At 70.2% G+C, this 57,671-nt stretch carries 40 protein-coding genes and 2 pseudogenes (2 of these 42 only partly in view); 27 read left to right on the plus strand and 15 right to left on the minus strand.

Translation table 11 applies throughout. From position 1 onward, the window contains the following. From QOL88_RS14120 to QOL88_RS14130, 3 genes are all read left to right on the plus strand, one after another. Window positions 1-592, plus strand: the 3' portion of a protein-coding gene (locus QOL88_RS14120; RefSeq protein WP_097216773.1) for a dihydrodipicolinate synthase family protein. 560 nt of this gene lie to the left of the window's left edge; only the last 592 of its 1,152 coding nucleotides appear in the window; its start codon lies beyond the left edge, outside the window; its stop codon occupies window positions 590-592. 32 nt (window positions 593-624) lie between these two features. Then, on the plus strand, window positions 625-1,422 hold the full coding sequence (locus tag QOL88_RS14125; protein WP_097222986.1) for a sugar phosphate isomerase/epimerase family protein: 798 nt from the start codon (window positions 625-627) through the stop codon (window positions 1,420-1,422). Between the two features lie 218 nt (window positions 1,423-1,640). After that, window positions 1,641-2,825 carry a hypothetical protein gene (locus QOL88_RS14130; protein ID WP_097216774.1) on the plus strand — a complete coding sequence of 395 codons (1,185 nt, stop codon included), beginning with the start codon at window positions 1,641-1,643 and terminating at the stop codon, window positions 2,823-2,825. Window positions 2,826-2,837: 12 nt separating this feature from the next. Here QOL88_RS14130 and QOL88_RS14135 read toward each other — a convergent pair whose 3' ends face one another. Then, window positions 2,838-3,038 carry an SCO3870 family protein gene (locus tag QOL88_RS14135; RefSeq protein WP_097216775.1) on the minus strand — a complete coding sequence of 67 codons (201 nt, stop codon included), beginning with the start codon at window positions 3,036-3,038 and terminating at the stop codon, window positions 2,838-2,840. A 580-nt stretch (window positions 3,039-3,618) separates the two neighbouring features. Between QOL88_RS14135 and QOL88_RS14140 the strand changes: the two genes are divergently transcribed. Continuing rightward, window positions 3,619-5,460, plus strand: coding sequence for a glycoside hydrolase family 3 protein (locus tag QOL88_RS14140; RefSeq protein WP_097216776.1), 1,842 nt, complete (start codon window positions 3,619-3,621; stop codon window positions 5,458-5,460). Window positions 5,461-5,573: 113 nt separating this feature from the next. Then, on the plus strand, window positions 5,574-6,239 hold the full coding sequence (locus QOL88_RS14145) for a hypothetical protein (protein ID WP_097216777.1): 666 nt from the start codon (window positions 5,574-5,576) through the stop codon (window positions 6,237-6,239). 25 nt (window positions 6,240-6,264) lie between these two features. Here QOL88_RS14145 and QOL88_RS14150 read toward each other — a convergent pair whose 3' ends face one another. Continuing rightward, a complete protein-coding gene (locus QOL88_RS14150; RefSeq protein WP_097216778.1) occupies window positions 6,265-7,692 on the minus strand; it encodes a S28 family serine protease in 1,428 nt (475 codons plus the stop codon). 111 nt (window positions 7,693-7,803) lie between these two features. After that, window positions 7,804-8,049, minus strand: a pseudogene (locus tag QOL88_RS14155) (IS110 family transposase); the annotation flags it as partial. A 326-nt stretch (window positions 8,050-8,375) separates the two neighbouring features. Between QOL88_RS14155 and QOL88_RS14160 the strand changes: the two are divergent. The 5 genes from QOL88_RS14160 to QOL88_RS14180 are packed head-to-tail and all read left to right on the plus strand — an operon-like array spanning window position 8,376 to window position 15,172. Continuing rightward, entirely contained in the window at window positions 8,376-8,951 is a 576-nt protein-coding gene (locus QOL88_RS14160; protein ID WP_097222987.1) for a hypothetical protein, read from the plus strand. Then, a complete protein-coding gene (locus QOL88_RS14165; protein ID WP_097216779.1) occupies window positions 8,941-9,621 on the plus strand; it encodes a hypothetical protein in 681 nt (226 codons plus the stop codon). Before QOL88_RS14160 ends, QOL88_RS14165 begins: the two co-directional genes overlap by 11 nt. Continuing rightward, window positions 9,621-14,288, plus strand: a complete 4,668-nt coding sequence (locus QOL88_RS14170; RefSeq protein WP_097216780.1) for a putative T7SS-secreted protein — start codon at window positions 9,621-9,623, stop codon at window positions 14,286-14,288. Before QOL88_RS14165 ends, QOL88_RS14170 begins: the two co-directional genes overlap by 1 nt. Further along, window positions 14,278-14,781, plus strand: a complete 504-nt coding sequence (locus QOL88_RS14175; protein WP_179878858.1) for an Imm50 family immunity protein — start codon at window positions 14,278-14,280, stop codon at window positions 14,779-14,781. Before QOL88_RS14170 ends, QOL88_RS14175 begins: the two co-directional genes overlap by 11 nt. Continuing rightward, complete coding sequence (locus tag QOL88_RS14180; RefSeq protein ID WP_179878859.1) at window positions 14,768-15,172, plus strand: Imm50 family immunity protein; 405 nt, start codon at window positions 14,768-14,770, stop codon at window positions 15,170-15,172. Before QOL88_RS14175 ends, QOL88_RS14180 begins: the two co-directional genes overlap by 14 nt. A gap of 93 nt (window positions 15,173-15,265) precedes the next feature. Here QOL88_RS14180 and QOL88_RS14185 read toward each other — a convergent pair whose 3' ends face one another. The 3 genes from QOL88_RS14185 to QOL88_RS14195 form a co-directional block, all read right to left on the minus strand. Beyond that, on the minus strand, window positions 15,266-15,655 hold the full coding sequence (locus tag QOL88_RS14185; RefSeq protein WP_097216782.1) for a hypothetical protein: 390 nt from the start codon (window positions 15,653-15,655) through the stop codon (window positions 15,266-15,268). A 149-nt stretch (window positions 15,656-15,804) separates the two neighbouring features. Next, window positions 15,805-19,545: an ABC transporter ATP-binding protein gene (locus tag QOL88_RS14190; protein WP_097216783.1), complete on the minus strand. Its 3,741-nt coding sequence runs from the start codon at window positions 19,543-19,545 to the stop codon at window positions 15,805-15,807. A 241-nt stretch (window positions 19,546-19,786) separates the two neighbouring features. After that, entirely contained in the window at window positions 19,787-20,638 is an 852-nt protein-coding gene (locus QOL88_RS14195; RefSeq protein WP_097216784.1) for a serine hydrolase, read from the minus strand. A 144-nt stretch (window positions 20,639-20,782) separates the two neighbouring features. Here QOL88_RS14195 and QOL88_RS14200 point away from each other — a divergent pair, with 144 nt between their 5' ends. From QOL88_RS14200 to QOL88_RS14210, 3 genes are all read left to right on the plus strand, one after another. Further along, window positions 20,783-22,975 carry an ArnT family glycosyltransferase gene (locus QOL88_RS14200; protein WP_097216785.1) on the plus strand — a complete coding sequence of 731 codons (2,193 nt, stop codon included), beginning with the start codon at window positions 20,783-20,785 and terminating at the stop codon, window positions 22,973-22,975. A gap of 112 nt (window positions 22,976-23,087) precedes the next feature. After that, window positions 23,088-23,708 (plus strand): DUF7691 family protein, encoded by a 621-nt coding sequence (locus QOL88_RS14205; RefSeq protein WP_179878860.1) that lies wholly within the window; start codon window positions 23,088-23,090, stop codon window positions 23,706-23,708. Window positions 23,709-23,888: 180 nt separating this feature from the next. Then, the gene (locus QOL88_RS14210) at window positions 23,889-24,497 is read left to right on the plus strand and encodes a hypothetical protein (RefSeq protein ID WP_097216786.1); all 609 of its coding nucleotides are present in this window, start codon (window positions 23,889-23,891) and stop codon (window positions 24,495-24,497) included. Window positions 24,498-24,564: 67 nt separating this feature from the next. On the opposite strand, the gene QOL88_RS14215 is transcribed toward QOL88_RS14210, so the two are convergent. The 3 genes from QOL88_RS14215 to QOL88_RS14225 form a co-directional block, all read right to left on the minus strand. Then, the gene (locus QOL88_RS14215) at window positions 24,565-26,250 is read right to left on the minus strand and encodes a thiamine pyrophosphate-binding protein (protein ID WP_097216787.1); all 1,686 of its coding nucleotides are present in this window, start codon (window positions 26,248-26,250) and stop codon (window positions 24,565-24,567) included. Then, on the minus strand, window positions 26,247-27,227 hold the full coding sequence (speB, locus tag QOL88_RS14220) for an agmatinase (RefSeq protein ID WP_030838119.1): 981 nt from the start codon (window positions 27,225-27,227) through the stop codon (window positions 26,247-26,249). Before speB ends, QOL88_RS14215 begins: the two co-directional genes overlap by 4 nt. A gap of 66 nt (window positions 27,228-27,293) precedes the next feature. Further along, complete coding sequence (locus tag QOL88_RS14225) at window positions 27,294-28,766, minus strand: sodium:solute symporter family protein (protein WP_097216788.1); 1,473 nt, start codon at window positions 28,764-28,766, stop codon at window positions 27,294-27,296. A gap of 123 nt (window positions 28,767-28,889) precedes the next feature. Here QOL88_RS14225 and QOL88_RS14230 point away from each other — a divergent pair, with 123 nt between their 5' ends. Further along, on the plus strand, window positions 28,890-30,464 hold the full coding sequence (locus QOL88_RS14230; protein ID WP_179878861.1) for a PucR family transcriptional regulator: 1,575 nt from the start codon (window positions 28,890-28,892) through the stop codon (window positions 30,462-30,464). A gap of 93 nt (window positions 30,465-30,557) precedes the next feature. Then, window positions 30,558-31,349, plus strand: coding sequence for a phosphatase (locus QOL88_RS14235; protein ID WP_097216790.1), 792 nt, complete (start codon window positions 30,558-30,560; stop codon window positions 31,347-31,349). Here the strand turns inward: QOL88_RS14235 and tesB are convergent. The 3 genes from tesB to QOL88_RS14250 form a co-directional block, all read right to left on the minus strand. After that, complete coding sequence (gene tesB, locus QOL88_RS14240) at window positions 31,339-32,220, minus strand: acyl-CoA thioesterase II (RefSeq protein ID WP_097216791.1); 882 nt, start codon at window positions 32,218-32,220, stop codon at window positions 31,339-31,341. The two genes, QOL88_RS14235 and tesB, sit on opposite strands and share 11 nt — an antisense overlap. A 45-nt stretch (window positions 32,221-32,265) precedes the next feature. Then, window positions 32,266-33,423 carry an acyl-CoA dehydrogenase family protein gene (locus tag QOL88_RS14245; RefSeq protein ID WP_097216792.1) on the minus strand — a complete coding sequence of 386 codons (1,158 nt, stop codon included), beginning with the start codon at window positions 33,421-33,423 and terminating at the stop codon, window positions 32,266-32,268. Between the two features lie 331 nt (window positions 33,424-33,754). Beyond that, window positions 33,755-34,348 (minus strand): SACE_7040 family transcriptional regulator, encoded by a 594-nt coding sequence (locus tag QOL88_RS14250; RefSeq protein WP_097216793.1) that lies wholly within the window; start codon window positions 34,346-34,348, stop codon window positions 33,755-33,757. Between the two features lie 87 nt (window positions 34,349-34,435). Here QOL88_RS14250 and QOL88_RS14255 point away from each other — a divergent pair, with 87 nt between their 5' ends. From QOL88_RS14255 to QOL88_RS14270, 4 genes are read left to right on the plus strand one after another with little or no spacing between them, the layout of a single operon-like run. Next, a complete protein-coding gene (locus QOL88_RS14255; RefSeq protein ID WP_097216794.1) occupies window positions 34,436-36,052 on the plus strand; it encodes a carboxyl transferase domain-containing protein in 1,617 nt (538 codons plus the stop codon). A gap of 14 nt (window positions 36,053-36,066) precedes the next feature. Continuing rightward, entirely contained in the window at window positions 36,067-37,983 is a 1,917-nt protein-coding gene (locus QOL88_RS14260) for an acetyl-CoA carboxylase biotin carboxylase subunit (protein ID WP_097216795.1), read from the plus strand. Then, window positions 37,980-38,930, plus strand: coding sequence for a hydroxymethylglutaryl-CoA lyase (locus tag QOL88_RS14265; RefSeq protein WP_097216796.1), 951 nt, complete (start codon window positions 37,980-37,982; stop codon window positions 38,928-38,930). Before QOL88_RS14260 ends, QOL88_RS14265 begins: the two co-directional genes overlap by 4 nt. Before the next feature lie 5 nt (window positions 38,931-38,935). Continuing rightward, window positions 38,936-40,096 (plus strand): acyl-CoA dehydrogenase family protein, encoded by a 1,161-nt coding sequence (locus tag QOL88_RS14270; RefSeq protein ID WP_097216797.1) that lies wholly within the window; start codon window positions 38,936-38,938, stop codon window positions 40,094-40,096. Between the two features lie 591 nt (window positions 40,097-40,687). Here the strand turns inward: QOL88_RS14270 and QOL88_RS14275 are convergent. Then, window positions 40,688-45,244: pseudogene (locus QOL88_RS14275) on the minus strand (polymorphic toxin-type HINT domain-containing protein); the annotation flags it as partial. A 17-nt stretch (window positions 45,245-45,261) separates the two neighbouring features. On the opposite strand from QOL88_RS14275, the gene QOL88_RS14280 reads away from it, so the two are divergent. The 7 genes from QOL88_RS14280 (at window position 45,262) to QOL88_RS14310 (ending at window position 53,615) form a co-directional block, all read left to right on the plus strand. Further along, window positions 45,262-46,077: a hypothetical protein gene (locus QOL88_RS14280; RefSeq protein WP_502961624.1), complete on the plus strand. Its 816-nt coding sequence runs from the start codon at window positions 45,262-45,264 to the stop codon at window positions 46,075-46,077. 403 nt (window positions 46,078-46,480) lie between these two features. Further along, the gene (locus QOL88_RS14285) at window positions 46,481-47,527 is read left to right on the plus strand and encodes an ABC transporter substrate-binding protein (RefSeq protein ID WP_097216800.1); all 1,047 of its coding nucleotides are present in this window, start codon (window positions 46,481-46,483) and stop codon (window positions 47,525-47,527) included. A gap of 34 nt (window positions 47,528-47,561) precedes the next feature. Continuing rightward, window positions 47,562-48,416, plus strand: coding sequence for a siderophore-interacting protein (locus QOL88_RS14290; protein WP_097216801.1), 855 nt, complete (start codon window positions 47,562-47,564; stop codon window positions 48,414-48,416). Window positions 48,417-48,573: 157 nt separating this feature from the next. Continuing rightward, the gene (gene desA / locus QOL88_RS14295) at window positions 48,574-50,040 is read left to right on the plus strand and encodes a lysine decarboxylase DesA (protein WP_097216802.1); all 1,467 of its coding nucleotides are present in this window, start codon (window positions 48,574-48,576) and stop codon (window positions 50,038-50,040) included. Further along, the gene (locus QOL88_RS14300) at window positions 50,024-51,301 is read left to right on the plus strand and encodes a lysine N(6)-hydroxylase/L-ornithine N(5)-oxygenase family protein (RefSeq protein ID WP_097216803.1); all 1,278 of its coding nucleotides are present in this window, start codon (window positions 50,024-50,026) and stop codon (window positions 51,299-51,301) included. Before desA ends, QOL88_RS14300 begins: the two co-directional genes overlap by 17 nt. Then, window positions 51,298-51,849: a GNAT family N-acetyltransferase gene (locus QOL88_RS14305; RefSeq protein WP_097216804.1), complete on the plus strand. Its 552-nt coding sequence runs from the start codon at window positions 51,298-51,300 to the stop codon at window positions 51,847-51,849. Before QOL88_RS14300 ends, QOL88_RS14305 begins: the two co-directional genes overlap by 4 nt. After that, window positions 51,846-53,615, plus strand: a complete 1,770-nt coding sequence (locus tag QOL88_RS14310; protein WP_097216805.1) for an IucA/IucC family protein — start codon at window positions 51,846-51,848, stop codon at window positions 53,613-53,615. The genes QOL88_RS14305 and QOL88_RS14310 overlap by 4 nt, the downstream gene beginning before the upstream one ends. Window positions 53,616-53,800: 185 nt before the next feature. Here the strand turns inward: QOL88_RS14310 and QOL88_RS14315 are convergent, their stop codons facing one another. After that, window positions 53,801-55,390 carry a beta-N-acetylhexosaminidase gene (locus QOL88_RS14315; RefSeq protein WP_179878862.1) on the minus strand — a complete coding sequence of 530 codons (1,590 nt, stop codon included), beginning with the start codon at window positions 55,388-55,390 and terminating at the stop codon, window positions 53,801-53,803. Window positions 55,391-55,485: 95 nt separating this feature from the next. Here QOL88_RS14315 and QOL88_RS14320 point away from each other — a divergent pair, with 95 nt between their 5' ends. Continuing rightward, window positions 55,486-56,370, plus strand: a complete 885-nt coding sequence (locus QOL88_RS14320; RefSeq protein ID WP_097216807.1) for a DUF4429 domain-containing protein — start codon at window positions 55,486-55,488, stop codon at window positions 56,368-56,370. A gap of 9 nt (window positions 56,371-56,379) precedes the next feature. Here the strand turns inward: QOL88_RS14320 and QOL88_RS14325 are convergent, their stop codons facing one another. After that, window positions 56,380-57,671: the 3' portion of a purple acid phosphatase family protein gene (locus QOL88_RS14325; RefSeq protein ID WP_179878863.1), read on the minus strand. 268 nt of this gene lie beyond the right edge of the window; only the last 1,292 of its 1,560 coding nucleotides appear in the window; its start codon lies off the right edge, out of view; it ends in the stop codon at window positions 56,380-56,382.

Below are 57,671 nucleotides of genomic sequence, written 5' to 3' on the forward strand. Positions count from 1 at the left end.
GATGTTCGACCCGGCCCTGGAGGGCTACTGGGGGTCGGCCGACCTGGACGCGGCGACGGACACGTTCCTGGAGGTCATCGCCGCCCACCCCGACAAGGTCGACGGCATCAAGGTCTCCCTGCTGGACGCCCGGCGCGAGATCGACATCCGCCGCCGGCTCCCGAAGGGCGTGCGCTGCTACACGGGCGACGACTTCAACTACCCCGAGCTGATCGCGGGCGACGAGCAGGGCTTCAGCCACGCGCTGCTCGGCATCTTCGACCCGCTGGGCCCGCTGGCGGCTCAGGCGGTCCGGGCCCTGGACACCGGCGATGTGCGGGGCTTCCGCGATCTGCTGGACCCCACGGTCGGGCTCTCCCGGCACCTGTTCCAGACCCCGACCCGCTTCTACAAGACGGGCGTGGTCTTCCTGGCCTGGCTGGCCGGCCACCAGTCGCACTTCACGATGGTCGGCGGCCTGCAGTCGGCCCGTTCGCTGCCGCATTTCGCGACGGCGTACGAACTGGCCGACGGGCTGGGGCTGTTCCCCGACCCGAAGCTGGCGGAAGAGCGGATGAAGACACTGCTGAGCGTGTACGGGGTGAACCAGTGAGCGGGTCCCTGGAACGCTTCTCCATCAACCAGATGACCGTGAAGCAGCTGTCGTTGCCGGAACTGGTCGACGGCTGCGCCCTGCTGGGCATCCGTAACGTGGGGCTCTGGCGCGAGCCGGTGCAGGCGCACGGCCTGGAGGCCACCGCCAAGCTGGTCCGGGACGCGGGGCTGACGGTGACGACGCTGTGCCGGGGAGGCTTCTTCACGGCCATCGACCCGCGGGAGCGGGCGGAGGCCTTGGCCGACAACCGCCGCGCGATCGACGAGGCGGCGGCGCTGGGCACGGACACGCTGGTCCTGGTGTCGGGCGGGCTGCCCGCGGGCTCGAAGGACCTGCACGGCGCCCGGGAGCGCATCGCGGACGCCCTCGCGGAACTCGGCCCGTACGCGGAGCGGCACGGCGTCCGCCTGGCGATCGAGCCGCTGCACCCCATGTACGCCTCGGACCGCTGCGTGGTGTCGACGCTGGCCCAGGCCCTGGACATCGCCGAACGCTTCCCGGCGCACCAGGTCGGCGTCACGGTCGACACGTACCACATCTGGTGGGACGACACCGCTCCCGCGCAGATCGCCCGGGCGGGCGCGGGCGGGCGCATCCACACCTTCCAGCTCGCCGACTGGACGACGCCCCTCCCCCAGGGCGTCCTCACCGGCCGCGGCCAGATCGGCGACGGGGCGATCGACATGCGGGAGTGGCAGGACCACGTGGAGGCGGCCGGTTACACCGGCGCCATCGAGGTGGAGCTGTTCAACGACATCCTGTGGGCACGGGACGGCCAGGAGGTCCTGGCCGAGACGGCGCGGAGGTTCACCGAGCACACCCGCTGACCGGGCCGCTGCCCCGCCCCGCTGCCCCGCCCCGCCTGCCAGGGGGGCGGGGCAGCGGCGTGTCCGGGCCGTGGCCCCGCCCAGCAGGGCCGGCACCGGCGTCCGGGGCGCCCCTGCCGCTCCGGATGCACCCGTCCCCCGGGCGTGACACGCTTTTCCCAAGGACTCGGCCGGTCGTACCGCTCTCGCTTCCCCTCGCCCTGATTCGGAGAGCAGCCATGGCTGACTTCCTCGTGAACACCACCAAGTCCGGCGACCAGTTCCAGCCCGCCGTCGACGCCCTGTTCGGCACGCAGTTCCTGGAGCTGTGGTCGGACGAGAGCGACTTCGTCATCAAGGGGCAGTTCCTGGGGGACGACGGCGACAAGCTCGGGGACGAGTTCGCGGTCAGTTCGCAGCCCTCCGACGGGCCGGGGGTGCGGCCGTTGTGGCCGTCCGTGCTGTCCGCCGGGATCAGCGGCCAGTTCGCCGTATGGCTGGAGACCCCGTTCGGCACGCCCGGGCCCAGCCCCTCCGTGAAGCTCCAGCGGTTCACCGAGGGCCGGAAGTCCGGCCCGGAGACGCTCGTCACGGCGGACGCGGACCCGAAGGTCCGGCCCTGCCTCGCGTTCATGATCGACGGTGGTGTGCTGGTCACCTGGGCGAGCCTGCGGCCCGACCAGCGCATCCGCGCGCGGCGGTTCCACGCGGACGGCAGCGCGGCGACACCGGAGTTCACGGTCAGCACCACCGAGGGCTTCCACGAGAAGCCCGCCGCCTCGATCCTCACCAACGGCAACGTGGTGGTCGCCTGGTCGACGGACCCCTCGGCGATCGGCGGCGGCCGGCTCACCCTGCGCTTCTTCGACTTCGAGGGCAACCCGCTGGGCGGGGAGATCCAGCCGAACGTGGGCGGCTTCACGGGGGTCAACGCGATCACCCTGCTCGACAACGGACGCTTCGTCGTCGCGCACATCGAGGGCATCCAGCCCAGCGACCTGGGCAAACCGCAGACCACGATCGCGGCGAGCATCTTCCAGCCCGACGGCACCGAGACCTTCGACATCACGGCCGGCAACCCCCGGGGCGTCACCCGGAGCTCCCCGTCCCTGTCCCGGCTGCCGGGCGGGCGTTTCCTGATGGCCTGGGTCGAGGAGAGCGCGGACACGCACGACACCGTGCCGACGGTGATGGCCAAGGTCTGCTCGGAGAGCCAGGGTTCACTCGGCGACCCGGTGCGGGTCAGCACGGCGGACCCCGGGCGGCGGTCCCACACCTGCACCGCGACGGCCTTCGGCAACGGACCGGAGAGCGTGATCGTCACCTGGGACGACGACAGCCACCTGGACGGCGACACGGGCTTCGGCGTGCGGGCCCGCACCTTCCATGTCAGCCCGCCGGGGATGCTCGTCGAGGCGTCCTAGGCCGCGCGGAGCTCAGTTCGAGCGCGGCCGGCCGTCCCGGACCCAGGTCACCACGACCAGGGCCGCGGTGACGTACATCAGGACGCTGAAGGTGGCCACGGACTCGACGTACTGCTCGTATCCGTTTGCGCGCAACTGAAGCGCAAGGGCACCGAGCACGGTCCCCAGCCCCGCGGTAGCCGCGGACATGGCGACGAACGGAGCCTTCGTCATGGGTACTTCCTCCAAGTCACGAGACGACTGGTCGGTGTCGAGACTATCTCGGCCGCGGCGTCATCACCGTGTGCGACAGCAAGCAAACGCCGAGCCGTGGGCGGCAGTTGGCGGGTTGGACCACGACGCGGGGTCAGGGAGGCCAGCCCCACCCCGGCCAACGGGGGCGGCGCGGCGTCCGGCCATCGCGGAATGCGTCCGGGTGCTCGGCGAGCAGTGGCCGAAGGTGGCGGCTCATCCGCCCCGTTGAACCGCTGGCTCCTCCCGCGTACCGACTTACGGAAATCCGGGCCGAGTCGGGAACCCGGGCCGGACCGTGCCCGTCCAATCGCAGGCCGCCGGAGAGTCACCACGGTGCGGTGTCGGCCCTCGCCACTGGCTGCGATCGCTGACCACCCTCTCCGCCGTACCGCGACAGGCGGCCCACCGCCATCGGCGCGCCCCCCTCCAACCGCGCCGGTGGCGGCCCCTGTGCGGTTGCTGCGCGTTCCCTTGACTGGCAGAAACTTCCCGGATATTGGTGACCTCTTGGAAGTTTCCTTCAGTGGATCCGAGCGGATCACCTCCGGAAGGGGCGCACGTGCACGACACCGGCACGGGAAGCACGGGAAGCACGGGAAACACCGCACAGCCCTCCAGACGCACCGTCCTCGCCGCCACGGCCGGCGTCACCGCCGCCCTCGCGGCCGCCGGGCCCGCGCACGCCGCCGCCCCGGACGACAGTCGGCTGCGCGCCATCGTCTCCCGCATGACACTTCAGGAGAAGGTCGGCCAGCTCTTCGTGATGCGGGTCTACGGCCACTCCGCCACCGCACCCGACCAGGCCGACATCGACGCCAACCTCAAGGAGATCGGGGTCCGCACGGCCGCCGAGCTGGTCGCGAAGTACCGGGTCGGCGGCATCATCTACTTCACCTGGGCGCACAACACCCGCGACCCGCACCAGATCGCCGACCTCTCCGACGGCATCCAGAAGGCCTCCCTGGAGCTGCCGCGCGGGCTGCCCGTGCTCATCTCCACCGACCAGGAGCACGGGATCGTCGCCCGGGTGGGCAGGCCCGCGACGCTGTTCCCGGGGGCCATGGCCGTCGGGGCGGGCGGGTCGCGATCCGACGCCCGGACGCTCGGCCGGATCGCGGGCGCCGAGCTGCGGGCGATGGGCATCCGGCAGGACTACTCCCCCGTGGCCGACGTGAACGTCAACCCGGCCAACCCGGTCATCGGCGTACGGTCCTTCGGCGCCGACCCGCGGGCGGTGTCCGCGCTGGTGGCCGCCGAGGTCGCCGGGTACCAGGGGTCCGGGGTCGCCGCCACCGCCAAGCACTTCCCCGGGCACGGGGACACCAACGTCGACAGCCACACCGGCTTCCCCACCATCACGCACAGCCGCGAGCTGTGGGAGAAGCTGGACGCACCGCCGTTCCGGGCGGCCATCGCCGCCGGCATCGACTCGATCATGACCGCCCACCTGATGGTCCCGGCCCTCGACGACTCCGGCGACCCGGCCACCCTCTCCCGCCCGATCCTTACCGGCATCCTGCGCGAACGTCTCGGCTACGACGGGGTCGTGGTCACCGACTCCCTCGGCATGGAGGGTGTGCGCAGCAAGTACGGCGACGCCCGGGTGCCGGTGCTCGCCCTGAAGGCGGGCGTGGACCAGCTGCTCAACCCGCCCGACCTCGACCTCGCCTGGAACGCCGTCCTCACCGCCGTGCGCGAGGGCGAGCTCACCGAGGCCCGGCTCGACGCGTCGATCCTGCGGGTGCTGCGGCTGAAGTCCAAGCTGGGGCTGTTCCGTTCGCCGTACGTCGGTCAGGGCGAGGTCGACCGGACCGTCGGGACCCGGGCGCATCTGGCGGCGGCCGACCGGATCGCCGAGCGGACGACCACGCTGCTCGTCAACGAGGGGCGGCTGCTGCCGCTGTCGCGCCGCCGGTACCCCACGGTGCTGGTCGTCGGGGCGGACCCGGCGTCGCCGTCCGGCACGACGGGACCGCCCACGGGCGTGCTCGCGGGCGCCCTGGGCGAACTGGGCTTCACCGCCACGGCCCTGTCGACCGGCACGGCCCCTTCGGCGGCGACGATCGCCAAGGCGGTCGCGGCGGCGCGGGACGCGGACGCGGTGGTGGTCGCCACGTACAACGTCACCGCGGGCAGCGGCCAGAAGGCGCTGGTGGAGCAGCTCGTGGCGACCGGCAGGCCGGTCGTGGCGGTGGCGATCCGCAACCCGTACGACGTGGCCCAGCTGCCGTCCGCGCCGGCCTGTCTGGCCGCCTACTCCTGGACCGACGTCGAACTGCGGTCCGCCGCACGGGTGATCGCCGGGCGGGTGAAGCCACGCGGGAAGCTGCCGGTGCCGGTGCAGCGGGCGGATGATCCGGAGCAGGTGCTGTACCCCGTCGGCTACGGGCTGTCGTACTAGACGTACGCCACAGCCCGGGCGCACCACCCCCAACGTGCGCAAACCACCCCGTGTGCCTGGCGTGCGCCCGCTACGGCGGGTCACGCTGGGCGAGCACACTCGGGGGGACGGCGATGCGTGAGCGAAGTGGTGTGGGGGTGGTCTGCGGGCTCCTGGTCCTGCTCGGCGCGTTGCTGACCGGCTGCCAGAGTCCGTCGGGAGGCGTGACGGAGGACGGCCGGCTGGGCGAGCGGACGACCGGGGGGACCAGGGAGGCCGCCACGGTGTCGCCGGCACCGACCCGGCCGTCCGGGTACGGGGCGGTGTTCCTCGCGGCCGGCGAGTGCAGTTCGTTCGGTACGACCAGCTTCTCCGAGGTGCCGTGCGCGGGTGAGCGGGCGGCGGCCCGGGTCGCGGCGCGGCACGACGGCACGGTGCCGGACGGGCCGCGCTGCCCGTCGACCACCGACTTCGTGCTGCACATCAGCGAGCAGCGGCCCGCGTCCGACGAGGACGGCGACGGGGCGGTCCCGCAGGGCTACGCCTGCATGCGCAACCTCCAGCCGCCGCACCCCGGTGACCCGGGCGGCGGGGGCGGGCCCCGCACGATCGTCGGCGACTGCGTCTACGGCTCCGGCGACGGGCAGGTCCGCGAGACCGCCTGCGACGGCACGGGCCGGCGCGAGCCGCAGTACCAGGTGGTCCGGGCGGTCGCCGAGCGGGCCGACTGCCCCTCCCCGACCGCGCTGTACGTCCGGCTGGGCGGGAAGCGGCCCGTGGGGTGCGCCCGGCCGCTGTGACAGCGGACGGGCGCACCGACACGCCTTACGGGCGCAGCGTCATCTCACGCCGCTGGTCCCGCTTGTCGAGCTTGGCGTCGAACTTCGCCAGCGGCTTGGCCGCCTGCGGGTCGGCCTGCACCGCGCTGGGGGCGACATCGGCCCAGTCGAGGATGCGGGCGGTGGCCAGGGCCTTCTGCTCGGGCACGAGGCCCGCGACGTTGGCGCCGTGGTTCATGCCGGGGGCGGTCATGACGTAGGAGTCCTTCGCGCCCTTGCCGACGCGGAAGGGCTCCGCGCCCCACGGGTCGTTCTGGCCGTAGACGAACAGCATCTGCCGGGCGTTGTGCCGGACCCAGGTGTCCACGTCGCGCATCGCCGACGGCTGGAACTTCATGGGGATGTCCCGGGGGACGAAGTTGCGCGGCGGCTGGTAGCCGTAGCGGATGTACCGCTTCTCGACGTGCGGGAAGTGGATGGTCGGCGCGCCGAGCTGGGTGCCGGCCTGGTAGTAGTACGGCGTGTAGGTCGTGAGGCCCTGGTCGGCGTAGGCGGAGAAGCCGGAGATCGTGTCGACGGAGTCCCAGATGGCCTCATCGGTGGCGTTCTTGGCGTCGGCCGGGATCTGGTCGCAGTCGGACAGCAGGCTGTACTGCCAGAAGCCCCACACGTAGTCCAGGACGGTCGCCTCGTAGGCCTTGTCCAGGCTGCCGATGGTGGTGAAGGTGAGGCCGTTCTCCTCGGCGTAGGCCGCGTACTTCTTCTCCAGCGGCTCGCGGCGCACCAGCGCCTCGCGCTGCACGGCGTTCAGCCGGTCGCGGCACTCCTTGGTGCCGACGCGGGCGAAGAAGCGGTCGTAGGCCGAGTCCTCCTTGTTCACCACGTCGTTGGGGGCGACGTAGGCGACGACGCCGTCCATGTCCCGCGGGTAGAAGCGCTCGTAGTAGGTGGCGGTCATGCCGCCCTTGGAACCGCCGGTGGAGATCCAGTTCTTGGAGTAGATGCCCTTCAGGGCCTTGAAGAGGCGGTGCTGGTCGCTGGCGGCCTGCCAGATGTCCAGCTTGGACCAGTCCGCCGGGGCGGGCCGGGAGGGGGTGAAGAAGCGGTACTCCAGGGAGACCTGGTTGCCGTCCACGATCTGCGTGGGCTCGCTGCGGCGGGGCGTCGTGGAGACGTTGTAGCCGCCGGTGAAGAACACCGTCGGGCGCGAGACGTCCTTGTGCAGCACGGTGATGCGCTGCTGGAACGTGCCCTTGGAGGGCTTGTGGTGGTCGACCGGCTGCGTGTAGTTCAGGACGAAGAAGCGGTAGCCGGTGTACGGCTTCTCCTCGACCAGGCTCATGCCCGGTATGGAGAGCAGCCTCTCCTTGATGTCGGTGGTGCCGGCGGCGTCGGCGGCGGTGGCCGCTCCCGCCGTGCCCAGTGTGCCTATGAGCACCGTGAGCGCCAGCAGCCATCTGAGCGCCTTGCGCATGCGCACTCCCCTGTGAGACAGATGTGCGCCGGAAGCTAGCGGACCAACTCACCGGAGCACCAGGGGACATAGGGAAAACCCTGTGCGCGGGGGGGGGCACCATGTCTTTTGTCAAGCGAGGCGTGCGGTTCTGGGTTCGAAGAAGGTGCCGTCGCGGACCATCTCGAACAGGCCGCTGTTGCGGTGGCTTGCGAGGCGGAGGAGGGCTTGAGTGTGGGTTTCGCCTCGGGCCCGGCAGCGGTCGTAGTAGCTGCGGGTGGCGGGATCGTGGAGAGCGGCGAGGGCGGCAAGGAACATCGCGCGTTTGCCTTGTCGGTTCCCCCCTCTGGGGGCGTGTTCGCCGTGGATCGAGGCCCCGGCCACTGGGCAGAGAGGAAGCTCTCTCGCGGGCTGCGGGTGCTGGCTCTGGGGACACTGCTGGTCGTGCCGGACTCGGGGACGAACAACGACGCCTTCGGCAAGAAGGGGTCACATCACAGTCCGATGGGGTATCGCAGGCCCGCGTGGTCGCGGTGGCCGAGTGCTCCTCCTGCTCCTCCCACGCCGTGCTTGACGCTGTGGTCGGCGGGTTCAACGAGGACCGCGAAGAAGATAGCGGGGCGGTGCCGACTTGACAGCCAGCTCCCGTTACGGACGGTGATCCGCGTTGCGCTCGACAATATACGGATGTGATGATCCCGGGCATGGCTGAAGGCGGGGGCGGCAGCCCGGAGGTGTCCAGGTCCAGGCTGTATGACTACCTGGAGAAGGCTGATCCGGACGACGAGGTCGGGCAGGCGCCGGGGGGCAGCGTTGAATCGCCATCGCATGGCCCCTTGATGGGGCCTGCCATACAGCCGACCGCCGTGGCCCCCTCCCTGGGTAGCGCGGACGACGTCGCCCGTGCCCGCCGTGAGTTCTCCGCGCTGCTGGGGGAGTTCCGTCGTACACCCGTACTCGTACCGCTCGACGAGGATGAGGCCCCCTTGGTCGGGGACTATGGCGGCATCCGCTGGATCTACGCCTTCTCGGACGAGCCGGCGTTGGCCCGGTTCGCGGTCGCGAGGGGTGAAGGCTCGCGGGAGTGGGAGTACCGGCGGGTGTTGGGGGCGCGGTTGCTGGATGCCGGTGTTCCGGCGACGGGGGTGCCGACCGGGGTGGCGTTGGACGTGGGCAGTGACCGGGACGGCGTGCTGTTCCCGCCGGTGGCGGGGATCGTGCCGGATGAGGCCGCGGTGGACGCGGAGACGGTGGACGGGGAGGACCGCGGTGAGCGGTGAAACGGGCGGCAGGGATCTCCAGGCGATCGGCCTTGAGGTCATCGCGCAGGGCATCACGATGACCCTCTCCGAGTTGAAAGAGCTCGGCATGGACAGTCTCGCCGGTTCCGGCCGTGGCTTCGAGGAACTCGCGCTGTCCGGACTAGAGTTGGGGCACGAGGGGCTGACCTCGGCGTTCAAGTCGTTCTGTGAGCGCTGGGAGTGGGGCGTGCGTGGCCTTGTGATCGAGGGCAACCTCTTCGCGCAGAACGTGGGCCTCTCTGCGGGCACGTTGCACGAGACGGATCAGTACGTGGAGGGCGCCCTGAAGATCGGCGTCAACTCCCTGATGGGCAACCCGTATGCCTCTGAGGATGAGGTCACGCAGATGGGCTGGCGCCAGATCGCCGGCACCGGTATGGACTCGCTCAGGAACCCGGACTACAGCGGTGATTCCTTCGAGCGGGCGTGGGACAACAGCAAGCAGGGCTGGATGGATGCGAGCCGCGATGTGATGACCTCGCAGGCGATGTCCGGCCCGATACCCGGTCCGCTGAACGTTCAGCAGGCCGCGGGTGTGAGTGACGAGCAGTACGAGACCTTCATGGACGCTGCTTTCGGCCCCTCCGCCGAAGAGCGGGCTGAGCAGCAGCATCTACAACCGCGACAGCAGGGTGGGGAGACCGGCTGATGGGCTTCGGTGACTTCGTCAACGGGGGTCTGGACAAGTTCGAGGACGGTTGGGACGCGGGTAAGAAGCTTGTCGGTGAGGGCATCGACAAGGGCACTGACCTGATTGGTGCGGGTCTGGAGAAAGTCGGTGCCGAGGGCTGGGCCGACAAGGTCGAGGACTTCGGCGACGAACTGGCCTCGGACCTCGGTGCCACGCCGGGTGAGCAGCAACTCGGGCAGAGCGAGCAGGCGAACGAGCTGATCCACGGCAACCCGGGCACCATCCGGGCGTCCGCCTCGCACCTGAAGGACTTCCAAAAGGCCTTCGACAAGGTCGGCGACGGGATGCGGAAGCTGGACTCCTCGCACTGGAAGGGCGAGGCCGCCGACACGTTCCGCGAGAAGTTCGCCATGCACCCGACCAAGTGGCTGCACGCGGCGGACGCCTGTGAGAAGGCGGCCAAGGCTTTGCAGGACTTCGCCGACACGGTCAAGTGGGCGCAGGGTCAGGCCCAGGACGCCATCGACCTGTACAAGAAGGGCAGGAAGGCGTCGGACGACGCGGTCGACTCCTACAACAAGCGCGTCGACGCCTACAACGCCAAGCTGAAGACGGACGAGGACCCGGGCCCGCGTCCCGAGCCCTTCAAGGATCCGGGCACCGCCGACATCAAGCGCGCCCGCGAGATCCTCGCCGAGGCCCGCCGCCAGCGCAACGACGCCGGCCGCACCGCGGCGTCTTCCGTGCAGGCCGCCCTCGCGCACGCGCCGGCCGAGCCGCCCGCGCTGGACCGCCTCCGGGCCAACGCGGAGGACGGGTACATAGCGCTCAACACCGAGATCCTGCATGTGGCAGGGGGTGTGGTGAAGGGGGGCGCGGGCCTGGTCAACTTCGCACGGGGCCTGAACCCGCTGGACGGCTACAACATCACGCATCCCGCCGAGTACCTCCAGAACGTCAGCATGACGCTCTCGGGTCTCGTCTCCACTGCCGCGCATCCCGAGCGTGTGGTGAAGTCCGCGTGGGAGGGCTTCAAGAAGGATCCGTCCGAGGGCATCGGCCGTCTGATCCCGGAGTTGATCGGCACCAAGGGGCTGGGGTTGGCCCGGGGCGGGCTGCGGGCCGCGGTGAAGGAGGGGATGGAGGGGGCGGCGAGCAGGGAAGCCAAGGGCGCGGCGGACGCCGCCAGAAGGCACCCGGAGCAGCACGACACCCCGAACCCGCGGGAGAAGGTCGAGCACGATCCCACGGACCCGGTCGACCTCACCACCGGCAAGATGTACCTGCCGCAGACCGACGTGGTGCTGCCAGGCGCCCTGCCCCTCGTCTTCAGGCGGCGGGTGGCGTCGGGATACCACTACGGCCGGTGGTTCGGCCCCTCCTGGTCGTCCACGCTCGACCAGCGTCTGGAGATCGACTCCGAGGGTGTCGTCCTCGTCACCGAGGACGGCCTGCTCCTGACCTACCCGCACCCGGCCCCGGGCCTCCCCACGCTTCCCTCCCACGGCCCGCGATGGCCGCTGGACCGCGAGAACGGTGGCTACACGGTCACCGACCCCACCACCCACCGCGTCTGGCACTTCGCCGACCGCACCGACGACCTGGCGGTCCTGGAACAGATCGACGACCGCCACGGCAACTGGATCACCTTCGAGTACGACGCCGAAGGCACCCCGCTGGCCGTGATCTCCAGCGGCGGCTACCACGTCCGTGTCACCACAGGGGCGGGCCGCGTGACGGCCCTCCATCTCGCCGCCACGGGCGAGGAGCTGAAGCGCTACGCCTACACGGACGGCCACCTCACCGAGGTCATCAACTCCTCAGGCCGACCTCTCCGTTTCACCTACGATGAGCTCGGCCGCGTAACCGCCTGGACGGACACCAACGACCGCGGCTACACGTACGAGTACGACGACCAGGACCGCTGCGTCGCCGAGGGCGGCACGCACGGCCACATGACCCTGCGCCTGTCCTACGACGAGACGGACCCGGAGACCGGCCTGCGCGTGACGACCACGACCACCGCCGAGGGGCACACCCGGCGTTACGTCGTCAACGACGCCTGTCAGATCGTCGCCGAGACCGACCCGCTCGGCGCGGTCACCCGCTTCGAACGCGACCGCTACCACCGCCTCCTCTCCCGCACCGACCCTCTCGGCCACCGCACCACGTTCCACTACGACGAGTCCGGCAACCTCCTCACGCTGATCCGCCCGGACGGCCGCGAGGCAAGGGCGGAGTACAACGAACTCGGCCTGCCGGTGAAGGTGGTGAACTCCGACGGCACGGTGGTCCGCCAGACGTACGACGACCGGGGCAACCGCACCTCGGTGACCGCGCCGTCGGGCCGGACCACGCACTTCACCCACAACGATGCGGGCCACGTCACCTCCGTAACCGATCCGCTGGGCCACACGACCACGATCGTGTCCGACCGCGCCGGCCTCCCCCTTCAGATCACGGCCCCCCTCGGCGCGACCACCCGCTACCAACGCGACGCCTTCGGCCGCCCGGTCACCCTCACGGACCCCACGGGCGCCGTGACCCGCCTGGAGTGGACGGTGGAGGGCCACCTGACCCGCCGTACCGCTGCCGACGGCTCGACGGAGTCATGGACGTACGACGGCGAGGGCAACTGCACCACCCACACCGACCCGATCGGCGGGGTCTCCCGCTTCGAGTACACCCACTTCGACCTGCTGACCGCCCGTACCGGCCCGGACGGCGTGCGCTACGACTTCGACCACGACCTCGAACTGCGGCTGACGAAGGTCACCAACCCGCAAGGCCTGACGTGGAACTACGAGTACGACGCAGCCGGACGCCTCATCACGGAGACGGACTTCGACGACCGCACGCTCACCTACACCTACGACCCGGCCGACCGTCTGACCTCCCGGAGGAACGCGCTCGACGAGGTGACGCAGTTCGAGCACAACGAGCTGGGCCAGGTGATCCGCAAGGACGCCGCAGGACGGGTCACGACGTACGCGTACGACATGACCGACCAGCTCGCCGAGGCCATCGGCTCGGACGGCACACGCCTGACCCTCCTGCGCGACCGCTTCGGCCGCCTGCGCTCGGAGACGGTCGACGGCCGCACGATGACCTACACCTACGACGAGCTGGGCCGCCGCACGGGCCGTACGACCCCGACCGGCGCGACGACGACATGGTCGTACGACGCCGCGGGCCGCCGCACCGGCATGGTGGCCTCAGGCCGCTCCATCGACATCACCTATGACCCGGCAGGCCGCGAACTGACCCGCCGCATCGGCGAGACGGTCGCCCTGGAGCACACCTTCGACCCCCTGGGCCGCCTGACCACCCAGTCGGTAACGGGCACCGGCGACCATGCCGTGCAACACCGCTCCTACACCTACCGCGCCGACGGCAACCTGATCGGCATCGACGACCACCTCGCCGGCTCCCGCCGCTTCGACCTGGACGCGACGGGCCGCGTGACGGCGGTCCACGCAGCGAACTGGTCGGAGACGTACGCCTACGACGCGGCGGGCAACCAGACGGCGGCACACTGGCCGACATCCCATCCCGGCGGTGAGGCGACCGGCACCCGCGAGTATGTGGGCACCCGCATCACCCGAGCCGGCAACATTCGCTACGAACACGACGCCCTCGGCCGCATCACCCTGCGCCAGAAGACCCGCCTGTCCCGCAAGCCGGACACCTGGCGCTACGAATGGGACGCGGAGGACCGCCTCACCTCGGTGACGACTCCGGACGGCACGCGCTGGCGCTACACGTACGACCCCCTGGGCCGCCGCACGACGAAGCTCCGCCTGGCGAAGGACGGTGACGCGGTCGTCGAGTGCGTGAATTTCACGTGGGACGGCAGGACCTTGTGTGAGCAGAGGACCAGTTCTCCGACATTTCCGAACCCGGTCACTCTCACATGGGACCATCAAGGCTTTCGCCCGGTATGCCAGGTCGAACGCATCACCTCGGCTGACGCCCCGCAGGAGGAAATCGACTCCCGCTTCTTCGCGATCGTCACCGACGTCGTCGGCACTCCCACCGAACTCATCGACGAGTGTGGCGACATCGCATGGCGCACCCGTAGCACCCTCTGGGGCACCACCGCCTGGGCAGAAGACAGCACCGCCTACACACCGCTTCGTTTTCCGGGACAGTACTACGACCCTGAAACCGGCCTTCACTACAACTGTTTTCGACAGTATGACCCCGAAACTGCTCGTTACCTTACGACCGATCCTCTCGGACTCGCGCCGGCCCCCAACCCTGTCGCCTACGTCCTCAATCCGCATACCTGGGCCGACCCCCTTGGCCTCGCGCCGGCTGACTGCCCCAAGGCGAATCGTGTTGGACGTAACCTGGGTGATGCGAAGGCCCAGGCGTTGCGAGACGCTGGAATCCCGGACGGTGCGGAGCCCATCGACGTGAATAACTATGTACCTGCCACTACGCCGGAATGGCAAGGGGCGAAGCAGTTGATGGGTGACGACCATCAGCCGATCTGGTACACGGAGGAGGTGTACGAACACCCGAACGGGCAGGACCTCGTGGTGTTCCAGGATCATTGGTTCGGGCATCAAAAGCCCGGTGAACCCGGATACCAGGGGCCGCACGTTCACGTAAGGCCTTTCGAGGACACGCGCAATGGACAAATCCCGGGCTGCGAGGAGCATTATTACTATGACAGATGATCTTCTGGTGGCGAATGCTGAGCTGTTGCGCACTTTGTACAGTGACGGCCTCCCCTCGCTGCACAATGTCAGGCTTCGGTCTGTAAATCTCAACTGGCGAGGACCCGCGGTAACCTTGCGGATGGACCTGCCAGACTTTCCGGACGAGCCACCAGAAGCGTGGCGGCGGGCGGGATTGGACACAGTTCAGTGCCAGCTTCAGTTCCTGGCCGTGGAGCACATCCGCCTTCAAGGTTGGAACCCTCCCGTCATTGCTCGCATCGATGTGACCCCGATCAATGCAGAACGAAGGACACGTGTCCGTGTGACGGGCACTGGAATGCGCTTGGAATTCACCAGCTCAGGCACTGCCCTGATCGGCCATTTCAGTGCATTCGCGAGGCAGGCGGATGGTTCGGACGGAGGGCGACATCAATTCCTGCGTCGAATCGACGGAATTCGCCATTCTGGAATTCCAGACACGAGCGAGAGGGCCTTTTATGAACGCATCTGAGTGGGCCGGAATGATCGTGGACCAGGCTGGCCTCGCGGACTTTTATCCTGCGCCCCCGCCGCTGAATTCCTGCGAAGTTTCTTACGTGCATATCGATGAGCGGGATTCCTCCGCAACACTGGGATTCAGTACCAAGGCATGGCCTTCGCGTCCGTCGGATGAGTGGCTGGCGAAGGGGCACAACACCCTGGAGTTCTACATCAAGTTCACTGGTGTGCATGACTTGCTTGTCGACGGCTGGGGTCCACCAGGACACAAGAACGTCGTGTTGGCCCACCAGCTTGGCGGTGGAATCATGGTCTCCATCGAGGAGGTCGGGTCTGTCGTCAAATTCCTGGCCGACGCGGCCTCTGTGACTCATACGCACGCGTACAGAGCCGCTGCGGAGTGACCTCTCTCGGGCTGGTTGCCGGAGCACCAGTCATGCCGGGCCCGGAGGCCGGCGGCCCTCTTGCAGGACCGCGAAGAAGATAACGGCGCGCGTTCAGCAGAGGATCCAGCCGGAGCTGAACTTCCCCCTGCCGACCTGCCCCTTGAGCCAGACGCAGCGGCGTCCGGCGTGCACGGTCACCGGGCCCGCGTGGTGGGCGTACTTGCCCTCGTCGACGACGGGCCGGTTGCCGCGCGCCTGCACGCTCACCGACATCTTCTGCGCGGCGCCGGGCCTCTTGGGGAGGGTGACTGCGCAGACGTAGCCGCCGCGCTTGTAGACGAGCACGGTCCCGGTGGAGAACGGCAGGGTACGGACCTTGCGACCGGGGCAGAGCGCGGTGGCGGCCTGGGCGTCACCCGGCGCCGCGACGGCGAGCAGTCCGGACGCGGTCAGCACGGCCAGCCCGAGCGCGAGCCGCCGGCGTATCGCTCCACTGTGCACTGTCGTCCTCCCGTACCGCGTCGTCCGCGACCATCGGCGTACGCACGTACGGACGCATGACGTAGGTCGGACGGTTGCGCGAGTGTTGCGAAAACGCGGCCCGGCGCGGCGTTCGGGATGGGCCGTGAGGGCGCCCTCGAGTTCACCCGTCAGCGGGACACGCCGACCGGCTCCTCCGGTTCGGGTGCGCCGATGAACGTCCGCCACAGCTCCGCGTACCGGCCCTCGCGCGCGAGGAGCTCCTCGTGCGTGCCGTCCTCGATGACCCGGCCGTGGTCCATGACGACGACCCGGTCGGCGCGGGCGGCGGTGGTGAGGCGGTGGGCGACCACGAGCGTGGTGCGGCGGCCGGCCAGGCGGTCGGTGGCCTGGTTGACCTGGGCCTCCGTGGCCAGGTCCAGGGCGGCCGTGGCCTCGTCGAGCAGCAACACGTCCGGGTCGACCAGCTCGGCGCGGGCCAGCGCGATCAGCTGGCGCTGCCCGGCGGACAGGTTGCGCCCCCGCTCGGCGACCTCGTGGAGATACCCGCCGTCCAGCGTGGCGATCATGTCGTGCGCGCCGACCGCCCGAGCCGCCGCCTCGACCTCGGCGTCGGTGGCGTCCGGGCGGCCGTAGGCGATGGCGTCGCGGACGGTGCCCTGGAAGAGGTACGCCTCCTGCGGGACGACTCCCAGACGGTGCCGGTACGAGGTGAGGTCGAGGGCCCGCAGATCGGTGCCGTCGACGGTGACCCGGCCGCCGGTGGGGTCGTAGAAGCGGGCCACGAGCTTGACGAGGGTCGACTTGCCCGCGCCGGTCTCGCCGACGAAGGCGACGGTCTGCCCGGCGGGGATGCGCAGGTCGACTCCGCCCAGGGCCGCCTCGCCCTCGTCGGCGGCGCCGTAGGCGAAGCGCACGTCCTCGAAGGCGATCTCGCCCCGCAGGGACAGGACCTCCATGGGCTCGTCGGCGGACTTCGTCGACGTCGGCTCCTGGAGCAGCTCCTGGATGCGGCCCAGCGACACGGTCGCCTGCTGGTAGCCGTCGAAGACCTGGGAGAGCTGCTGCACGGGCGCGAAGAACAGATCGATGTAGAGCAGGTACGCCACCAGCGAGCCGATCGCGAGCGTCCCGTCGTCGACCCGGGCCCCGCCCACGATCAGCACGGCCGCCGCGGCCACCGACGACAGGAACTGCACGAACGGGAAGTACACCGAGATCAGCCACTGGCCCCGGATGCGGGCCTCGCGGTAGCTGTCGCTGCGCTCGGTGAACCGCCGCCCGCCGTCCCGCTCGCGCCGGAAGGCCTGCACGATCCGCAGCCCGGACACCGACTCCTGGAGGTCGGCGTTGACCACCGACACGCGTTCGCGGGCCAGCTCGTACGCCTTCACGCTCGCCCGGCGGAAGAAGAACGTGGCGATGATCAGCGGCGGCAGCGTCGCGAAGACGACCAGTGCCAGCTCCACGTCGATCACCAGCAGCGCGACCATGATCCCGAAGAAGGTGACGACCGAGACGAAGGCCGTGACCAGGCCCGTCTGGAGGAACGTCGACAGCGCGTCCACGTCGGTGGTCATCCGGGTCATGATCCGCCCGGTCAGCTCGCGCTCGTAGTAGTCGAGCCCGAGGCGCTGGAGCTGGGAGAAGATCTTCAGCCGCAGCGAGTACAGGACCCGCTCGCCGGTACGGCCGGTCATCCGGGTCTCGCCGATCTGGGCCGCCCATTGCACGGCCACCGTCAGCAGCCCGAGCAGGGCCGCCGCCCACACCGCGCCGAGCGCGGCCTGGGTGACGCCCGAGTCGATGCCGTGCCGGATCAGCACGGGCAACAGCAGGCCCATGCTCGCGTCGGTGGCGACCAGGGCGAGGCTGACCAGCAGCGGCAGCCCGAAGCCGCGCAGCAGCCGGCGCAGGCCGTAGGAGTCCTCCGGCTGGACGGCCTTCGCCTCGTCGACGTCCGGTACGTCGGTGGCCGGGGGCAGCGCCTCGACCTGGGCGAGCAGCTCGGGGGTGGCGGGGCTCTCGGCGAGGGCCAGGTCCTTGCGCTCGCGGTCGCCGGTCCACAGCCGTGGCGTGATCCCGCGCTCGGCGTCGAACTCGGCGTCGAGCTCGTCCCGGACGGAGGTGTCCTCCTGCGGGCAGGCGGGCGGGGTGTGGCCCGGGGAGACCGCGCCCAGCTCGTCGGGATCGGTGAGCAGGCGCCGGTACAGGGCGGAGCGCCGCTGGAGCTCTTCGTGGGTGCCGATGTCGGCGAGGCGGCCGCCGTCCAGGACGGCGATGCGGTCGGCGAGGTTCAGGGTGGAGCGGCGGTGGGCGATCAGCAGGGTCGTACGGCCCCGCATGACGCCCTTCAGCGCCTCGTGGATCTCGTGCTCGACCCTCGCGTCCACGGCGGAGGTGGCGTCGTCCAGGACCAGCAGGCGCGGGTCGCTGAGGATGGCGCGGGCCAGGGCGACGCGCTGGCGCTGACCGCCGGAGAGGGTGAGGCCGTGCTCGCCGACGGTGGTGTCGTAGCCGTCGGGCAGCTCGGCGATGAAACGGTCCGCCTGGGCGGCGCGGGCGGCCTTCTCGATCTCCTCCTGGGTGGCCTCCGGGCGGCCGTAGGCGATGTTGTTGCGGACCGTGTCGGAGAAGAGGAAGGAATCCTCGGGGACGAGGCCGATCGCGGCGCGCAGCGACTGCGTCGTCAGCTCGCGCACATCGTGCCCGCCGACCAGGACGGCCCCGCGGGTGACGTCGTAGAAGCGCGGCAGCAGGAGGGAGACCGTGGACTTGCCGGAGCCGGAGGAACCGACCACGGCGAGGGTCTCGCCCGGCTGGATCTCGAAGGAGAGGCCGTCCAGGACGGCACTGGTTTTGCCGTGGGCCCCGTCGTAGCCGAAGGAGACGTCGTCGAACTCGACCGTCGCCGGGGCGTCGGCGGGCAGGTCCTTGTGGCCGTCCTCGATCGACGGCTCGGTGTCGATCAGCTCCAGGACGCGCTCGGTGCCGGCGCGGGCCTGCTGGCCGACGGTGAGCACCACCGCGAGCATGCGGACCGGGCCGACCAGCTGGGCGAGGTAGGTGGAGAAGGCGACGAACGTACCGAGCGTGATGTGCCCGCGTACCGCCAGCCAGCCGCCGAGCGCGAGCATCGCGACCTGGCCGAGGGCGGGGACGGCCTGGAGGGCCGGGGTGTAGAGGGAGTTCAGGCGGACGGTGCGCAGCCGGCCCGCGAACAGCCGGCGGCCGACCTCCCGGAGCTTGCCGGTCTCCTGCTCCTCCTGCCCGAAGCCCTTCACCACGCGTACGCCGCTGACGGCGCCGTCGACCACGCCCGCGACGGCGGCGGCCTGGGCCTGGGCGTACCAGGTGGAAGGGTGCAGCCGGGTGCGGCTGCGCTTGGCGATCCACCAGATGGCGGGCGCGACGGCCAGGGCGACCAGGGTGAGCGGCCAGGACAGCCACGCCATGATCACCAGGGAGATCAGGAAGAGCATGAAGTTCCCGATGGTCATCGGGAGCATGAAGAGCAGGCCCTGGATCAGCTGGAGGTCGCTGGTGGCGCGGCCGACGACCTGGCCGGTGGACAGCTCGTCCTGGCGGCGGCCGTCGAGCCGGGTGATGGTGCCGTACATCTCGGTCCGCAGGTCGTGCTGGACGTCGAGGGCGAGACGGCCGCCGTAGTAACGGCGGATGTACGTGAGGACGTAGACGACCAGGGCGGCGGCGACGAGGAGGCCGGCCCAGGTGGTCATGTCCCTGGTGTGGTCGCTGATGACGTCGTCGATGATCACCTTGGTGATCAGCGGGACGAGGGCCATCACGGCCATGCCGGCCAGCGAGGACCCGAGGGCGAGCACGACGTCCTTCGGGTGGCGCCACGCATAGGCCCACAGTCGTCGCGCCCATCCCCGTTTCGGTGTCACACCGGTGCCTTCCGTCCGTCCTGAGCTGCCGGAAGGCGTCAACATGCGCGAGGGCGGATTTCATCCCGCCGTAACGATTCCTCCCGAGGGAAGGTCGGCCGTTCCGGTGAGTCGGCCACACGGAGAGGCACTAGCCCGCCTTGTGGTCGTTTGCCCGGATATGGAAAACATTCTTCCCCCCGCGCTCTACACCATCCTCGCCATCGTCAGGAGGCTCCTGGACGTCCTCGGCTAGAACCGGTCAGCTCGCCGCCAGATCCTTGTGGATGACCTTGGCCACGGCCTGGATGGTGGCGATGCCGTAGTTCATCGTGCTGTTGCCGTGGGACAGCACGGTCATCACGTAGTCGTGGCCGCCGCCCTTGAACGCGCCGACGCTGTGCACCCGCCATCCGTTCGTGGAGCGCTGCAACCAGCCGTTCTTGACGGCCACCGAGACGCCTGAGGGCACTCCGTACGGGGTGCCCCAGCGCTGGGACGAGACGACCTGGCCCATCAGCTTGACGATGTAGGCGCGGGAGTTGTCGCTGAGGACCGCGTTCTTGGCGGTGAGGAGCTTCAGCAGCTTCTGCTCGTCGGTGACGGTGATCTGCGTCAGACCCCAGTAGCCGTTCGCGCCGGGCTGGGTCTGCGTCATACCGGCGGCCTTGAGGAAGTTCTTGATCTTCGTCAGGCCGAGCTGCTTCCACAGGGTGGAGGTCGCCGCGTTGTCCGACTTGGTGATCATCGCCTTGGCGAGGGTGTTCTCGCGGTCGGTGAGGTACCGGTTCGTCTTCTTCGCGTCCCACAGCAGCGTGGCGAGGACGGTGACCTTGACGACACTGGCCGAGTCGTAGGCGGAACTCGCGCGCAGGGTGCAGGTCGTGTCGGTGCTGCGGTCGTAGAGGCCGACCGCGACCGTGCCCTTGCGGGTGGCGAGCGCGGCGGTGATGTCCTTCTTCAGCTTGGCGGCGAGCCCGGCCTTGGCGGACGTGCAGGTCACGGCCGGCGGGGCAGCGGCGGCGGGCGTGGCGGCGGCGACGAGCGGCACGAGAACGCCCGTACCCACGGCCGCCGCGAGCACTCTCGCGCGGCGGGATATCCCAGAAGTCATGCACCCCTTGACTGCCGGACGCGGGCGAATGGTTGTAGGGGTGGCGAAGGCTTGTACGAGTCGTTACCGGAGACCGCCCGGTTTCACAGGCGGCGGCCAGCTTCGGCACAGCGGCCTCCCAACGCGGCTGCCCACCATGCTCGGGTGACCTCTGCCACCGAAACCCAGCTCCGCGCCGCCGAGCCCCCTGCGGCCCCGCCCCAGGACGCCGCCCCCGCGCCGCGTTGGTCCCTCCCCGCGCTGCTCGCGATCCTCGCGCTGGCCGCGGTGCTGTACTCCTGGAACCTGTCCGGATCCGGCCTCAACAGCTTCTACAGCGCCGCCGTGCTGAGCGGCACCGAGAGCTGGAAGGCCTGGTTCTTCGGCTCGTTGGACGCCGGGAACTTCCTCACCGTCGACAAGCCACCGCTCGCGCTGATGGTCATGGGCCTGTCCTGCCGGGTCTTCGGCTACGGCACCTGGCAGATGATGGCGCCGATGGTCGTGGCCGCCCTGGGCACCATCTGGATCCTGCACTCCTCGGTGAAGCGGGTGTTCGGGCACGCGGCGGCGGCCGTGGCAGCCCTCGTGCTGGCCCTGACCCCGATCACGGTCGCCATCAACCGGGACAACAACCCCGACACACTGCTGGTGTTCCTGATGGTGGCCGGTGCGGCGCTCGCCCTGCGCGCGACGCGCGACGGCCGGCTGCTGCCGCTGCTCGGCTCGGCGGCCTGCTTCGGGCTCGCCTTCAACACCAAGATGCTCCAGGGGTACATCGCGCTGCCCGCCGTGTTCCTGGTGTATCTGTACGCGGCGAAGCCCGCGGTGGTGAAGCGCCTCGTGAATCTGGTCCTCGCCGCGGTGGTGCTGGCCGTCTCCAGCTTCTGGTGGGCCGCGGCCGTGTCGCTGGTCCCGGCCTCGGAGCGGCCGTACATCGGCGGTTCGACGGACGGCACCGCCTGGAACCTGATCATGGGCTACAACGGCCTCGGCCGGATCCTCGGCGGCGAGGGCAACGGCGGGGGCGGCGGAGGCGGCGGCTTCTCCGGCACCGCGGGCCTCGGCCGGATGTTCAACGACATCCTCGGCGGCCAGATCTCCTGGCTGATCCCCTTCGCGGGCATCGCGCTCGTCGGCGGGCTGGTGCTGTGCGGCCGTGCCGCGCGCACGGACCTCCCCCGGGCCGCGCTCGTGCTGTGGGGCGGCTGGACCGTACTGCACTACCTGACCTTCGCCCTGGCCGAGGGCACCATGCACCCGTATTACACGACCGCGCTCGCCCCGGGCATCGCGGCGCTGTGCGGAGGCGGCGGGGTGCTGCTGCTGCGGGCCTTCCGCGCGGACCGGCGGTGGGTGTGGGTGCTGCCTCTGGCGCTGGGTGTCACGGCCGTCTGGGCGGCGGTGCTGCTGCGCCGGGCCTCCGGCTGGAACACCTGGCTGTGGCCGGCCGTCCTGGTCGTCATGGCGCTGGCCGTGGTGGGGCTGTTCGCCTTCCGCTCCGGCGCCTCGGCGCTGCGGCTGCGGTTGCTGGCGGTGTCGGTGGCGGCGGCCGTCGTCGCGGCGGTGGCGGGTCCGGCGGCGTACGCCTGGTCGGTTCCGTCGTCGGGCGCGAGCGGCGGCATGGGCGGTACGAACCCGACGGCCGGGCCGACCACGGGCAGCGGCTTCGGCGGGCCCGGGGGCGGGGGCCGGGGGATCCCGGGCGGGGGCTCGGGCGGTCCCGGTGAGGGCGGCCGGCAGGGCGACAACACCCAGGCCGGGGGCGGCTTCCCCGGCGGCGGGATGCCGGCGGCCGGGCAAAGCGGGCAGGCACCCGGCGGCACGCAGAGCGGGCAGGCTCCGGAAGGCACGCAGGGCGAGCAGGCTCCCGGCGGCACGCAGCGCGGCCAGGCTTCCGGCGGCATGCAGGGCGGCCCCGGTGGTGGCGGCATGGGCGGTGGCGCGAGCAGCGAGCTGATCGCGTACCTCAAGAAGCACCAGGACGGCGCCACGTGGCTGCTGGCGGTGTCGAGTTCACAGGGTGCCGCCCAGCTCATCATGAGCAGCGGGGAGCCCGTCATCTCGATGTGGGGCTGGTCCGGCAGCGACAAGGCGATGACGCTCACCAAGCTCAAGGAACTGGTGAAGAAGGGCGAACTGCACTACGTCCAGCTCGGCGGCGGCATGGGCGGCGGCCCGGGCGGCGGTTCCTCCGTCAGCTCCGAGGTCACGGCGTGGGTGCGGAAGCACGGAACGGCGGTGAAGGAGAGCGACTACAGCAACAGTACGAGTACGGGCTCCGGCAACGGCTCCGAATCCTCTTCGCAGTCCGGCCAGTCGGCCGTCTACCGCCTGGACGCGTCCGACGTCAGCTGACCCGACGCGACCGCACACCGTCGAACGGCCCCGGCCCCTCGGTCCGGGGCCGTTCCCGCGTCCCCGATCATGTACACCGGTGTCCGGGGAACGGGTGAAGGGAAACGCAGCGGTGGGCTACTGCCTCGAGATGAGCACCGGCGACATGAGAACGGTGGTGCGGCTGCTCACGGCGGTGGAGCGGACCGAGCAGCAGGAGCGCACACTCGCCCGGGTGCGCACGGAGTGCGAGCGGACCGACGCCCGCTTCCGGGAGCAGGGCATCGACCTCGACGTCTCCATCAGCCGGGCCCTGGACGAGCTGATCGACGGCACCCCGAGCACCGATCGCTGCCCCGCGTACAGCTACGCCTTCTACCAGGCCGTCGCGGCGCACTTCTCCGACCCCACCGACCTCGGTGCCTGGCGCCGGCCGACGTGGTTCCACGCCATGGACGACGAACTGGCCCGGCACGGCGTGCCGTCCGACCTCCTCCCGGGCGCGTTCCTGTTCAGCGGCCCGCCGCTGCGGCTGCCGCACCCCGGCGACGCGGTGCCCGCGATCGGCACGCTGCCGGCCCGGCGCGCCGCCGACCTCGCGGACGCCTACACGCGCGTACGCGACCGCCTCGACCCCGAATTCCGGGGCACGGCCCGCCGGTTCGTCGAGGCCATGCGGTGCGAGGCCGAGGAGTGGGAGAGCGCGCGGCAGCTCGGGACGAACCCTGACACGCTGCTCTTCTGGCTCCACTGACCTCTGCCGGAACTCTTGACGCCACCTTTCCCACCGGGATACTTGCGGTCGACAGCGCGCCAACTGCCGCGTCGAACAAGGGATTTGAGTGGCCGGCGGCGTCAGTTTGTCCGAGATCCCGAACGTCGTGCGAAGTTTCGCAAGTTTCGTGACGACCACCCCCCACAGGAGGATCCGCACATGAGCCCACGCAAGGCCCTCATAGCCGCCCTGACCGCCGCTCTGCTGGCCGGCCCCGGTGTCGCCCAGGCCGCCACCCCCCAGGCTCCGCCCGCCCCCGCCCCCGCCCGGGACCGCGCCGCGGCGGCCACCATCACCTGGTCCCTCGTCCGCGCGAGCAACCCCACGGCGGACCAGAGCTCGGCCTACGACCTCATCACCAAGGCCATGAACGCGGCGGTGGCCCGCTACAACAACCTCAGCGACCTGGGCAAGACCCTCACCGTCCGCTACGAGCCGGGCGTCCCCACCGCCGACGGCAACATCAACGGCACGATCCGCTTCGGCAGCAACCGCAGCTACATGAGCGAGCGGACGGCCCTGCACGAGATCGCCCACACCATCGGTGTGGGCACCAGCTCGGGCTGGTCCCGCCTCGGCGGCAGCGGCACCTGGACCGGCGGCCAGGCCACCGCGCTGGTCAAGCAGTACGACGGCTCGGGCGCCAAGATCTCCACCGGCGGCGGCCACTTCTGGCCCTACGGCCTGAACTACGACAACGAGTGGTCGGGCACGGCCGCCGACCGCCACGTCCACATCGTCGCCGCGATGGTCCGCGACGGCCTGTAGACGACCGGGCGGTCGCCCGCCCGGGCCCCTCGGGCGGCGCGTCGGACGCTGCGGACCCGGCCGGCGCTCACCCCAGGTGCGTCGGCGCGAACATCCGCAGCACGGCCGGGAGCAGGACCACCGAGGGCCCGGGCGCCGCGAGCGCCTTGGCGAGGTCCTGCTCCAGGTTCTCCGGGGTCGTCCGGACCCCGGGGACGCCGAAGGACTCCGCCAGGGCCACGTAGTCGGGCCGTGACAGTTCCGTCGCCGTCGCCTCGCCGAACGCGTCGTTCATGTACTCGCGCAGGATGCCGTAGCCGCCGTCGTCCACGATCAGCCAGGTGACGTTCAGGTCGTACTGGCGGGCCGTCGCCAGCTCGGCGATCGAGTACAGGGCCCCGCCGTCGCCGGAGACGGCGAGGACCGGCCGGGTCGGGTCGGCCGCCGCCGCGCCGAGTGCGGCGGGGAAGGCGTAACCGAGGCCGCCCGCGCCCTGGGCGGAGTGCATGTGATTGGGGCCCTTGGCGTCGAAGGCCGACCAGGCCCAGTACGCGAGGATCGTCATGTCCCAGAAGGACGGGGAGCTGGCGGGGAGCGCCCTGCGGACGGACGCCAGCACGTCCTGCTCCAGGGTGAGTTCCTGGGAGTCGATACGGTCGGCGACCTTCGCGAGCACCTCGCGGACCCGGCCCTCGGCCGTCGCGTCCTCGCGTTCCGGGACGGTCTCCAGCAGCGCCTGCAACGCGAGGCGGGCGTCCGCGTGGATGCCCAGCGCCGGGTGGTTGGACTCCAGCTTGCCGAGGTCGGCCTCGATCTGGACGACCCGGCCGCGCGGCTTGAACGTGTGGTAGTTCGAGGAGAGTTCACCGAGGCCGGAGCCGACGACCAGGAGGACGTCGGCGTCCTCCAGGAAGTCGGTGGTGTGCCGGTCCTCGATCCACGACTGGAGCGACAGCGGGTGGGTCCAGGGGAACGCGCCCTTGCCGCCCGGGGTGGTGACGACCGGCGCTTGGAGCCGCTCCGCCAGCTGCCGCAGCTTGCCGGAGGCGTCCGCCCGGACCACTCCCCCGCCCGCGATGATCGCCGGACGGGCCGCCTTGGACAGCAGATCGGCGGCCACGGCGGTCAGTTCGGGGCGCGGCGGCAGCTCCTCGGGGAAGGCGTCGCCGCCCGTCACGACCGGGATCGCCGTCTCGGCGAGCAGCACGTCCTGCGGGATCTCCACCCACACCGGGCCGTGCGGAGCGGTCAGCGCCGACGTCCAGGCCGCCTCGATCGCGGAGGGGATCTGGGACTGGGTGCGGACGGTGTGGACGGACTTGACCACGCCCCGGAACGAGGCGGCCTGGTCCGGGAGTTCGTGGAGGTAGCCGTGCCGGCCGCCGCCGAGGCCCGCCGTCGGGACCTGGCTGCTGATCGCCAGCACGGGCGCGGAGGCCGCCGCCGCCTCCTGGAGAGCGGCCAGGGAGGTCAGGGCCCCCGGGCCGGTCGACAGCAGCAGCGGCGCGGCCTCACCGGTGATCCGGCCGTAGGCGTCCGCCGCGAACCCGGCGTTGTTCTCCACCCGCAGGCCGATGTAATTGAGGTCCGAGCGGCGCAGCGCGTCGAACATGCCGAGGGCGTGCTGGCCGGGCAGCCCGAAGACGGTCGTGGCGCCGAGCCCGGCCAGCGTCTCCACGACCAGGTCTCCGCCGTTGCGGCCGGGAGGAGGGTTGAGGGCGGCCTCCGTCTGGGCGGGCGTGGGGCGGAGCACCAGGTCGTGGTCGTGAGTCACTTCGCTTCCGAGTCCTTCCGGGCCGCGGCGATCTGGCGCGACATGATCGTGGTCAGTTCGTAGGCGGTGTGGGACGCCGCCACCGATGTGATCTCCGCGTGGTCGTACGCGGGGGCCACCTCGACGACGTCGGCCGACACCAGGTTGCAGGATGCCAGGCCGCGCAGGATCTCCAGCAGTTCGCGCGAGGTCATGCCGCCGGCCTCGGGGGTGCCGGTGCCGGGGGCGTGGGCCGGGTCGAGGCAGTCGATGTCGATGGAGATGTACAGCGGCCGGTCGCCGATGCGCTGGCGGAGCTGGTCGGCGACCTCGTCGGCGCCACGCCGGTAGACGTCGGCCGACGTGACGATGCCGAAGCCCATCTTCTCGTCGTCGGTCAGGTCCTGCTTGCCGTAGAGCGGGCCGCGGGTGCCGACGTGGGACAGGGCGGAGGTGTCGAGGATGCCCTCCTCGACCGCGCGGCGGAACGGGGTGCCGTGCGTGTACTCGGCGCCGAAGTAGGTGTCCCAGGTGTCGAGGTGGGCGTCGAAGTGCAGCAGGGCGACGGGGCCGTGCTTCTTCGCGACCGAGCGCAGCAGGGGCAGCGCGATGGTGTGGTCTCCGCCGAGGGTCATCAGGCGGGCGCCGGTGCCGAGCAGGTCGTCCGCGGCGGCCTCGACGGTCTCGACGGCCTCGTTGATGTTGAACGGGTTCACGGCGATGTCGCCGCCGTCCGCGACCTGGGCGAGGGCGAACGGGGAGGCGTCCTGCGCCGGGTTGTACGGGCGCAGCAGCCGGGACGCCTCACGGATCGCGTTGCCGCCGAAGCGGGCGCCCGGCCGGTACGAGACGCCCGAGTCGAACGGCACGCCCACGACGGCGACATCGGCCCGGCCGACCTCGTCCAGCCGGGGCAGCCGGGCGAAGGTCGCCGGTCCCGCGTACCGGGGGACGCGGGAGGAGTCGACGGGCCCGCGCGGAGTCTCGTTGCTGCTCATGAAGAAATGCTCTCTTTCCTACGCTTCATCGCGTGTGTACTGCTATGTACTGCTTGTTCTACGACTCTACTGGGACACGGGGGTCGGTTCGGACGCGAGTTCGGTAGACCGGCCCGCGAGCCGCTCGCGCCAGGCGGTGAGGACGGCGGCGTCGGTGGCGGGGGTGGCCAGGGAGACGACCAGATAGGCGGCGAGGGAGGCGAGCAGGCCGTAGTAGACGGGCTCGTTGGCGAGGATGCCGTACGTCGCCATGAGCACGATGACCGCGAGTCCGCCGGCCACGACCGAGGCGAGAGCGCCGTGGACGGTGCCCCGCTTCCAGACCAGCCCGCCCAGGATCGGCACCAGCAGTCCGCCGACGAGGAGGTTGTAGGCGACGGTCAGGGCCTCCACGACGTTGTCGATCGCGATGGCTGTGCAGATGACCGCGAGCCCCATGACCAGGATGAAGAGACGGTTGCCCGTCACCTCGTCATGGTCGTCCACGGTTTCGGCCGGTGCCTTGCCGAGGCCCCGCAGCCGGGACCAGATGTCGTTGTTGGCGACGGTCGCGCAGGCGATCAGCGCGCCGGAGGACGTCGACATCACTGCGGCGAGGGCGGCGGCCAGCACCAGGCCGCGCACCCCGACGGGCAGTTCGTCCTTGACGATGGTCGCGAAGGCGTCGTCCGGGCTGCCGAGCCCCGGGTACAGCACCTTGGCCGCGGTGCCGATGACGGCGCCCGCGAGGGCGTAGGCGAGGCAGTACGTGCCGGCGACGGTGCCGCCCCACTTGGCGGTCCGGTCGCCGCGGGCGGTGAAGACGCGCTGCCAGATGTCCTGCCCGATGAGCATGCCGAAGGTGTAGATCAGCACGTAGGTGAAGATCGTCTCGCCGCCGATGCCCAGCGGGTCGAAGTACGCGGTGGGCAGCTGCGCCTTCATCTCGCTGAAGCCGCCCGCCTTCACGACGGCGATGGGCAGCAGCAGGAGCAGCACGCCGATGGTCTTCACGACGAACTGCACCATGTCGGTCAGGGTGATCGACCACATGCCGCCGAGGGTGGAGTACGCGACGACGATCGAGCCGCCGAGGACGATCGCGACCGTGCGGTTCATGTCGAACAGGACGTCGAAGATCGTGGCGTACGCGATGGTCGAGGTGACCGCGAGCATCAGCGTGTACGCCCACATGACGACACCGGAGATGATCCCGGCGCGCCCGCCGCCGTAGCGCAGGTCGAGCATCTCGGAGACGGTGTAGACCTTCAGCCGGGCGATGCGGGCGGAGAAGAAGACGGACAGGGCGAGCAGCCCGAGGCCGATGGTGAAGACCATCCAGGCGCCGGACAGGCCGTACTGGTAGCCGAGGCCCACACCGCCGATGGTGGAGGCGCCGCCGAGGACGATCGCGGCCATGGTGCCGGAGTACATGGCCGGGCCGAGGCGGCGGCCCGCCACGAGGAATTCGCTCTTGGAGCGGGCGCGGCGCATGCCCCACCAGCCCATGGCCAGCATGCCGGCCAGGTACACGACGATGACGGCGTAGTCGACGGCCATGAGGGCCTCCTTCGATCGGTGTCGCCGGCGGGTGACGAGGACTGACCTTAGGTGGCCGGAAAGCGACTGCGAAGTGTACGTTTCATCCATTGGAGCCGGTGCTGGATGGAGGGAACGCACACCATGCCGGATCCGGCGGTCCCGCCCACCCCGCCCGTCCCGCTGACCGCGCTGCTGGCCCGCGAGGACCTTGGCCTGCGGCAGCTCGCGGGGCCGCCCGCCGAGGGCGTCGTCGTCCACTGGGTGCACACCTCGGAGATGGCCGACCCCTATCCGTATCTGCTGGGCGGTGAGCTGCTGCTCAGCGCCGGCGTGCACATCCCGGAGGGGGCGGGTCCGGGGACCTCGTACTTCGACGACTACGTCTCCCGGATCGTGGCCGCGGGCGGGGCCGCCCTCGGCTTCGGGGTGGCGCCGGTGCACGACACGGTGCCGGAGGCCCTGGTCGCGGCCTGCGCCTCGCACGGCCTGCCCCTGCTGGAGGTGCCGCCCCGCACCACCTTCTCGGGCGTGGCCCGCGCGGTCTGGCAGCTGATGGCCCGGGCCCGCCTCGCCGAACTCCGCCGCGTCACCGAGGCCCAGCAGAGCCTCGCCACCGCCGCGTCCCGCCCCGACCCGGTCCCCTCCGTCCTCCGCCAACTCGCCCAGCGGCTGGGCGGCTGGGCGGTGCTGTACGGGCCGGAGGGGACGGAGATCGCGGGAGCGGGGCGGGAGCCCGGGGACGAGGCGCGGGGGGCGCTGACGCGGCTGGGTGAGGTGGTGCGGCCGCCGACGACGCGGCCCGGCCCCACCTCGCCCCACGCGCCACGGCAGGCCGAGCCCGGCGCCCCGACCCGGTCCGAGCGTCCCGCGGCGGCGGCACCCACCGACCCCGGCCGCCCCGCCCCCGCCTCCGCCACCGACTCCGTCGCCGGGCTGCATCTCGCCGCCTACAGCCTGGGCGCCGGGCACGGGTTCGTGCTCGGGGTCGCCGCTGCGCAGCGGACCCCCGGTGACCACACCGTCGCCTCCGTCGCGGCCGTGCTGCTGTCGCTGCTCACCGGCGAGCAGCAGAGCGGCACCGGGGCCGCCCGTTCCTCCGCGCTGGTGCGGATGCTGCTCGGCGTGCCGCGCGAGGAGGTCGCGTCGCTGCTCGGCGACGGGCCGTGGGTCGTCGTGCGGGCCCGGCCGGACGGAGACGGTGCCCCCGACCCCGTCGCGGCCTCCGCGCTCGGCGCCGCGCTCGGGTCCGCGCTGATCGACCCGGCGGGGGACGTCGTACGGGTCCTGGTCCCTGCCGACCGGGCGCCGGCCGACCCGCTGCCCGGCTGGACCCTGGGCATCAGCGCCGCCGTGGAGCCGGAGGACTGGCCCGCCGCCGACACCCAGGCCGCCCGCGCCCTGGCCCGGGCCCGTGCCACCCGCGCCCCGCTGCTCCGGCACGGCGCACGCCCCGCCTTCGCCGACCTGGTCCCGCCCGGCGAGGCGGCGGCCCATGCCCACGCCCTGCTCGCCCCCGTCACGGCCCACCCCGCGCTCACCGAGACCCTGCGCACCTGGCTCTCCCTGCACGGCAGCTGGGACCGCACGGCCGTCGCCCTGTCCGTGCACCGCAACACCGTGCGCCAGCGCGTCGCCCGCTGCGCGGCCCTGCTCGCGACGGACCTCGACGACCCGGACGTACGGATGGAACTCTGGTTCGCGCTGCGGCACGTCTGAGTACATGAGCGGGGTACCGCTGAGTACGTGACGCACGTCCCAGCGCTCGATACGCCAGGGACGCCCACAGGCGGCTGCCTCACAATGGATGTCATGCCGATATCCGGGACACCCAGCCGCGCCGAACTCGTCGAACACCTCGTCAGGACGCGCATCGCGGGCGACGTCGCCACCCCCCGCGAGAACAACCTCTCCCACTACCGCAAGCTGGCGAACAGCGACCGCCACTACTGGTTCGGGCTGGAACTCGGCGACCGCTGGGGCGACGAGCAGGACGTCCTCGCGGTGATGGCGGAGCGGGTGGGGGTCAACGACGACCCGGAGTACCGGTACGGCCAGGACACGATCGACCCGGAGCTGACCGTCGACGGGCTTGAGCGGATGGCAGGGCGGCTGCGCAAGGCGGCGGACGGGCAGCAGCGCGTCCTCTTCGCCACCGGCCACCCCGGCGGCCTCCTCGACGTGCACCGCGCGACCGCGGCGGCGCTGCGCGCGGCCGGCTGCGAGATCGTCGTCATCCCGGAGGGGCTGACGACCGAGGAGGGCTACGTGATGCAGTTCGCGGACGTGGCGGTCCTGGAGCACGGCGCCACCCTGTGGCACACCCACTCGGGCGAACCCATGAAGGCGATCCTGAAGGGCCTGGAGCGCGAGGGGCGCCCGCTGCCCGACCTGGTCGTCGCCGACCACGGCTGGGCGGGCTACGCGGGCCAGCACGGCGTCGACTCCGTCGGCTACGCCGACTGCAACGACCCGGCCCTCTTCATCGCCGAGGCCGAGGGCACCGTGCAGGTGACGGTGCCCCTCGACGACCACGTGATCAGTCCCCGGCACTACGACCCGATGACGGCGTACCTGCTGGCGGAGGCGGGCCTCAGCCAGTGACCGGATCGCGCGGGACGCGGACCACGCCCTCCTGGATCACGGTGATGGCGAGCCGCCCGTCCTGCGTGTAGATCCGGGCCTGCCCCAGTCCCCGGCCGCCGTACGCGGACGGGGACTCCTGGTCGTACAGCAGCCACTCGTCGGCGCGGAACGGCCGGTGGAACCACATCGCGTGGTCGAGCGAGGCCCCCACCACGTCCCCGACGGCCCAGCCGCCGCGCCCGTGCGCGAGCAGCACGGAGTCGAGCAGCGTCATGTCGGAGACGTACGTGGCGAGCACGACGTGCAGCAGGGGGTCGTCGGCCAGCTTGCCGTTGGTGCGGAACCACACCTGCGAGTGCGGCTCGCGCGGCTCCCCGAACGTCCCGTACGGCGGCTCGTCGACGTACCGCAGGTCGACGGCGGCGCGGGCCTCGATGAACTTCTCCACCACGACGGGGTCGAGATGCCCGTACCCGCGCAGCCGCTCCGCACCGGTCGGGAGGCTCTCGGGGTCGGGTGAGAGGGGCATCGGCTCCTGGTGATCCAGCCCGTCCTCGTACGTCTGGAAGGACGCCGAGAGGTGGAAGATCGGCTTGCCGTGCTGGACGGCGACCACCCGGCGGGTGGTGAAGGAGCGGCCGTCGCGGATCCGGTCGACGGTGTAGACGATGGGCGCGCCGGGGTCGCCGGGGCGCAGGAAGTACGCGTGCAGCGAGTGCGCGGGCCGGTCCTCGGGGACCGTGCGCCCGGCGGCGACGAGTGCCTGGGCCGCGACCTGCCCGCCGAAGACCCGAGGGACGACGGCGGACCGGGACCGGCCGCGGAAGATGTCCTCCTCGATCTGCTCGAGGTCGAGGAGATCGAGGAGGTCCTGTAGTGCCTGGCTCATAGGGTCGTTGTACCGGCCAGTGATCGCGTCTCGGTGTCGGGGGCCTTACAGGCCCATGTTCTTGGCGATGATCGACTTCATGATCTCGCTCGTGCCGCCGTAGATGCGGTTGACGCGGTTGTCCGCGTACAGGCGGGCGATGGGGTACTCGTTCATGAAGCCGTAGCCGCCGTGCAGCTGGAGGCAGCGGTCGATGACGCGGTGGGCGACCTCGGTGCAGAACAGCTTGGCGCTCGCGGCCTCGGCGGGGGTGAGCTCACCGGCGTCCAGGGCCTCGGTCGCGCGGTCGGCGACGGCCTCGGCGGCGTCCACCTCGGCCTGGCAGGCGGCCAGCTCGAACTTGGTGTTCTGGAAGGACGCGACCGTCTTGCCGAAGACGGTGCGGTCCTGGACGTACTGCTTGGCGAACCGCACGGCGGCCTTGGCCTGGGCGTAGGCACCGAAGGCGATGCCCCAGCGCTCGGAGGCCAGGTTGTGGCCGAGGTAGTAGAAGCCCTTGTTCTCCTCGCCGAGCAGGTCCTCGACGGGCACCTTGACGTCGACGAACGCCAGCTCGGCGGTGTCGGAGGTCTTCAGGCCGAGCTTGTCGAGCTTGCGGCCGACGGAGTAGCCCTCGGACTTGGTGTCCACGGCGAAGAGGGAGATGCCGTGGCGGCGGTCCTCGGCGGTCGGCGCGGAGGTGCGGGCGCAGACGATCATGCGGTCGGCGTGCACGCCGCCGGTGATGAAGGTCTTGGCGCCGTTGAGGACGTAGTGGGTGCCGTCCTCGCTCAGCTTGGCGGTGGACTTCATGCCCGCGAGGTCGGAACCGGTGCCCGGCTCCGTCATCGCGATGGCCCACATCTCCTCGCCGGAGACGAACTTCGGCAGGAACCGCTTCTTCTGCTCGTCGGTGGCGAGCATCTTGAGGTACGGCAGGGCGAGCAGCACGTGCACGCCGGAGCCACCGAACTGGACGCCGGCACGAGCGGTCTCCTCGTACAGCACGGCCTCGAACTTGTGGCTCTCCAGGCCCGCGCCGCCGAACTCCTCGGGCACGTTGATGCCGAAGATGCCCAGCTCACCGAGCTTGTAGTAGAAGTCGCGGGGCGCCTGGCCCGCCGCGAACCACTCGTCGTACACCGGTACGACCTCGGCCTCGATGAAGGCGCGGATGGTCTCCCGGAACGCCTCGTGATCCTCGTTGAACACCGTACGGCGCACGCCGCCACCTCCACGACTTCGCATGTCTAAGCGCTTGCTCAGCCAAAGATACCGGCGGGTATCAGCGACCGTCCAGGGTGGGGGTGGGGTAACGCTCGTCACGCCGATCACGCCGGTAGGCACCGAGAGCCCGCGCATCACCGGTGGATACCGAGGGTCTGCTCGCCGGTGGGCACCGAGGGTCCGCGCGTCACCGGTGGATACCGAGGGTCTGCTCGCCGGTGGGCACCGAGGGTCCGTGCGTCGCCGATGGATACCGAGGGGCCGCGCGCCGCCGGTGGGTACCGAGGGTCCGTGCGTCACCGGTGGGCGCCGAGGGTGGGTCCGCGCGTCAGTTCTCCGCCGCCGCGAACGCCCCCCGGGCCATCCGGTGCAACAACTCCGCCGTGGCCCCCCGGCCGGGCAGCGACCCCGCCCTCCCCAGATGCGGCGTCGAGTTCAACAACCCGAACACCGAGTGCACGGCAGAACGAGCCGCAGGCTCCCCCAACCCCGGGTACACCTCCCGCACCACCCCCACCCACAGCTCCACGTACTGCCGCTGCAACTGCCGCACCATCTTCCGGTCGGTGTCCCGGAGGCGGTCCAGCTCACGGTCGTGCAGGGTGATCAGAGGCCGGTCGTCGAGCGCGAAGTCGATGTGCCCCTCGATCAGCGAGTCGAGGACCGCCTCCGCCCCACCCCCGTCCGCCTCCGCCAGCCTCCGCTTCGCCCCGGTCAGCAACTGCCCGCTGATCCCCACCAGCAGCTCCGCGAGCATGGCGTCCTTGCCCGCGAAGTGCCGGTACAGCCCGGGCCCGCTGATCCCGACCGCGGCGCCTATCTCGTCGACTCCGACCCCGTGGAAGCCCCGCTCGGCGAACAGCCGAGCGGCCTCCTTGAGGATCTGCTCGCGGCGGGTGGGGGCGTCGGTTCTGGTGGCCATGAAAACAATTCTAGACAGGGAGGTTAGCGGTCGTTAACCTGAAGGAAATGTGTTAACGCTCATTAACAAGGTGAGGGGACCCGCAGGATGCACGAGGCACCGGAGCTCACGAGCGCGGCAGACCCCGCGTCGGAGGCCTTTCGGGCCAACGAGGAGGGGCACCACGCCCTCGTCGAGGAGCTGCGCACCAAGCTCGCCGCCGCCGCACAGGGCGGCGGCGAGAAGGCCCGCGCCCGCCACACGGCGCGCGGCAAGCTGCTCCCCCGCGACCGTGTGGACACCCTCCTCGACCCGGGCTCGCCGTTCCTGGAGCTGGCCCCGCTCGCGGCCGACGGGATGTACGAGGGGCAGGCCCCGGCCGCCGGCGTCATCGCCGGCATCGGCCGGGTCAGCGGCCGCGAGACGGTGGTCATCGCCAACGACGCCACGGTCAAGGGCGGCACGTACTACCCGATGACGGTCAAGAAGCACCTCCGCGCCCAGGAGGTCGCCCTCGACAACCGCCTCCCCTGCGTCTACCTGGTGGACTCCGGAGGCGCCTTCCTCCCCATGCAGGACGAGGTCTTCCCGGACCGCGACCACTTCGGCCGCATCTTCTACAACCAGGCCCGCATGTCCGGTGCCGGCATCCCCCAGATCGCCGCCGTCCTCGGCTCGTGCACGGCCGGCGGGGCGTACGTCCCGGCGATGAGCGACGAGGCGGTGATCGTCCGCGACCAGGGCACCATCTTCCTGGGCGGCCCGCCCCTGGTGAAGGCGGCCACCGGCGAGGTCGTCACGGCGGAGGAGCTGGGCGGCGGCGAGGTCCACTCCCGCACCTCGGGCGTCACCGACCACCTCGCGGAGAACGACGCGCACGCGCTGCGCATCGTTCGCACCATCGTCTCCACGCTCCCCTCCCGAGGCCCGCTCCCCTGGGAGGTCACGGAGGCGACGGAGCCCAAGGTCGACCCGCACAGCCTCTACGGCGCGGTCCCGGTCGACTCCCGCACCCCCTACGACGTGCGCGAGATCATCGCCCGGGTCGTCGACGGCTCCCGCTTCGCCGAGTTCAAGTCCGAGTTCGGCCAGACCCTGGTCACGGGCTTCGCCCGGATCCACGGCCACCCGGTGGGTATCGTCGCCAACAACGGCATCCTGTTCTCCGAGTCCGCCCAGAAGGGCGCCCACTTCATCGAGCTGTGCGACCAGCGCGGCATCCCCCTGGTCTTCCTCCAGAACATCTCGGGCTTCATGGTCGGCAAGGACTACGAGGCGGGCGGCATCGCCAAGCACGGCGCCAAGATGGTCACGGCGGTGGCCTGCACCCGCGTACCGAAGCTGACGGTCGTGGTCGGCGGCTCGTACGGCGCGGGCAACTACTCGATGTGCGGCAGGGCGTACTCCCCCCGCTTCCTGTGGATGTGGCCGAACGCCAAGATCTCGGTCATGGGCGGCGAGCAGGCCGCCTCGGTCCTCGCGACCGTCAAGCGGGACCAGCTGGAGGGGCGCGGCGAGTCCTGGCCGGCCGAGGACGAGGACGCCTTCAAGGCCCCGATCCGCGCCCAGTACGAGCGCCAGGGCAACGCCTACTACGCCTCGGCCCGCCTCTGGGACGACGGTGTGATCGACCCGCTGGACACCCGTCAGGTCCTGGGCCTGGCCCTGACCGCGTGCGCCAACGCGCCCCTGGGTGACCCCCAGTTCGGCGTCTTCCGGATGTGAGGGGACGGACGACGATGTTCGAGACAGTACTGGTGGCCAACCGCGGCGAGATCGCCGTACGGGTGATCCGGACGCTGCGGTCGATGGGCGTGCGCTCGGTGGCCGTCTTCTCCGACGCGGACGCCGACGCCCGGCACGTCCGCGAGGCCGACACGGCAGTGCGGATCGGACCGGCTCCCGCGTCCGAGAGCTACCTCTCGGTGGAGCGCCTGCTGGAGGCGGCGGCCCGCACGGGCGCGCAGGCCGTCCACCCGGGCTACGGCTTCCTCGCCGAGAACGCCGCCTTCGCGCGCGCCTGCGCCGAGGCCGGCCTGGTCTTCATCGGACCTCCGGCGGACGCCATCGCCCTGATGGGCGACAAGATCCGCGCCAAGGAGACGGTCCAGAAGGCCGGGGTACCGGTCGTGCCCGGTGGGCGCGACCCGGATCTGGCCGACGCGGCCCGCGAGCTGGGCGCGCCCGTGCTGCTGAAGCCCAGCGCGGGCGGCGGCGGCAAGGGCATGCGCCTGGTGCGGGACCTGACCCGGCTGGAGGACGAGATCGCGTCGGCCCGCCGCGAGGCCCGCGCCTCCTTCGGCGACGACACGCTCCTCGTCGAGCGCTGGATCGACCGCCCCCGCCACATCGAGATCCAGGTCCTGGCGGACGGCCACGGGAACGTGGTCCACCTCGGGGAGCGCGAGTGCTCCCTCCAGCGCCGCCACCAGAAGATCATCGAGGAGGCGCCGAGCGTCCTCCTCGACGAGGAGACGCGCTCCGCGATGGGCGAGGCAGCGGTCCAGGCAGCCCGCTCCTGCGGGTACCGGGGCGCGGGCACGGTGGAGTTCATCGTCCCCGGCACCGACCCGTCGTCGTACTACTTCATGGAGATGAACACCCGTCTCCAGGTGGAGCACCCGGTCACGGAGCTGATCACGGGCCTGGACCTGGTGGAGTGGCAGCTGCGGGTCGCGGCCGGGGAGCCCCTCGGCTTCACCCAGCAGGACGTACGGCTGACCGGTCACGCCGTGGAGGCCCGGATCTGCGCCGAGGACCCGGCCCGTGGCTTCCTCCCCTCCGGCGGCACCGTCCTGAAGCTGCGCGAACCGCAGGGCGACGGCGTCCGCACCGACTCGGGCCTCACCGAGGGCACGGAGGTCGGCAGCCTCTACGACCCGATGCTCTCCAAGGTCATCGCCTACGGCCCCGACCGCGCGACCGCCCTGCGCAAACTCCGGGCGGCCCTGGCCGAGACGGTCACGCTCGGCGTGCAGACGAACGCCGGTTTCCTGCGCCGCCTGCTCGCCCACCCGGCGGTCGTCTCCGGCGACATGGACACCGGCCTGGTCGAGCGCGAGGTCGAGGGACTGGTCCCCACGGACGTACCGGAGGAGGTGTACGAGGCGGCGGCGGCCGTACGCCTCGAGGCCCTGAAGCCGGAGCCGGGCGGCTGGACGGACCCGTTCTCGGTGCCGAGCGGCTGGCGCCTGGGCGGTGTGCCGAAGCCGCCGGTCTTCCCCCTGCGGGTGCAGGAGCCGGAGGAGTACACCCCGCGCGGCACGGCCACGGTCACCGGCGACCGGGTCGCGGTCACCCTGGACGGCGTCCGGCACACCTTCCACCGCACCGCCGACTGGCTCGGCCGCGACGGCGACGCCTGGCACGTGCGCGACCACGACCCGGTCGCCGCGTCCCTCACGCGGTCGGCGCACGCGGGCGCCGATTCCCTCACCGCACCCATGCCCGGCACGGTGACGGTGGTGAAGGTCGCCGTCGGCGACGAGGTGAGCGCCGGTCAGAGCCTGCTGGTGGTGGAGGCGATGAAGATGGAGCACGTCATCTCCGCGCCGCACGCCGGCAAGGTCACCGAGCTGGACGTGGCCCCCGGCACCACGGTCGCCATGGACCAGGTGCTGGCGGTCATCGCACCGCACGAGGAGGCGGCGGAATGACAGCCCCAGGGCTCCCGATGGCCGTCCCGAGCAGGGACCTGCCCACCCGCGTCCGCATCCACGAGGTCGGTGCGCGCGACGGCCTGCAGAACGAGAAGGCGACGGTCCCCACGGAGGTCAAGGCGGAGTTCATCCGCCGCCTGGCCGACGCGGGCCTGACGACGATCGAGGCGACGAGCTTCGTCCACCCCAAGTGGGTCCCTCAACTGGCGGACGCGGAGCGGCTGTTCCCTCTCGTCAGCGACCTCCCGGTGGCACTCCCGGTGCTCGTCCCGAACGAGAGGGGCCTGGACCGCGCCCTGGCGCTGGGCGCCCGGCGGGTGGCGGTCTTCGCCAGCGCGACGGAATCCTTCGCCAAGGCCAACCTCAACCGCACGGTGGACGAGGCACTGGCGATGTTCGAGCCGGTGGTGAACCGCGCGAAGTCCGAGGACGTCCATGTCCGCGGCTACCTCTCCATGTGCTTCGGCGACCCGTGGGAGGGTGCGGTCCCCCTCCCCCAGGTGGTGAAGGTCTGCAAGGCCCTCCTGGACATGGGCTGCGACGAACTGAGCCTGGGCGACACGATCGGCGTGGCCACCCCGGGACACGTGGTCGCACTCCTCGCGGCCCTGGACGAGGCGGGCGTCCCGCCCACCGCCCTCGGCGTCCACTTCCACGACACCTACGGCCAGGCCCTCGCCAACACCCTCGCGGCTCTCCAGCAGGGCGTCACCACGGTCGACGCCTCGGCGGGCGGCCTGGGCGGCTGCCCGTACGCGAAGTCGGCGACCGGCAACCTCGCCACCGAAGACCTCGTGTGGATGCTGCGGGGCCTCGGCATCGACACCGGAATCGACCTCGGCCGCCTCGTCGCCACGAGCGCGTGGATGGCCACCCATCTGGGCCGACCCAGCCCGTCCCGCACCGTCCGAGCCCTGTCCCACGAGGACACCGAGGAGCACTGATCACCATGGACTTCCGTCTCTCCCCCGAGTTGGAGGAACTCCGCCGCACGGTCGAGGAGTTCGCGCACGAGGTGGTGGCGCCGAAGATCGGCGACTTCTACGAGCGGCACGAGTTCCCGTACGAGATCGTCCGGGAGATGGGCCGCATGGGCCTGTTCGGCCTGCCGTTCCCCGAGGAGTACGGCGGCATGGGCGGCGACTACCTTGCCCTCGGCGTGGCCCTGGAGGAACTGGCGCGGGTCGACTCCTCGGTGGCGATCACCCTGGAGGCCGGCGTCTCCCTCGGCGCGATGCCGATCCACCTCTACGGCACCGAGGCCCAGAAGCGGGAATGGCTCCCCCGCCTCTGCTCGGGCGAACTCCTGGGCGCGTTCGGTCTGACAGAGCCGGACGGCGGAAGCGACGCGGGCGCGACCCGTACGACGGCGCGTCTGGACTCCGCCACGAACGAGTGGGTGATCAACGGCACGAAGTGCTTCATCACCAACTCGGGCACCGACATCACGGGCCTGGTGACGGTCACGGCGGTCACGGGCCGCAAGCCCGACGGCAGGCCGCAGATCTCCTCGATCATCGTCCCGTCGGGCACCCCCGGCTTCACGGTCGCGGCCCCCTACTCCAAGGTCGGCTGGAACGCCTCGGACACCCGCGAGCTGTCCTTCACGGACGTCCGCGTCCCGGCGGAGAACCTCCTGGGCGAAGAGGGCCGCGGCTACGCCCAGTTCCTGCGCATCCTCGACGAGGGCCGCATCGCGATCGCGGCGCTGGCGACGGGTCTGGCCCAGGGCTGCGTGGACGAATCGGTCAAGTACGCCAAGGAACGCCACGCCTTCGGCAAGCCCATCGCCGCCAACCAGGCCATCCAGTTCAAGATCGCCGACATGGAGATGAAGGCCCACACGTCCCGCCTCGCCTGGCGCGACGCGGCGGCCCGCCTGGTGTCCGGAGCCCCCTTCAAGAAGGAAGCGGCCCTGGCGAAACTCCACTCGTCCACGGTCGCGGTGGACAACGCCCGCGAGGCCACCCAGATCCACGGCGGCTATGGCTTCATGAACGAATACCCGGTGGCCCGCATGTGGCGGGACTCCAAGATCCTGGAGATCGGCGAGGGCACGAGCGAGGTACAGCGGATGCTGATCGCGCGGGAGTTGGGGCTGGTGGGCTGACGCCAGCCGGCTGGCGTCAACTACTGCCATCGCTCCATGCAGAAGTCCCGTCAGGACACACCTGACGGGGCTTCAACTTTGCGGTTCGGAACGGCGCGGGAAGGCCGGCATCGCTAGGGGAGCGACGCCCCCACGCCACATACCAGAAACTGGCGATTCCCCGAGTGCAGCCTCGCCCGTTGCTGCGAGCGTAAAGAAGCTACTTACCTTCTCCCCTCAGCAAGATCTGAACCTTTGACGGAAATTGCGCATCATCCACCATTACCGAACAGATCACAGACCCACGGAATCCCGTGAATTGCATTCGAGCGTATTCGTTCGGGTCATGCAATACCAGCCACCCGGACGGGCATGGGAGTGGCACCTCAAAGAGGTTCGCAGGGAGCACCGCAGACGGATCCGACTTCCATACCTCGCATTCGACAGGACCGTCGACACTGGCCTGGACGCCGAAGATGAGTGAACTGCCCTCTCGATACCAGCTGCTCGACGCCGGGTCCCAGTCACTGACGTCATCGTCACTTCCTGCATCCCGCAAGATCAGGCATCCGTGCTCGATTTTTGCCAGGAATGCAACCACAGGGCTATTAGCTACCATTCCTTCTTGCTCTTTCCTTGTGAAAGTTGTGAGACGACCCCTCCCTGCCGCCTAGCGCAAGGCAGACAGTGAGGATACGCCGTCTGAGGAGATCCAGGGTCGACGAGACTAGACGGCGGTTGGTGATCTGGAATCCAGTCCCCGTCCTTGGTGCCGGGGGTCGTGGCGTCGCAAGTGTGACAGCCGTGCTTATTTCCGGATTCATTGATCAGATCTCGAACGCCATCTGCTTCAATGTCACCGTTCTCCAGACCTACTCCCTCTCGGGCATTCGGGCCAGCACCCAGCGTCAGATCGCACTTTTGACCTGGTGTTGCATTGTGCGCGAGTACCGACGTCTCACCCGCCAGCACATAGTACGTGTGCAAGTCGTTGACGGTGAGGTTGTGAACCGTGGCCAAACCCGTCGTCCACCGCTTCACGGAAGCGACCTGCACACGCGAGCCCGCGCGGGTCCGCAGCCGCTCCCCCGCCTTCAGATCAGTGGCGTCGACCCACTCCCCCAGCTCAGGAACCCAGAACGGATGACCATCGGTCGCTGTGACCGAAGCCGTCTTCGAGCCCTTCTTGCCGTCGATGTCGACCGTGACCTTGACGAGGTGCTTGAGGCCCTTGCCCTTGATCTCGGCTGTGACCGTCTCGACCTTCGTCTCACCCGTCTCCGGGTCGGTCGCCAAGACCTTGTCGCCGATGTCGACGTCCTTGATCGGTTTCGTCGAACCGTCGGCCATCAACACCTTCGTGCCGGGCGTGAAGCTGTTACCGACCTTGCAGGCAACCGCCTCCGTCGCCTCGTCCGCCGCCTTGCTGCTCTTGCGCCAGTCCTGGAAGCTGTCCCACAGCCTGCGGCTCAGGCCTCCGATGCGCTTGATCAAGGCCCAGGCCTTGTCCAGCTTGTTCCAGTACTTCGCCGCCAGCCGTGACAGCGGTCCACCGGCCACGAGCGACGAGACGACGTTGAGTGCCGTGGCCCCGCAGGAGCCCAACGCGCCCGTGGTGAAGCAGTCCAGCGCGTCTGTGATGCCCAGCTCGTCCGCGATGATCTGCCCGAGTTCCTTGGCGACGGCGATCGCCCGCTGCTTGGCCGCGTCCGCTCGCGCCTTCTGCTGGCGCGCCCGGTGCTGCGCCGGCGACTCGGTCGGCTTCTTGACCCCGTAGTAGGTGTAGTAGGTGTCGGTCGCCTTGACCTCCCACCCGCCGTCACGCTCCAGGGTGCAGGTGATGCCGACGTTCACGCAGTCGTCGGGCTTGAGCCCGCTCGGGTCGGAGAAGGTGACCGGGTTGTTGTTGCTGTACGAGTAGCCGTTGATCTGCTGCGGGTCGGTGTAGTCGATGATCGGGTCCGCCGAGATGAAGCGGCCCGTGTCCGAGTCGTATTCACGCGCCCCGAGGGTCGTCAAGCCCGTGGACTTCTGGACCGTCCCGCCGACGAAGCCCTTGTCGTTCACCCAGGCGGGAGCCGAGGACGATGACGTGGACTCGTCGCGCGGGTTACCGAACGGGTCCGTGCGGCGGCGCGTCGTCTCACCGGTTTTGGCGTTGATCGCCAGCTGAGACGTCCCCTGGTGGTCCGACGCCAGGAAGTGGACACCGGCTGCGTCCCGCATGGCGATCTGCATGGCGCCGAACGCGTAGTAGCGAGTCGTCGTCACCTTGGACGTCGACTTGTCCAGGTGCAGTTCCATGCCCGGCAGGTAGAACGTCTTCTCCTTGGAGGTGTCCCGGAGAATACGCTCGCCCGACGCGTCGTACGTGTACTGCGTCACCGTGCCGTCAGCGTTCGTGACCTTCGTCAGCTCGCCCTGCTTGTCCCAGTCCAGGGACTGGGTGTCCCCGTTGAGAGCACGGGTCTTCGTGTTGCCGGTCACGTCGTAGGTGTAGGTGTCCTGAGACGTGACCTCGGGCGTCGTGCTCGTGGCCGCCGTCTTCTCCACGACCGAAGACAGCGTGTGCGGACCGGAGTTCGTGCCGTTGGGGCCGGACTTCTCCCCGTACGCGTACGTCCGCGTCGAGGTAGGGGCCCCGCCCAGACCGTGCCGCGTCTCGCTCTTCCGGTTACCGATCGCGTCGTACCCGTACTCCGTCCAGTACGGGGACACCCCGCCGACCGTCGAGGACGCCGCATCCGGTGTACACGCCGCATCCGCGCCGCCCGTGCCCCTGGAGCCGTTGGTCGCCACCGACGAGGTCCACGCGTCGGTCAGACGCCGCAGGCCGTCGTACCGGAAGCACTGCACGTCGCTCGTGCCACTGGCGGGTGTGTCCGCGATCGAGAGGACGTCACCGACGGAGTTGTAGGTGAAGTCCGCGTCGTAGGCGGCGCTCGCCGCGCCCTCCACCCTGACGCTCGCGTTGGCCAGGCGGTGCGTGCCCGCCTCGAACGTGTTGTTCAGCCAGGTCTTCTTGGCCGTCGACTCGCCGGTGAACAGCTCCACCTGCTCGAGATCGGAGGTCGGCGAGTACGACACGTCGGTGACGTACTTGAGGCCGCCCAACGAGGTGTTCAGGCCCGTCGGCCGCTGCAGCTCGTCGTACAAGTAGCCGAGGGCTTCCGCGGGCAGGTCGCCCGCCGCCGGCAGACCCTGCCCCAGCACCGTCCCGTCGTCGTTGTACTGGGCGGTGAACTCGTAGGTCCCGCCCAGTTGCGGCTCGGCCGTCTTCGACAGGAAGTACTTCGTCGACACGGGCTTGTAGTCGTTGTTCGCGTCGAGCGTCGGATAGGTGACCGACGAGTGGACCGCGCCGTCCTTGTAGCTGTAGACGCCGTACAGCTCACCCTTGGCGGCGGTGTCGTACTTCGTCATCGACAGCTTGGTGCCGGTGTCCGGCTCACCCTGCCAGGTGGATTCCGGACGCCCCAGGTTGTCGTACTTGGTGGACGTCTTGTTGCCGTTGACCGTCACCGACGTCTGACGGTCCAGGGCGTCGTAGGTGAACTCGGATGTACCCGTGTCCGGGTCGACCGCCGTCTTCTTGCGGCCCAACTGGTCGTACGTGTAGGTCCACACGTTCCCGGCGTCGTCCGTCACCTTCTGCAGCTGACCGGCCGGGGTGTATCCGTAGGACGTGGTGACCGCGTCCCCGCCCTGCGGGTACTGGATCTGGGTCGTGGTGTGGTCCCGGGCGTCCTTCACCACCGTCGTCTTCGTGCCACCCGCCGGCGGGGTCGTAGTGACCCGGTCGCCGCCGTGGACGAAGGACGTGCGGTACTTCTCCTCACCCTGCACGTTGAAGATCGAAGCGGTGACCCTTCCGGCCCCGTCGTACTCGGTCACCGTCTGACCGGTGAGGTCGGCGTTGACCGGATTGAAGAGCTGGGAGGACGGGGCACCTGCGGCGTAGTAGGTGTCGTTGACCTGTACCACCCGGTTGGAGCCGTCGTAGAGGGTGTCGGCGACCATGCGGCCGCCTCCCGGTCCCTCGGTCTGCACCTGGCGGGGCCGCAACAGGCCGTCGTACAGCGTCCATTCGCTGCCGTACGACTGCCCGCCCTTCTCGATCTTCTGGGTCTGCACAGCGGTCGGGCCGGTGTTCCCGCGCACCAGGTACGTGTACGTGATGGACGCGGTCGCGCCGATACGGTCCGGCAGCCAGACCGACGTCAGGCGGCCCAGTCCGTCGTAGGCGAGTTCGGTGCGCCGGTTGTTCTGGTCGACCTTGGCGGTCGGCACGCCCCACTGCGGCGCGTACTCGGTCGTGGCCGTCCAGCCCGCTCTGTTGGTGACCACCGATTTCGTGGCGAGTCCATACGTTTCCGCGTACGTGGTCGACGAGGCGTATTCCGTCGGAGACGAGGCCGTCTCCGCGTCCTTCACCACCAGCGGACGACCGAAGTCGTCGTACGTCGTGACGGCAGTGGTCTGATAGGTGGCCGTCGTTCCGCTGTGCGATTCGAGGCGCTTGGTGGTGGTCACGTCGCCCTTGGTCGGGGCCGCGCCCAGCGTGGTGGAGCCGTCGTAGAGGGTCAGGTCGTCGGAGATGACCTGGGTGCGCCGGTCGGGGGTCACGCCGCATTCGACGCTGACCTTCTCCACCCGGGACACGTACGCGTACATGTGCCGGCTCTCGCTGTCCGCGTACTCGGTGCGGACACACTCGTTGTCGGCGACACCGACCGCGCCGTAGTCGTCGACCTGGCGGACCCGCCCGGTCTTGGAGTCGTACTGGGTGGTCGCCCGCGTACGACGCCAGCCGCCGATGGCGAGCGCCACGTAGGTGTCGGTCGCACCGTTCGCGACGTAGCGAGCCCTGCGGGTGCCCCAGTCCTTGGTACTTGTGGCCGTCACCGCGGTCCACGGCACCGCCACCGACTTCTCGGTGACAGTGGCGCCGTCGTAGGTGAGGGTCTCGAGTTCCTGACCGGCCTTCCACTCCGTGTCCTCGTACGAGGTCCCGTTCGAGTCGGTCACCGATGCGGAGCGCGTGGCACCGCTCGCGTTGACGTCACCGTGAAGACCGCGGAAGAAGACGTGCTCGGTCTTCGTGTTGGACGGGGAGTTGGTGCCGTTCGAGGTGACGACGCGCACCTTGCCGTAGCCGCGCCAATCACCACGGTTACCTGCACCGGATCGCGACCGAGGACGTCACCACCGAGCTCCTCCTGCGCGAACGGGACAGCGGCGCGGAGTACCGGCTGCCGGTCGCGCACACCCCGACCCCCGGTCTCGGCAAAGAAGATGACGAGGGCCACTACGTCTACGAGACGGCCGGCTTCGAGGTCTCCGTCGACGTCGCCACCGCCGCAGACGGCAGCGGACTGCCCGACGGACTGTGGGACATCTCCCTCGTCATCGGCGCCCAGGGCATCAGCCGAGCTGTGCGCATCGGCAGCAAGCGGGACGCGTCCGTGTCGGGCGCGGCGGCCACGCACATCGTGGACGGTGGCGGCCAGGCCCGCGCCGTCACGCTCTACACCACCACACCGCACGGCAACTTCACCCTCGACATCGGCGAGCGCAAGCATGCCGTGCTGCCGCAGGTGAGTGTCTCCACCGTGCGGTGGGCAGCGGACGCGCCCACCGAGCTGGAGTTCGGCGTTCGCTGCGCCCTCGCCGGCTTTCCCGACGGCGCTCTCGCCGTCCATCTGGAGGACGGCCGGGGCGGCACCGCCGTCTTTCCGGCCCACGCCTCACCGTCCGGCGCCGATCTCGTCGTGCGGGTGCCGGTCGCCGAACTGCCGGCGGGGCTGTGGGCCGGGCAACTGCGGCTCGGCGGCTGGGCATGGGGCCTGCCGCCGGTCCCCGCGGACCTCGCTCCCGCCAAGTGGCGCCGCCGCGGGCTCCCTTGGTATGCGAAGCCCGCGGCGGACCAAGGCGAGGCCTTCACCCTTCAGGTCGCCCGTACCGACCTGGTCAGGGCCGTGGCGCGCCGCCTCAAGCCGTAAGCCCGGCCCCGGCGGCCTCAAAGCCGTAAGCCCGGACCCGCCAGTCTCAAGCCGCAAGCCCGGACCCGCCAGTCTCAAGCCGCAAGCCCGAGCCCGGCAGTCTCAAGCCGTAGGCCCGGACCCGCCAGTCTCAAGCCGTAGGCCCCGACCGGCCGGAAGCACCCCTGCGATGCCGTAGGCGCCGACCGACCGAAAGCACCCGTCTCCGGCAACCTCGTGATCCGGATCACCGCAGTCTCGGGCATCCCGGCCCTCACCCCCGGGCACACACCCCCATGCCCCCCCTGGACACAATCTGAGGTTAGGCTAACCTAAGCCTCGTTCCAGGCCAGGCGGCTGTCAGTCCCGAGCGGCTGTCAGCCGTGCCCGCAGTGGCTCCGTACGCACGAAAGCAGATCCCGTCATGTCGAACGCCAGAACCGCCCGTTACTCCCGCCGCGGCCTGCTCGCCGCCGGTGGTGCTCTCGGGCTCGGCGCCCTCGTGACCGCGTGTGGCAGTGAGGACTCCACGGACGGCGGCGGCTCGGACGCGAAGGGTGCCGCCAAGTCCGGCCCCTGGTCGTTCAAGGACGACCGCGGCAAGACCGTGAGCCTGGACCACGTCCCCACGAGGATCGTCGCGTTCACCGGTGTCGCCGCCGCCCTGTACGACTACGGCATCGAGGTCAAGGGCGTCTTCGGCCCGACCAAGACCAAGGACGGCAAGGCCGACGTCCAGGCCGGCGACATGGACGTCAGCAAGCTGACCGTCTTCGGCAACAGGTTCGACCAGTTCAACGTCGAGCAGTACGCGGCCTTCCAGCCCGAGGTGCTCCTCACCACCACCTTCGACGCCGCGGGCAGCCTCTGGTACGTCCCGGAGGCATCCAAGGACAAGATCGCCAAGCTCGCCCCGAGCGTCGCGATCTCGGTCTTCGACCGTCAGCTGCCGAAGCCGCTGCAGCGCATGGCCGAGCTCGCTGGGTCCCTCGGCGCCGACCTCAAGGCCGCGAAGGTCGTCGAGGCGAAGAAGCGCTTCGAGGCCGCCTCCGAGCGACTGCGCAAGGCCGCCAAGTCCCGCCCCGAGATCAAGGTGCTGGCCGGTTCCGCCTCGGACGCCATCTTCTACGTCTCCGGCTCCAACTTCTCCATCGACCTGGAGTACTTCAAGGCCCTCGGCGTGAACCTCGTCGAGCCCCCGGAGAAGGCCAAGAAGGCCAACGGCGGCTGGTTCGAGAACCTCAGCTGGGAGAACGTCGACAAGTACCCGGCGGACATCATCATGATGGACGACCGTGCCTCGACCATCCAGCCGGCCGACATCACCGAGGCGACCTGGAAGAAGCTGCCCGCGGTCAAGGCCGGCCAGGTCATCTCGCGTTCGCCCGAGCCGATCCTGTCGTACGACAAGTGCACGCCTCTGGTGGAGAACCTCGCGAAGGCCATCGAGTCGGCCAAGAAGGTCGCCTGACCCCCTCCCCCTTCCGGATGTCCAGGAGCCGCACGTGACCACCGCCGTAGCCGCCCCGTTCCGCTTCTTCTCCCTCCAGGTCGTGCGGACGAGGCGGCTCGGGCCGTCTCTGGTCCGGGTCACCTTCGGGGGACCCGATCTGCACGCCTTCCACTCCGACGGACGCGACCAGTCCCTGTCGCTGTTCCTGCCGCACCCCGGGCAGCCCGAGCCGGTCGTCCCGCTCGAGCTCGGCGACAGCTGGTGGCAGGGCTGGCGTGAACTCCCGGACGACGTACGGGCCGTGATGCGGTCGTACACCCTGCGCGCCCTGCGCCGCGACCCGGACGAGATCGACATCGACTTCGCCCTGCACGGCATCGAGCCGGGCGCCCGCGTCCAGGCCGGTCCGGCCTCCCGCTGGGCCGCCCGGGCCGCCGCCGGGGACCGGGTCCTGCTGCTCGGCCCGGCCGTCGCCGACAACCGGGCGATCCGGTTCCGGCCGCCCGAGGACACCGACCTCGTGGTCGTCTGGGGTGACGAGACCGCCGTGCCGGCCGCCTCGGCCATCGTCGAGGCGCTGCCGGCCGGCACCCGCGCCCGGGTCTGGCTGGAAGTCCCGCACGCCGACGACATCCAGCACCTGGCGACCGAGGCCGACGCCGAGATCACCTGGCTGGGCCGGGACGAGAGGGGCACCGAGGGGTCCCCCGCGGCCCTCGACGCCCTCCGTGCCGCCCCTCTGCCCCCGGCCGAGCGGCCGTACGTCTGGATCGCCGGCGAGTCCGGATGCGTGAAGGAGCTGCGCCGGCACTTCGTGCGCGAACGCGGGATCGACCGCCGCAGGGTGACGTTCGTCGGCTACTGGCGGCGCGGCGCGAGCGAGGAGCAGCTGCGGGCTGAGGCGTAGCCGCAGCTCATGGGCACTGAGGTGACACGAGTGATCACTGTCACGGCAGGACCTTCCCTCCCCTCAATCAAGTTAGGTTAGGCTTACCTAAGTTCTGGACGCCGGAGACCAGCCCACCCCGTCCCACACCGGACTGTCCCCACCGGAGGACCCCCACATGCGCTCGCACCTGCTCAACGACACCACCGCGGAGCGGTACCGCCGCTCCGTGACCGACGGAGTCGAGCGGGTGGCCGCCAAACTCGCCGCCACCGACCGGCCGTTCACCGGCATCAGCGTCGACGCGCTCTCCCCGCGCATCGACGAGATCGACCTCGACCAGCCGCTGCACGACACCACCGCGGTGCTCGACGAACTGGAGGACGTCTACCTCCGGGACGCGATCTACTTCCACCACCCGCGCTACCTGGCTCACCTCAACTGCCCGGTCGTCATCCCGGCCGTGCTCGGCGAGGCCGTCCTGTCCGCGGTGAACTCCTCGCTGGACACCTGGGACCAGTCGGCCGGCGGCACCCTCATCGAGCGGAAACTGATCGACTGGACGACCGAGCGGATCGGCCTCGGCCCGGCCGCCGACGGTGTGTTCACCTCGGGCGGCACCCAGTCCAACCTCCAGGCGCTGCTGCTGGCCCGCGAGGAGGCGAAGCCAGGGCGGGATGGGTGGGAAGGTCCTGCCTCCCTGGCGAAACTGCGCATCTTCGCCTCCGAGGTCAGCCACTTCAGCGTGAAGAAGTCCGCGAAGCTGCTCGGGCTCGGCCAGGACGCCGTGGTCTCCATACCCGTCGACCACGACAAGCGCATGCAGACCGTCGCGCTCGCCCGCGAGCTGGAGCGCTGCGCGAAGGACGGCCTCGTCCCCATGGCCGTCGTCGCCACCGCCGGCACCACCGACTTCGGCTCCATCGACCCGCTGCCCGAGATCGCCGAGCTGTGCGAGCAGTTCGGCACCTGGATGCACGTCGACGCCGCCTACGGCTGCGGCCTGCTGGCCTCCCTGAAGCACCGGGACCGCATCAGCGGCATCGAGCGCGCCGACTCGGTCACCGTCGACTACCACAAGTCCTTCTTCCAGCCGGTGAGTTCCTCGGCCGTGCTCGTGCGGGACGCCGCCACGCTCCGCCACGCCACCTACCACGCCGAGTACCTCAACCCGCGCCGCATGGTGGAGGAGCGCATCCCCAACCAGGTGGACAAGTCCCTTCAGACCACCCGCCGCTTCGACGCCCTCAAGCTGTGGATGACCCTGCGGACCATGGGCGCCGACGGCATCGGGCAGCTCTTCGACGAGGTGTGCGACCTGGCCCGGGAGGGCTGGAAGCTGATCGCCGCCGACCCGCGCTTCGACGTCGTCGTGCAGCCGAGCCTGTCCACCCTCGTCTTCCGCTACATCCCGGCGGCCGTCACCGACCCCGCCGAGATCGACCGCGCCAACCTCTACGCCCGCAAGGCCCTGTTCGCCTCCGGTGACGCCATCGTCGCGGGCACCAAGGTCGGAGGCCGCCACTACCTGAAGTTCACCCTGCTCAACCCCGAAACACAGGCGTCCGACATCGCCGCCGTCCTCGATCTGATCGCCGGCCACGCCGAGCAGTACCTGGGAGAGTCCCTTGACCGCGCGTCCTGAGAACCCGACGAGAATCCATGACTTCGTGGGGATCGGGCTCGGCCCCTTCAACCTCGGCCTGGCCTGCCTGACCGAACCGATCGACGAGCTCGACGGCGTCTTCCTGGAGTCGAAGCCCGACTTCGAGTGGCACGCGGGCATGTTCCTGGACGGCGCCCACCTCCAGACACCGTTCATGTCGGACCTGGTCACCCTCGCCGACCCGACGTCCCCGTACTCCTTCCTGAACTACCTGAAGGAGAAGGGCCGGCTCTACTCGTTCTACATCCGCGAGAACTTCTACCCGCTGCGCGTCGAGTACGACGACTACTGCCGCTGGGCCGCGGGCAAACTGAGCAGCATCCGCTTCGGCACGACGGTCGCCGAGGTGACGTACGAGGACGAGCTCTACGTCGTGCGGACCACCGCCGGGGACACCTACCGGGCCCGTCGCCTCGTCCTCGGCACCGGCACCCCGCCCCACATACCCGAGGCCTGCCAGGGCCTGGGCGGCGACTTCCTGCACAACTCCCGCTACCTGGACCGCAAGGCGGTGCTCCAGAAGAAGGACTCGATCACCCTGGTCGGCTCGGGCCAGTCGGCCGCCGAGATCTACTACGACCTGCTCAGCGAGATCGACGTCCACGGCTACCGGCTGAACTGGGTCACCCGCTCCCCGCGCTTCTTCCCGCTGGAGTACACCAAGCTCACGCTGGAGATGACGTCCCCGGAGTACGTCGACTACTTCCGCGAGCTGCCCGAGGCGACCCGCTACCGCCTCACGGCCGAGCAGAAGGGCCTGTTCAAGGGCATCGACGGCGACCTCATCAACGAGATCTTCGACCTGCTCTACCAGAAGAACCTCGGCGGCCCCGTCCCCACCCGGCTGCTCACCAACTCCTCGCTGCACAGCGCGCGGTACGAGAACGGCACGTACACCCTCGGCTTCCGCCAGGAGGAGCAGGGCAAGGACTTCGAGCTGGACTCGCAGGGCCTGGTCCTGGCGACCGGCTACAAGTACGCCGAGCCGGAGTTCCTGGCTCCCGTGAAGGACCGCCTGGTCTACGACTCGCAGGGCAACTTCGACGTCGCCCGCAACTACGCGATCGACGTCACCGGCAGGGGGATCTTCCTGCAGAACGCCGGCGTCCACACACACAGCATCACCAGCCCGGACCTCGGCATGGGCCCCTACCGGAACGCGTACATCATCCGCGAGCTGCTCGGCAGCGAGTACTACCCGGTCGAGAAGAGCATCGCGTTCCAGGAGTTCGCCGTATGAGCGCCGGCACCGGCATCGGGACCCTCACCGTCCGCCCCGTCGACCCCCTCAAGGACGCCCAGCTGCTGCACTCCTGGGTCACCCACCCCAAGGCGGCCTACTGGATGATGCAGGGCGCGAAACTCCAGGACGTCGAGCGCGAGTACATGCGGATCGCCGCGCACGAGCACCACGACGCCTACATCGGTCTGCACGAGGGCCGCCCGGCGTTCCTGATGGAGAAGTACGACCCCCGGTACGTCGAGCTGGAAGGCCTGTACGACCCGGAGCCCGGCGACGTCGGCATGCACTTCCTGGTGGCGCCGACCGACCGGCCGATCCACGGTTTCACCAGGGCCGTCATCACCGCCGTGATGGACGAGCTGTTCGCCGACCCGCGCACCCGCCGGGTCGTGGTGGAGCCCGACGTGAGCAACAAGGCAGTACATGCGCTCAACGAGGCCGTCGGCTTCGTGGCCGAGCGCGAGATCGACAAGCCGGAGAAGCGCGCACTGCTCAGCTTCTGCACGCGCGCACAGTTCCTGGCTGCCCGAGGAGTGGCGATATGACCCTGTCCGACGCCGTGGCACACCTGTCCCCCGAGCGCTGGGACCAGGCGGGCCGCCTGCTGGTCCGCAAAGCGCTCGCCGAGTTCGCGCACGAGCGGCTGATCACCCCCGAGCAGGACGGCGAGAGCTACGTCGTCCGCAGCGACGACGGCCTGACCAGCTACCGGTTCTCCGCCGACCGCCGCGCCCTGGACCACTGGCAGGTCGACGCCGCCTCCATCACCCGTCACCGGGACGGCGCCGAACTGCCGCTCGCTGCCCTGGACTTCTTCATCGAACTGCAGAAGTCGCTGGGCCTGAGCGACGACATCCTGCCGGTCTACCTGGAGGAGATCTCCTCCACCCTCTCCGGCACCTGCTACAAGCTCACCAAGCCGAAAACCACGGCGGCCGAGCTGGCGCGCGGTGACTTTCAGGCCATCGAGACCGGCATGACCGAGGGCCACCCCTGCTTCGTCGCCAACAACGGCCGGCTCGGCTTCGGCATCCGCGAGTACCTGTCGTACGCGCCGGAGACCGCGAGCCCGGTCCGGCTCGTCTGGCTCGCGGCACACCGCTCGCGTGCGGCGTTCACGGCCGGGGTGGGCATCGAGTACGAGTCGTTCCTGCGCGAGGAGCTGGGCGAGAGGACCGTCGAGCGCTTCCACGGCGTCCTGCGCGACCAGGGCCTGGACCCAGCCGACTACCTGTTCATCCCGGTGCACCCCTGGCAGTGGTGGAACAAGCTCACCGTCACCTTCGCCGCCGAGCTGGCCCGTAAGCACCTGGTGTGCCTGGGCGAGGGCGACGACGAGTACCTGGCCCAGCAGTCCATCCGGACCTTCTTCAACAAGACCAGCCCCGAGAAGCACTACGTGAAGACGGCCCTGTCCGTCATCAACATGGGCTTCATGCGCGGTCTGTCGGCGGCGTACATGGAGGCCACCCCGGCGATCAACGACTGGCTGGCCCAGCTCATCGAGGGCGACCCGGTGCTGCGGTCCACGGGCCTGTCGATCATCCGGGAGCGCGCGGCGGTCGGCTACCGGCACCTGGAGTACGAGCAGGCGACGGACCGCTACTCGCCGTACCGCAAGATGCTCGCCGCGCTGTGGCGGGAGAGCCCGGTGCCGTCCCTGGAGGAGGGCGAGTCCCTGGCCACGATGGCGTCCCTGGTCCACGTCGACCACCAGGGGGCGTCCGTCGCGGGCGCCCTGATCGAGCAGTCGGGCCTCCCCCCGAAGGAGTGGCTGCGCCGCTATCTCCAGGCCTACTTCACGCCCCTCCTGCACAGCTTCTACGCCTACGACCTGGTGTTCATGCCGCACGGCGAGAACGTCATCCTGGTGCTGAAGGACGGGGTCGTGCAGCGCGCGATCTACAAGGACATCGCCGAGGAGATCGCGGTCATGGACCCGGAGGCGGTGCTGCCGCCGACGGTGGAGCGGCTCCGCGTGGAGGTCCCGGAGGACAAGAAGCTCCTGTCGATCTTCACGGACGTCTTCGACTGCTTCTTCCGCTTCCTCGCGGCGAACCTCGCCACCGAGGGAATCCTGGAGGAGGACGACTTCTGGCACACGGTCGCGGAGGTCACCCGCGCCTACCAGGACTCGATGCCCGAACTCGCCGACAAGTTCAAGCAGTACGACATGTTCGCCCCCGAGTTCGCCCTCTCCTGCCTCAACCGCCTCCAACTCCGCAACAACGAACAGATGGTCGACCTGTCGGACCCGTCGGGCGCCCTCCAGCTGGTGGGCACCCTGAAGAACCCGATCGCCCGGTTCTGATCCCACAGACAGACGCGCACCCCCGGTGTACGGTCCACCGGGGGTGCACGTCTTTGGGGGCGCGAGGAACTGCGCGGTCTTTCTGGGGGCGCCGGGGAGTTGCGCAGTCTTCAGGGGCGCGGGGCTGTATCGATTTGCGGCTCCGCCGCGCGGGCGCGACCAGCCCCCACCGGCCCGCAGACAGATCACGGCCCGCCGGACCCCCACGGCACCTGCGGCGACCGATACCACTCCATACCCAGCGCGTCCCACCGCTCAGCCTGCGCGGCAAGCCGCCCCTTGTACCGCTCCCAGTCATGCGAAGCCGCCGACGACCACCCCAACTCGGCCACACCGGGCAACCGCGGAAACGCCATGTACTCGATGTGCTCGGAGTTCTCCAGCGTCTCCGACCACATCGGCGCCTCGACACCCCGTACGGCCCCGCCCGGCACCCCCGGCAGATACGCCCCGGGATCCCAGTCGTAAGACCGCTTCACCTCGACGTACCCCGCCCAGGACAACCCCAGCGGCGTCTCCTTCGTGTACTTCATGTCGAGATACACCCGGTCCGCCGGGGACAGAATCAGCCCGGTCCCGTTCTGCGCGGCCTTCACCACCCGCGCCTTCTCCTCGGCACTGGTGCCGTCCAGCCCCCAGTACTGGGCGAGTGCCCCCTTCGCCGGCGTCGCCCCGGTCAGCTGGTGCCAGCCCACCACCGTCTTGCCGTACTTCGCGACGATCGGCTGAACCCGGTCCATGAACTTCACGTAGTCCTCATGGCTGGTGGAGTGGGCCTCGTCGCCTCCGATGTGGAGGTACCTTCCCGGCGTGAGCGCGGCGAGTTCCCGGATCACGTCGTCCACGAAGTCGTACGTGATGTCCTTGCCGGCGCACAGCGAGCTGAAGCCGACCTCGGTGCCGGTGTAGAGGGGCGGTGCCACCCCGTCGCAGTTCAGGTCGGCGTAGGAGGCGAGGGCCGCATTCGTGTGGCCGGGCATGTCGATCTCGGGCACGACCTCCAGATAGCGGGAGGAGGCGTACCGCACGATCTTCCGGTAGTCGGCCTTGGTGTAGAAGCCGCCGGGTCCGCCGCCCACCTCCGTGGAACCGCCGTAGGTGGCCAGGCGCGGCCAGGAGTCGATGGCGATGCGCCAGCCCTGGTCGTCGCTGAGGTGCAGATGCAGCTTGTTGATCTTGTAGAGGGCGAGCTGGTCGATGTAGCGCTTGACCTGCTCGACGGTGAAGAAGTGGCGGGAGACGTCGAGCATGGCGCCGCGCCAGCCGTAGCGCGGGGTGTCCGTGATCGTGCCGCCGGCGACCAGCCAGGGGCCGGGCTGGACGGAGTCCTTCTCGACGGCCGCGGGCAGGAGCTGACGCAGGGTCTGCACCCCGTGGAAGAGCCCGGCGGGCTTGGCGGCGGTGATGGTGACGCCGCCCCGGCCGCTGTCGAGCCGGTAGCCCTCGGCGCCGAACGGGCCGTCGGCCAGGCGCAGTCGGATGCCCCCGGCGCCCTGGGCGGTGACGGGCAGGCGGTAGCCGGTCGAGGGGCGCAGGATCTTCGCGAGGTACTCGCCGACGCTCCGGGTCTCCCGGGATCCGTCGACGCGGATGTGGGTGCCGCGGGTGATCCGGTACGGGGATCCGCCCGGGGCGACCGAGGCGGGCGCGGGGATCACCCGGTCGAGCGGGGTGGGCGATGCCGCCGGTGCGGGAGCGGCCCCGGTCACCGAGGCGGCCATCGCGACCAGCAGCAGGGAACCGAGCAGGCGGAGCGTTCTGCGGTGCTGTCTCACACGGCCATCTCTCACAAGCGTGTCCCTTCACGAGCCGTTGAGCTCCAGGAGGTCTGGACCACTCTCTCGTGAGACGGGTGGAACAATCCACACCCATGGCGGAAATCATCCAGAGGGACGGCACGTGGGCCTTCGACGGCGACGCACTGCGGCTGACTCCGGGACGGGACAAGAACGTCAGTGTGCTGCGCAAGGAACTGGGTGAACTGGTCGTGCCGTTGGGGGCGTTGGCCGGTGTCTCCTTCGAACAGGGCAAGAAGTCGGGGCGGCTCAGGCTCCGGCTGCGTGACGGCGCCGACCCGCTGCTGCACGCCACCGGTGGCAGTCTCACCGAGCCGCATGACCCGTACCAGCTGATCGTGGAGTCCGACCGCTACGGCGTCGCCGAGTACTTCGTGGACGAGGTCCGCAGCGCCCTGCTGCTCGACCAGGTCCCCGCCGGCCCGGTCGACGCGTATCTGCTGCCGGGCCCGTCCGTCCCCCTGTCGGTCTCCGCCGGGGACGGCACCGCCGGTTTCGACGGCGAGCGCATACGTCTGGAGTGGAACTGGAAGACGGAGGACGCCAAGGCCGCCGCCGGCGCCCGCACCCTCGCGCTCGCCGACATCACGGGTGTGGAGTGGCACCCGGCGGCCGGTCTGGAGAACGGCCACCTGCGCTTCACCGTGCGGCACGCGCCCACCAAGACCCCGCCCAAGTACGACCCCAATGCCGTGGAGCTGTGGGGCTTCAAGAAGGACCCGCTGATGGCGCTGGTCGCGGCGGCGGTCCAGGCGAGGCTTCCGCACCCGGCCCGGGCCGCCGCCACGCACCCGGTGGACGCGCGACCGGAGCTGCCTTCTCCTGCGGTCGCGTCCGCCGAGGACGACCACGACGCCCTGCTGCGCCGCCTGCGCGAGCTCGGGGAACTGCACCGCGCGGGCGTGCTGACGGACGACGAGTTCGCCCTGGCCAAACAGGCGATTCTCAAGCGGATGTAGGGCGCGCGACTACTTCGCCCGGCGGGCCACCGTGAAGTGGTCGACCTGGTCCCCGGCCTCGGCGATGCCGCGCACGGTCAGCGTGGCCAGGCGCCCCTTCGGCGCGGGGGTGACGTCCACGCGCAGGAAGGAGTAGTCGAGGTAGCGCACCCGGGACCAGGCGACGGTCTCGTTCTGCTTGCCGCCCTTGACGTTGACGAACGAGGCCACGGACTCCACGTCGTGCTCGTTGCCCTCGTACGACAGCGGGGCGCTGAACGCGTAGAGGCTGCGGCCCGCCGCACCGGCCGTCACATAGACCACGCCGTCGGTCTCGGGGTAGGCCGTGCCGCCGATGGGGAGCTTCTTGGTGACCTTGTTCCCCTTGATCACGTCGGTGCGCTCGTACTGGTGGTTGTGGCCGTTGATGACCAGGTCCACCGTGTACTTCTCGAACAGCGGCACCCACTCCTGCCGGACCCCGCCCTCGGAGGCGTGGGAGGTGGAGGTGCAGTAGGCGCAGTGGTGGAAGAACACGACGATGAAGTCGATGTCGTGGGCGGCCCGGTACTTCTTGAGCTGCGTCTCCAGCCACGTGGTCTGGGTGCCGCCGGAGATGCCGAGGTTGGCCGGGATCTCGAAGGAGATGTCGTTGGCGTCGAGCGAGATGACCGCCGTGTTGCCGTGGACGAAGGAGTAGACGCCCGGCAGGTTCTTCTTGTCGGGGCCGTTGTCCGGGAGGGTCCAGCGGGCCTCCTCGCCGCCGTAGCCGTTGGGTGAGTACCAGGCCTCCATGTCGTGGTTGCCGTAGGCGGGCATCCACGGCACGGACTTGGCGACGGACTCGGTCTGGGCGAGGAACTGGTCCCAGATCCGTGAGTCGAAGCCGGTGTCGGAGGTCTGTCCGGAGCCGGACGGGTCGGCGTAGGCGATGTCGCCGGCGTGCAGGTGGAAGGCCGGGTTCTGGCCGAGCAGCAGGGCGTTGTTGGCCAGGCCGTGGTAGCTCACGCCCTCGTCGCCGAAGGCCGTGAAGGTGAAGGGCGCCTTGTGCGCGGGGGCGGTGGTGAAGGTGCCGAGGGTGCCCAGCAGGTGCGGTGCGGCCGGGTCGAAGCCCTGGTGGCCGACGCCGTAGTAGTACGTCCGGCCCGGCTTCAGATGGGTCAGCTTGGCGTGGACGTAGTACTGGGTGTGGTTGCCGCTCGCGCCGACACCGGCGGGCGTGAAGAGGGTGCGGACCTCGGCGTCGATCTTGCGGGAGAGGTCCGTGGGGTGGGCGCCGATCCGGATGAAGGGCTTCTTGACGGCGACCGGGACCTGCCAGG

Origin of the sequence: Streptomyces sp. Ag82_O1-12 (genome assembly GCF_900182715.1) — a bacterium.
Classification (GTDB): Bacteria; Actinomycetota; Actinomycetes; order Streptomycetales; family Streptomycetaceae; genus Streptomyces; species Streptomyces massasporeus.

Coding starts and splice junctions, on each gene's coding strand:
- QOL88_RS14305 (WP_097216804.1), top strand. CDS start 51,298: ATGAGCGCCGGCACCGGCATCGGGACCCTCACCGTCCGCCCCGTCGAC.
- QOL88_RS14175 (WP_179878858.1), top strand. CDS start 14,278: ATGACAGATGATCTTCTGGTGGCGAATGCTGAGCTGTTGCGCACTTTG.
- QOL88_RS14270 (WP_097216797.1), top strand. CDS start 38,936: ATGGACTTCCGTCTCTCCCCCGAGTTGGAGGAACTCCGCCGCACGGTC.
- QOL88_RS14145 (WP_097216777.1), top strand. CDS start 5,574: ATGCGTGAGCGAAGTGGTGTGGGGGTGGTCTGCGGGCTCCTGGTCCTG.
- QOL88_RS14210 (WP_097216786.1), top strand. CDS start 23,889: ATGAGCCCACGCAAGGCCCTCATAGCCGCCCTGACCGCCGCTCTGCTG.
- QOL88_RS14250 (WP_097216793.1), bottom strand. CDS start 34,348: ATGGCCACCAGAACCGACGCCCCCACCCGCCGCGAGCAGATCCTCAAG.
- QOL88_RS14135 (WP_097216775.1), bottom strand. CDS start 3,038: ATGACGAAGGCTCCGTTCGTCGCCATGTCCGCGGCTACCGCGGGGCTG.
- QOL88_RS14125 (WP_097222986.1), top strand. CDS start 625: ATGACCGTGAAGCAGCTGTCGTTGCCGGAACTGGTCGACGGCTGCGCC.
- QOL88_RS14255 (WP_097216794.1), top strand. CDS start 34,436: ATGCACGAGGCACCGGAGCTCACGAGCGCGGCAGACCCCGCGTCGGAG.
- speB (WP_030838119.1), bottom strand. CDS start 27,227: ATGAGCAGCAACGAGACTCCGCGCGGGCCCGTCGACTCCTCCCGCGTC.
- QOL88_RS14320 (WP_097216807.1), top strand. CDS start 55,486: ATGGCGGAAATCATCCAGAGGGACGGCACGTGGGCCTTCGACGGCGAC.
- QOL88_RS14230 (WP_179878861.1), top strand. CDS start 28,890: ATGCCGGATCCGGCGGTCCCGCCCACCCCGCCCGTCCCGCTGACCGCG.
- QOL88_RS14170 (WP_097216780.1), top strand. CDS start 9,621: ATGGGCTTCGGTGACTTCGTCAACGGGGGTCTGGACAAGTTCGAGGAC.
- QOL88_RS14310 (WP_097216805.1), top strand. CDS start 51,846: ATGACCCTGTCCGACGCCGTGGCACACCTGTCCCCCGAGCGCTGGGAC.
- desA (WP_097216802.1), top strand. CDS start 48,574: ATGCGCTCGCACCTGCTCAACGACACCACCGCGGAGCGGTACCGCCGC.
- QOL88_RS14160 (WP_097222987.1), top strand. CDS start 8,376: ATGGCTGAAGGCGGGGGCGGCAGCCCGGAGGTGTCCAGGTCCAGGCTG.
- QOL88_RS14180 (WP_179878859.1), top strand. CDS start 14,768: ATGAACGCATCTGAGTGGGCCGGAATGATCGTGGACCAGGCTGGCCTC.
- QOL88_RS14265 (WP_097216796.1), top strand. CDS start 37,980: ATGACAGCCCCAGGGCTCCCGATGGCCGTCCCGAGCAGGGACCTGCCC.
- QOL88_RS14150 (WP_097216778.1), bottom strand. CDS start 7,692: ATGCGCAAGGCGCTCAGATGGCTGCTGGCGCTCACGGTGCTCATAGGC.
- QOL88_RS14285 (WP_097216800.1), top strand. CDS start 46,481: ATGTCGAACGCCAGAACCGCCCGTTACTCCCGCCGCGGCCTGCTCGCC.
- QOL88_RS14195 (WP_097216784.1), bottom strand. CDS start 20,638: ATGACTTCTGGGATATCCCGCCGCGCGAGAGTGCTCGCGGCGGCCGTG.
- QOL88_RS14260 (WP_097216795.1), top strand. CDS start 36,067: ATGTTCGAGACAGTACTGGTGGCCAACCGCGGCGAGATCGCCGTACGG.
- QOL88_RS14225 (WP_097216788.1), bottom strand. CDS start 28,766: ATGGCCGTCGACTACGCCGTCATCGTCGTGTACCTGGCCGGCATGCTG.
- QOL88_RS14235 (WP_097216790.1), top strand. CDS start 30,558: ATGCCGATATCCGGGACACCCAGCCGCGCCGAACTCGTCGAACACCTC.
- tesB (WP_097216791.1), bottom strand. CDS start 32,220: ATGAGCCAGGCACTACAGGACCTCCTCGATCTCCTCGACCTCGAGCAG.
- QOL88_RS14130 (WP_097216774.1), top strand. CDS start 1,641: ATGGCTGACTTCCTCGTGAACACCACCAAGTCCGGCGACCAGTTCCAG.